At 68.4% G+C, this 56,169-nt stretch carries 54 protein-coding genes, 1 rRNA gene and 1 other RNA gene (1 of these 56 only partly in view); 27 read left to right on the top strand and 29 right to left on the bottom strand.

What is annotated here, in order from left to right; genetic code table 11:
* Positions 1–153, top strand: partial view of a cobalamin biosynthesis protein gene (locus AB0I19_RS25060; RefSeq protein WP_357151645.1) — the 3' portion only. It extends 765 nt beyond the left edge of the window; the window shows 153 of its 918 coding nt (coding positions 766–918); its start codon lies off the left edge, out of view; its stop codon occupies positions 151–153.
* A 3-nt stretch (positions 154–156) separates the two neighbouring features.
* On the opposite strand, the gene AB0I19_RS25055 is transcribed toward AB0I19_RS25060, so the two are convergent.
* Positions 157–1,014 carry an SURF1 family cytochrome oxidase biogenesis protein gene (locus AB0I19_RS25055; RefSeq protein WP_357151643.1) on the bottom strand — a complete coding sequence of 286 codons (858 nt, stop codon included), beginning with the start codon at positions 1,012–1,014 and terminating at the stop codon, positions 157–159.
* Positions 1,014–1,517: a low molecular weight protein-tyrosine-phosphatase gene (locus AB0I19_RS25050; protein ID WP_067642210.1), complete on the bottom strand. Its 504-nt coding sequence runs from the start codon at positions 1,515–1,517 to the stop codon at positions 1,014–1,016. Before AB0I19_RS25050 ends, AB0I19_RS25055 begins: the two co-directional genes overlap by 1 nt.
* A 44-nt stretch (positions 1,518–1,561) precedes the next feature.
* Between AB0I19_RS25050 and cobC the strand changes: the two genes are divergently transcribed.
* Both cobC and AB0I19_RS25040 read left to right on the top strand, forming a co-directional pair.
* On the top strand, positions 1,562–2,773 hold the full coding sequence (gene cobC, locus AB0I19_RS25045) for an Rv2231c family pyridoxal phosphate-dependent protein CobC (protein ID WP_357151640.1): 1,212 nt from the start codon (positions 1,562–1,564) through the stop codon (positions 2,771–2,773).
* Positions 2,774–2,867: 94 nt separating this feature from the next.
* Complete coding sequence (locus AB0I19_RS25040) at positions 2,868–3,983, top strand: Nif3-like dinuclear metal center hexameric protein (RefSeq protein ID WP_357151638.1); 1,116 nt, start codon at positions 2,868–2,870, stop codon at positions 3,981–3,983.
* A gap of 54 nt (positions 3,984–4,037) precedes the next feature.
* Here AB0I19_RS25040 and AB0I19_RS25035 read toward each other — a convergent pair whose 3' ends face one another.
* Positions 4,038–4,271 carry a hypothetical protein gene (locus tag AB0I19_RS25035; RefSeq protein WP_357151636.1) on the bottom strand — a complete coding sequence of 78 codons (234 nt, stop codon included), beginning with the start codon at positions 4,269–4,271 and terminating at the stop codon, positions 4,038–4,040.
* 73 nt (positions 4,272–4,344) lie between these two features.
* On the opposite strand from AB0I19_RS25035, the gene AB0I19_RS25030 reads away from it, so the two are divergent.
* The 3 genes from AB0I19_RS25030 (at position 4,345) to AB0I19_RS25020 (ending at position 7,225) form a co-directional block, all read left to right on the top strand.
* Positions 4,345–5,082 carry a C4-type zinc ribbon domain-containing protein gene (locus AB0I19_RS25030; RefSeq protein ID WP_067642208.1) on the top strand — a complete coding sequence of 246 codons (738 nt, stop codon included), beginning with the start codon at positions 4,345–4,347 and terminating at the stop codon, positions 5,080–5,082.
* A gap of 17 nt (positions 5,083–5,099) precedes the next feature.
* Positions 5,100–6,422, top strand: coding sequence for a bifunctional RNase H/acid phosphatase (locus tag AB0I19_RS25025; protein ID WP_357151811.1), 1,323 nt, complete (start codon positions 5,100–5,102; stop codon positions 6,420–6,422).
* 98 nt (positions 6,423–6,520) lie between these two features.
* Positions 6,521–7,225, top strand: a complete 705-nt coding sequence (locus AB0I19_RS25020) for a S1 family peptidase (RefSeq protein ID WP_357151633.1) — start codon at positions 6,521–6,523, stop codon at positions 7,223–7,225.
* 33 nt (positions 7,226–7,258) lie between these two features.
* On the opposite strand, the gene AB0I19_RS25015 is transcribed toward AB0I19_RS25020, so the two are convergent.
* Positions 7,259–8,041 carry a helix-turn-helix transcriptional regulator gene (locus AB0I19_RS25015; protein WP_357151808.1) on the bottom strand — a complete coding sequence of 261 codons (783 nt, stop codon included), beginning with the start codon at positions 8,039–8,041 and terminating at the stop codon, positions 7,259–7,261.
* Between the two features lie 124 nt (positions 8,042–8,165).
* Positions 8,166–9,053, bottom strand: a complete 888-nt coding sequence (locus AB0I19_RS25010; RefSeq protein WP_067487303.1) for an alpha/beta fold hydrolase — start codon at positions 9,051–9,053, stop codon at positions 8,166–8,168.
* Positions 9,054–9,089: 36 nt separating this feature from the next.
* Between AB0I19_RS25010 and rnpB the strand changes: the two genes are divergently transcribed.
* An RNA gene (gene rnpB, locus AB0I19_RS25005) (RNase P RNA component class A) lies at positions 9,090–9,499 on the top strand.
* Positions 9,500–9,561: 62 nt separating this feature from the next.
* On the opposite strand, the gene AB0I19_RS25000 is transcribed toward rnpB, so the two are convergent.
* Positions 9,562–9,924: a hypothetical protein gene (locus tag AB0I19_RS25000; RefSeq protein WP_357151631.1), complete on the bottom strand. Its 363-nt coding sequence runs from the start codon at positions 9,922–9,924 to the stop codon at positions 9,562–9,564.
* A 394-nt stretch (positions 9,925–10,318) separates the two neighbouring features.
* Here AB0I19_RS25000 and AB0I19_RS24995 point away from each other — a divergent pair, with 394 nt between their 5' ends.
* Positions 10,319–10,651 (top strand): hypothetical protein, encoded by a 333-nt coding sequence (locus tag AB0I19_RS24995; protein ID WP_067487308.1) that lies wholly within the window; start codon positions 10,319–10,321, stop codon positions 10,649–10,651.
* Positions 10,652–10,670: 19 nt separating this feature from the next.
* Positions 10,671–12,128: an RNB domain-containing ribonuclease gene (locus tag AB0I19_RS24990; RefSeq protein ID WP_357151629.1), complete on the top strand. Its 1,458-nt coding sequence runs from the start codon at positions 10,671–10,673 to the stop codon at positions 12,126–12,128.
* Positions 12,129–12,167: 39 nt separating this feature from the next.
* Here AB0I19_RS24990 and AB0I19_RS24985 read toward each other — a convergent pair whose 3' ends face one another.
* The 4 genes from AB0I19_RS24985 to panB all read right to left on the bottom strand — a co-directional run bounded on the left by AB0I19_RS24985 (position 12,168) and on the right by panB (position 15,378).
* A complete protein-coding gene (locus AB0I19_RS24985; protein WP_357151627.1) occupies positions 12,168–13,016 on the bottom strand; it encodes a CHAD domain-containing protein in 849 nt (282 codons plus the stop codon).
* Positions 13,017–13,019: 3 nt separating this feature from the next.
* Entirely contained in the window at positions 13,020–13,982 is a 963-nt protein-coding gene (gene pip, locus AB0I19_RS24980) for a prolyl aminopeptidase (protein ID WP_357151625.1), read from the bottom strand.
* Entirely contained in the window at positions 13,982–14,413 is a 432-nt protein-coding gene (locus AB0I19_RS24975) for a hypothetical protein (protein ID WP_357151623.1), read from the bottom strand. Before AB0I19_RS24975 ends, pip begins: the two co-directional genes overlap by 1 nt.
* Before the next feature lie 107 nt (positions 14,414–14,520).
* A complete protein-coding gene (gene panB, locus AB0I19_RS24970) occupies positions 14,521–15,378 on the bottom strand; it encodes a 3-methyl-2-oxobutanoate hydroxymethyltransferase (protein WP_357151621.1) in 858 nt (285 codons plus the stop codon).
* Positions 15,379–15,521: 143 nt separating this feature from the next.
* Here panB and AB0I19_RS24965 point away from each other — a divergent pair, with 143 nt between their 5' ends.
* The 3 genes from AB0I19_RS24965 (at position 15,522) to AB0I19_RS24955 (ending at position 21,650) form a co-directional block, all read left to right on the top strand.
* The gene (locus AB0I19_RS24965) at positions 15,522–17,123 is read left to right on the top strand and encodes an alpha/beta hydrolase (RefSeq protein ID WP_357151619.1); all 1,602 of its coding nucleotides are present in this window, start codon (positions 15,522–15,524) and stop codon (positions 17,121–17,123) included.
* A 113-nt stretch (positions 17,124–17,236) separates the two neighbouring features.
* A complete protein-coding gene (gene glnA, locus AB0I19_RS24960) occupies positions 17,237–18,577 on the top strand; it encodes a type I glutamate--ammonia ligase (RefSeq protein ID WP_181697962.1) in 1,341 nt (446 codons plus the stop codon).
* 61 nt (positions 18,578–18,638) lie between these two features.
* On the top strand, positions 18,639–21,650 hold the full coding sequence (locus tag AB0I19_RS24955) for a bifunctional [glutamine synthetase] adenylyltransferase/[glutamine synthetase]-adenylyl-L-tyrosine phosphorylase (RefSeq protein WP_357151617.1): 3,012 nt from the start codon (positions 18,639–18,641) through the stop codon (positions 21,648–21,650).
* Positions 21,651–21,709: 59 nt separating this feature from the next.
* On the opposite strand, the gene AB0I19_RS24950 is transcribed toward AB0I19_RS24955, so the two are convergent.
* Entirely contained in the window at positions 21,710–21,913 is a 204-nt protein-coding gene (locus tag AB0I19_RS24950; protein WP_056821080.1) for a cold-shock protein, read from the bottom strand.
* Positions 21,914–22,134: 221 nt separating this feature from the next.
* Between AB0I19_RS24950 and AB0I19_RS24945 the strand changes: the two genes are divergently transcribed.
* Complete coding sequence (locus AB0I19_RS24945; RefSeq protein WP_067642372.1) at positions 22,135–23,130, top strand: hypothetical protein; 996 nt, start codon at positions 22,135–22,137, stop codon at positions 23,128–23,130.
* A gap of 115 nt (positions 23,131–23,245) precedes the next feature.
* A complete protein-coding gene (locus tag AB0I19_RS24940) occupies positions 23,246–25,762 on the top strand; it encodes a DUF262 domain-containing protein (protein WP_067487334.1) in 2,517 nt (838 codons plus the stop codon).
* Here the strand turns inward: AB0I19_RS24940 and AB0I19_RS24935 are convergent.
* Complete coding sequence (locus AB0I19_RS24935) at positions 25,759–26,016, bottom strand: hypothetical protein (RefSeq protein ID WP_357151614.1); 258 nt, start codon at positions 26,014–26,016, stop codon at positions 25,759–25,761. The genes AB0I19_RS24940 and AB0I19_RS24935 overlap by 4 nt on opposite strands.
* A 94-nt stretch (positions 26,017–26,110) precedes the next feature.
* Between AB0I19_RS24935 and AB0I19_RS24930 the strand changes: the two genes are divergently transcribed.
* Both AB0I19_RS24930 and AB0I19_RS24925 read left to right on the top strand, forming a co-directional pair.
* Positions 26,111–27,061, top strand: a complete 951-nt coding sequence (locus AB0I19_RS24930; RefSeq protein ID WP_357151612.1) for an endonuclease/exonuclease/phosphatase family protein — start codon at positions 26,111–26,113, stop codon at positions 27,059–27,061.
* Positions 27,062–27,134: 73 nt separating this feature from the next.
* Positions 27,135–28,586 (top strand): metallopeptidase, encoded by a 1,452-nt coding sequence (locus AB0I19_RS24925; protein ID WP_357151610.1) that lies wholly within the window; start codon positions 27,135–27,137, stop codon positions 28,584–28,586.
* Here AB0I19_RS24925 and AB0I19_RS24920 read toward each other — a convergent pair whose 3' ends face one another.
* The 3 genes from AB0I19_RS24920 to AB0I19_RS24910 are packed head-to-tail and all read right to left on the bottom strand — an operon-like array spanning position 28,587 to position 31,360.
* Positions 28,587–29,048 carry a 6,7-dimethyl-8-ribityllumazine synthase gene (locus tag AB0I19_RS24920; protein ID WP_067487344.1) on the bottom strand — a complete coding sequence of 154 codons (462 nt, stop codon included), beginning with the start codon at positions 29,046–29,048 and terminating at the stop codon, positions 28,587–28,589.
* Positions 29,049–29,072: 24 nt separating this feature from the next.
* Positions 29,073–29,906, bottom strand: coding sequence for a lysophospholipase (locus AB0I19_RS24915; protein ID WP_357151608.1), 834 nt, complete (start codon positions 29,904–29,906; stop codon positions 29,073–29,075).
* Positions 29,903–31,360: a M20/M25/M40 family metallo-hydrolase gene (locus AB0I19_RS24910; protein ID WP_357151606.1), complete on the bottom strand. Its 1,458-nt coding sequence runs from the start codon at positions 31,358–31,360 to the stop codon at positions 29,903–29,905. The genes AB0I19_RS24915 and AB0I19_RS24910 overlap by 4 nt, the downstream gene beginning before the upstream one ends.
* Before the next feature lie 100 nt (positions 31,361–31,460).
* On the opposite strand from AB0I19_RS24910, the gene AB0I19_RS24905 reads away from it, so the two are divergent.
* Entirely contained in the window at positions 31,461–32,207 is a 747-nt protein-coding gene (locus tag AB0I19_RS24905; RefSeq protein WP_067487348.1) for a DUF4191 domain-containing protein, read from the top strand.
* A gap of 53 nt (positions 32,208–32,260) precedes the next feature.
* Here the strand turns inward: AB0I19_RS24905 and AB0I19_RS24900 are convergent, their stop codons facing one another.
* On the bottom strand, positions 32,261–32,644 hold the full coding sequence (locus tag AB0I19_RS24900) for a YrdB family protein (RefSeq protein WP_067642194.1): 384 nt from the start codon (positions 32,642–32,644) through the stop codon (positions 32,261–32,263).
* Between the two features lie 39 nt (positions 32,645–32,683).
* On the bottom strand, positions 32,684–33,136 hold the full coding sequence (locus tag AB0I19_RS24895) for an RDD family protein (protein WP_067487354.1): 453 nt from the start codon (positions 33,134–33,136) through the stop codon (positions 32,684–32,686).
* Between the two features lie 253 nt (positions 33,137–33,389).
* On the opposite strand from AB0I19_RS24895, the gene glnA (AB0I19_RS24890) reads away from it, so the two are divergent.
* Together glnA (AB0I19_RS24890) and AB0I19_RS24885 are read left to right on the top strand one after the other, a co-directional pair.
* Positions 33,390–34,826, top strand: a complete 1,437-nt coding sequence (glnA, locus tag AB0I19_RS24890) for a type I glutamate--ammonia ligase (RefSeq protein ID WP_067487357.1) — start codon at positions 33,390–33,392, stop codon at positions 34,824–34,826.
* Between the two features lie 186 nt (positions 34,827–35,012).
* Positions 35,013–36,665, top strand: coding sequence for a CocE/NonD family hydrolase (locus AB0I19_RS24885; RefSeq protein WP_357151604.1), 1,653 nt, complete (start codon positions 35,013–35,015; stop codon positions 36,663–36,665).
* Here AB0I19_RS24885 and AB0I19_RS24880 read toward each other — a convergent pair.
* The 3 genes from AB0I19_RS24880 to AB0I19_RS24870 form a co-directional block, all read right to left on the bottom strand.
* Complete coding sequence (locus AB0I19_RS24880; RefSeq protein ID WP_357151602.1) at positions 36,662–38,371, bottom strand: alpha/beta fold hydrolase; 1,710 nt, start codon at positions 38,369–38,371, stop codon at positions 36,662–36,664. The two genes, AB0I19_RS24885 and AB0I19_RS24880, sit on opposite strands and share 4 nt — an antisense overlap.
* A 73-nt stretch (positions 38,372–38,444) precedes the next feature.
* Complete coding sequence (locus AB0I19_RS24875) at positions 38,445–38,999, bottom strand: TetR/AcrR family transcriptional regulator (RefSeq protein ID WP_357151600.1); 555 nt, start codon at positions 38,997–38,999, stop codon at positions 38,445–38,447.
* 37 nt (positions 39,000–39,036) lie between these two features.
* A complete protein-coding gene (locus AB0I19_RS24870) occupies positions 39,037–39,990 on the bottom strand; it encodes a nitronate monooxygenase (RefSeq protein WP_357151598.1) in 954 nt (317 codons plus the stop codon).
* 134 nt (positions 39,991–40,124) lie between these two features.
* Between AB0I19_RS24870 and AB0I19_RS24865 the strand changes: the two genes are divergently transcribed.
* The gene (locus AB0I19_RS24865) at positions 40,125–40,421 is read left to right on the top strand and encodes a hypothetical protein (protein ID WP_067487369.1); all 297 of its coding nucleotides are present in this window, start codon (positions 40,125–40,127) and stop codon (positions 40,419–40,421) included.
* On the opposite strand, the gene AB0I19_RS24860 is transcribed toward AB0I19_RS24865, so the two are convergent.
* Positions 40,354–40,935: a TetR/AcrR family transcriptional regulator gene (locus AB0I19_RS24860; RefSeq protein ID WP_067487372.1), complete on the bottom strand. Its 582-nt coding sequence runs from the start codon at positions 40,933–40,935 to the stop codon at positions 40,354–40,356. The genes AB0I19_RS24865 and AB0I19_RS24860 overlap by 68 nt on opposite strands.
* A 98-nt stretch (positions 40,936–41,033) precedes the next feature.
* Here AB0I19_RS24860 and AB0I19_RS24855 point away from each other — a divergent pair, with 98 nt between their 5' ends.
* Positions 41,034–41,699, top strand: coding sequence for a methyltransferase domain-containing protein (locus AB0I19_RS24855; RefSeq protein ID WP_357151596.1), 666 nt, complete (start codon positions 41,034–41,036; stop codon positions 41,697–41,699).
* Between the two features lie 71 nt (positions 41,700–41,770).
* Positions 41,771–42,412 (top strand): HD domain-containing protein, encoded by a 642-nt coding sequence (locus tag AB0I19_RS24850; RefSeq protein ID WP_357151594.1) that lies wholly within the window; start codon positions 41,771–41,773, stop codon positions 42,410–42,412.
* Between the two features lie 2 nt (positions 42,413–42,414).
* Here AB0I19_RS24850 and nagB read toward each other — a convergent pair whose 3' ends face one another.
* The 4 genes from nagB to AB0I19_RS24830 all read right to left on the bottom strand — a co-directional run bounded on the left by nagB (position 42,415) and on the right by AB0I19_RS24830 (position 48,137).
* Positions 42,415–43,194: a glucosamine-6-phosphate deaminase gene (gene nagB, locus AB0I19_RS24845; RefSeq protein WP_357151592.1), complete on the bottom strand. Its 780-nt coding sequence runs from the start codon at positions 43,192–43,194 to the stop codon at positions 42,415–42,417.
* On the bottom strand, positions 43,194–44,477 hold the full coding sequence (locus tag AB0I19_RS24840; protein WP_357151590.1) for an amidohydrolase family protein: 1,284 nt from the start codon (positions 44,475–44,477) through the stop codon (positions 43,194–43,196). The genes nagB and AB0I19_RS24840 overlap by 1 nt, the downstream gene beginning before the upstream one ends.
* A 663-nt stretch (positions 44,478–45,140) precedes the next feature.
* Complete coding sequence (gene ptsP, locus AB0I19_RS24835) at positions 45,141–46,805, bottom strand: phosphoenolpyruvate--protein phosphotransferase (RefSeq protein ID WP_357151588.1); 1,665 nt, start codon at positions 46,803–46,805, stop codon at positions 45,141–45,143.
* Between the two features lie 6 nt (positions 46,806–46,811).
* A complete protein-coding gene (locus tag AB0I19_RS24830) occupies positions 46,812–48,137 on the bottom strand; it encodes a PTS transporter subunit EIIC (RefSeq protein WP_067642367.1) in 1,326 nt (441 codons plus the stop codon).
* Positions 48,138–48,311: 174 nt separating this feature from the next.
* On the opposite strand from AB0I19_RS24830, the gene AB0I19_RS24825 reads away from it, so the two are divergent.
* Together AB0I19_RS24825 and AB0I19_RS24820 are read left to right on the top strand one after the other, a co-directional pair.
* Positions 48,312–48,542 (top strand): PTS glucose/sucrose transporter subunit IIB, encoded by a 231-nt coding sequence (locus AB0I19_RS24825; RefSeq protein ID WP_357151586.1) that lies wholly within the window; start codon positions 48,312–48,314, stop codon positions 48,540–48,542.
* Complete coding sequence (locus AB0I19_RS24820) at positions 48,539–48,988, top strand: PTS glucose transporter subunit IIA (protein ID WP_357151584.1); 450 nt, start codon at positions 48,539–48,541, stop codon at positions 48,986–48,988. The genes AB0I19_RS24825 and AB0I19_RS24820 overlap by 4 nt, the downstream gene beginning before the upstream one ends.
* A 24-nt stretch (positions 48,989–49,012) precedes the next feature.
* Here the strand turns inward: AB0I19_RS24820 and AB0I19_RS24815 are convergent, their stop codons facing one another.
* Positions 49,013–49,327, bottom strand: a complete 315-nt coding sequence (locus AB0I19_RS24815) for a hypothetical protein (RefSeq protein WP_357151582.1) — start codon at positions 49,325–49,327, stop codon at positions 49,013–49,015.
* 160 nt (positions 49,328–49,487) lie between these two features.
* On the opposite strand from AB0I19_RS24815, the gene AB0I19_RS24810 reads away from it, so the two are divergent.
* The gene (locus AB0I19_RS24810) at positions 49,488–50,543 is read left to right on the top strand and encodes a class I SAM-dependent methyltransferase (protein ID WP_357151580.1); all 1,056 of its coding nucleotides are present in this window, start codon (positions 49,488–49,490) and stop codon (positions 50,541–50,543) included.
* On the opposite strand, the gene AB0I19_RS24805 is transcribed toward AB0I19_RS24810, so the two are convergent.
* Together AB0I19_RS24805 and AB0I19_RS24800 are read right to left on the bottom strand one after the other, a co-directional pair.
* The gene (locus tag AB0I19_RS24805) at positions 50,525–53,869 is read right to left on the bottom strand and encodes an AAA domain-containing protein (RefSeq protein ID WP_357151578.1); all 3,345 of its coding nucleotides are present in this window, start codon (positions 53,867–53,869) and stop codon (positions 50,525–50,527) included. The two genes, AB0I19_RS24810 and AB0I19_RS24805, sit on opposite strands and share 19 nt — an antisense overlap.
* Before the next feature lie 78 nt (positions 53,870–53,947).
* Positions 53,948–54,202, bottom strand: a complete 255-nt coding sequence (locus AB0I19_RS24800) for a hypothetical protein (RefSeq protein WP_067487404.1) — start codon at positions 54,200–54,202, stop codon at positions 53,948–53,950.
* A 61-nt stretch (positions 54,203–54,263) separates the two neighbouring features.
* Here AB0I19_RS24800 and AB0I19_RS24795 point away from each other — a divergent pair, with 61 nt between their 5' ends.
* Positions 54,264–54,965: a hypothetical protein gene (locus AB0I19_RS24795; RefSeq protein WP_357151576.1), complete on the top strand. Its 702-nt coding sequence runs from the start codon at positions 54,264–54,266 to the stop codon at positions 54,963–54,965.
* Positions 54,966–54,977: 12 nt separating this feature from the next.
* Here AB0I19_RS24795 and AB0I19_RS24790 read toward each other — a convergent pair whose 3' ends face one another.
* Positions 54,978–55,556 (bottom strand): ElyC/SanA/YdcF family protein, encoded by a 579-nt coding sequence (locus tag AB0I19_RS24790; protein ID WP_357151574.1) that lies wholly within the window; start codon positions 55,554–55,556, stop codon positions 54,978–54,980.
* 536 nt (positions 55,557–56,092) lie between these two features.
* Between AB0I19_RS24790 and AB0I19_RS24785 the strand changes: the two genes are divergently transcribed.
* Positions 56,093–56,169 (top strand): 16S ribosomal RNA (locus tag AB0I19_RS24785); the annotation flags it as partial.

Here is a 56,169-nt window from a genome sequence, read left to right as displayed (position 1 = left end):
ACGCAGTACCGCTACGGAGCAGAACTACGCCCGACACTGGGAACCGGGCGCGCCCCCGAAACCGAAGATCTCCGCAGAGCCGTCCGCATGTCGGAAGCAGTACAGATCGGAGCCGTAGCAGTCAGCGCCGCGCTGGCACTGCTGCGTAGGTGAGCGTCAGCGAGTGCGGCCGTACCGATCGGCGAGACGTGCTTCCGTAGTGCTCTCCTCGGAAGTCGAAGCAGGCTGATCGGTCACCTCGGCTCCGACCTCGCCACGCTCCCGACGGCGAGCCCGCATTTCGGCGAACACGAAATACCCGAGCCCGAGCGGAGCCATCACACCGAAGGCCAGCCATTGGAGGCCGTAGGAGAGGTAGGGACCCGCATCCAGTTGGGGGAGGGGAACAGGCGTGAACGCCCCCGGCTGCCCCTCGGCGAGCTGAAGATAACCGCCCTTGTCTGTACCGGTAGGAATCGGCGTCAGCGGGATACCGAGAACCGTGGATTCCTGAGTCGTATCGACCGTGTACACCTGCCGGAACCCGTCCTGCGTGCTCGGCACCTTATCGGGAACGACCCCTTCGGAAGCCCGCACTCGCGCCTCGATCCGCTGCGCCCCGCCCGGCGGCTCGGCAATCGCAGGCGGTCGCGTCCCGTCGACAGCCGCGACCAGACCACGGTCGACGAGCAGAGTGCGACCGTCATCGAGCCGGAACGCGGCGAGAACCGCGTATCCCGGCGCACCGTCCAGGTGGCGCAACCGGACGAGCACCGTCGAATCCGGCAGGAAGGTGCCGGTGGCGATCACCTTCCGCCACTCGGTATGAGTACCGGGATCACCGGCGAGGATGTCGGTGACAGCCACCGGATCGGCCTGCACCGAGTCGGCGATCAGCTGATTACGGTGCTCGGTGCTGCTGTTCTTGTTCAGCTGCCAAGGCGCGAGGATCGTGAAACACAGGTAGGCGAACGCGACGACGACGAGCGCGAGAATCAGCCAGCTCGGCCGCAGCAGAAAGGTGAGTTTGCGCATCAGCGTCGCGCGGCGGCCGGGTCGCGGGCCTCGAGCTCGGCCCACACCCAGTCGAGCAGGCCGGGGACAGCGGCCTCGATCTGGTCGCGGACCAGGTCGAAGTCGGTCTGGTCGCCGTAGTACGGGTCCGGCACGTCGACACCGTCGGCGGCGGGGTCGAAGCTGCGCAGCAGTCTGCGCTGTTCGGTGGGGACGCCTCGGTGGGCGAGTTCCCGGTCGTGGCTGGTGTCGAGCACGACGATCAGGTCGGCGTCGCGATGCTCGTCGCCGAAGGTGGCGGCGATGTGTTCGGCGGCGTAACCGGCGCGGCGCAGGGTGGCGGCGGTGCGCGGGTCGGCCGGGTCACCGACGTGCCACGATCCGGTGCCCGCGCTGCTCACCCGCACCCGGTTCGCCAGACCGGCACGGTACAGATGCGCTTCGAACATCTTCGCCGCCATCGGCGACCGGCAGATGTTCCCTGTGCAGACGAAGGTCACGTGCAGCTCTCCCACGGCACCCATTGTCGCCGGTAGGGCCGCGGCGGCGCCACGTAGGGTGTTCAGTTGTGTTCGAGGACTCGGTCGACCCCGTGATGCTGCGCCACCACGGCGACGTGGAAGCGCGCCCAGGCATGCTCGATTTCGCGGTGAACGTCCAGGGCACGGCCCCACCCGCCTGGCTGCGCGACCGCCTCACCGCCCGCCTCACCGACCTCGGCCGCTACCCCGACGCAGGCGAGGAACTGGCCGCCCGCACGGCCGTCGCCGCCCGCCACGGCCGTACCCCCGACGAAGTCCTGCTGCTGGCAGGCGCCGCCGAAGGCTTCGCGATGCTGCCCCGCCTGCGCCCCCGCCTGGCTGCCGTCATCCACCCGTCCTTCACCGAGCCGGAACTGGCTTTGCGTGAGGCAGGCGTCCCGGTGACCCGCGTCGTCCTCGAACGCCCGTACACCCTCGACCCCACCCGGGTACCGGAAGAAGCCGACCTGGTCGTCCTCGGCAATCCCACCAACCCCACCTCGATCCTGCACCCCGCCGAAACCATCCAGGCGCTACGCCGCCCGGGCCGCCTCGTCGTCGTAGACGAAGCCTTCGCCGACGCCGTCGCCTATCCCCGAGCGTCGGCGGGTTCGCCGACTGCACGACCCGAGGCCGGTGGCGCCGCGACACAGCGTGTAGAGGTCGGTGGCGCTGCGGCCCACTGTGTGCATGCCGGTGGCGCTGCGCCCCCAAGTGCGGATGCCGACGCTGTTCCCGGTGCGGTACGTCCGAAGGGCATCGGTGGCGAACTCGAGTCGCTGGCCGGGCTGAGTGCACCGGACGTCCTGGTGCTGCGCAGTCTCACGAAGACGTGGGCGCTGGCCGGTCTGCGCTGCGGATACGTACTCGGTGCTCCCGAGGTGCTGGCCCGGTTGACCGAGGGTCGCCCGCACTGGCCGCTCGGCACACTGCAGCTCGAGGCGATCCGCGCTACCGCCGAACCCGCCGCCGTCGCCGAATCCCAGCACCTCGCCCAGCGCATCGCCGCCGACCGCGACGCCATGATCGACCGTCTCACCGCGCTCGGCCTCGACGTGCACACCCCGGCCACCGGCCCGTTCCTGCTCCTGCGCGTCACGGACGGCGCCCTGGTCCGCAAGCATCTCGCCGACCGTGGCATCGCTGTCCGCCGCGCCGACACCTTCCCGGGTCTCGGCCCTGACTATTTGCGCGTCGCCGTGCGCGGCCGCGCCGAGGTGGATCAGCTGATCGACGGGTTGCGGGCCGCGCTGTGGTGATGGCGATTCCTCACGGGGGCCTTATGCGATCAAGGCGAACGAGTGTCGAACCTGCCCACGACGGCGCAGGCTCAGCGGAGCGAAGGAGGCAGCGGTGACCGACCTGGCCGAACTGATCGGGGTGCTCGACGCGGCGTACCCGCCGAAACTGGCCGAATCGTGGGATTCGGTCGGCCTGGTGTGTGGTGATCCGGCGCAAGAGGTTTCGAAGGTGCTGTTCGCCGTAGACGCCACAGCTGCCGTCGTCGACGAGGCGATCGCTTGGGGCGCACAGGCTTTGGTCGTGCATCACCCGCTGCTGTTGCGCGGCGTCGACACCGTGGCGGTGAATACACCGAAAGGCGCCCTGCTGCATCGGTTGATCCGCTCCGACTGCGCCTTGTTCTCCGCGCACACCAATGCCGATTCCGCCGACCCCGGCGTCTCCGACGCGCTCGCCGCCGCAGTCGGCCTCACCGTCACGGGCCCGCTCGACCCCAAACCGGTTGCCCCGATGGACAAGTGGGTCATTCAGGTGCCGCAGACGCACACCGCCGCCTTGATGTCGGCATTGTTCGCGGCCGGCGCGGGTGCGATCGGTGACTACCGCGAGGCGGCCTGGTACACCTCCGGCACCGGCCAGTTCCTGCCGGTCGACGGCGCGAACCCGGCCATCGGCGCGGTCGGAACCGTCGAGACTGTCACCGAGGACGCGGTCGAGGTCGTCGCGGCGCCGTCCGCGCGCACCGCGGTCCTGACGGCCCTGCGCGCCGCCCACCCCTACGAGGAACCGGCCTACCACGTCACCGAACGCGCACCCCTGCCGTCGTCCCTCGGCATCGGCCGCATCGGCGAACTCGCCGAACCCGAGACACTGCGCGAGTTCACCGCCCGCGTGGGCAACGGTCTACCGCGCACCGTCTGGGGTGTGCGGGCCGCGGGCGACCCCGACCGGACGATCAAGCGGGTGGCCGTCTGCGGCGGTGCGGGCGACTCCTACCTCCACGCCGCCATCCGCGCGGGCGTCGACGCCTACCTCACCTCCGACCTGCGCCACCACCCCGTCGACGAACACCTCCGCCGAGGCGGCCCCGCCCTCATCGACGCCGCCCACTGGGCCACCGAATTCCCGTGGTGCGCCCAGGCCGAATCCGTCGTCACCCGTGCGCTGCCCGGCCTCACCACCCGCGTGTCGACCCTCCGCACGGATCCGTGGACGGTCACCGGCTGAGTCACCGCACCCGCCGCCCCCACGCGGCCACGAAATTCGGGTGCGCCTGCAGGGTCAACGGCTCCCGTCCGGCGCCGGCTCGGCCTCGAGGTATCGCTCGTCGTTCACGAAAACCGCCGGCCCCGCGAACAACGCGAGCGGAGGGATCACCAGCGCGGAGATGACGCAGGTGAGGAACGCGAACGCCGACGCGTGGATCGTCATCCACGCGATGCCGATCATCTGCGAGGTCAGGGCAAGACCGAAGTAGATGACGTTCGGTTCCGCTCGGTCGCGGATCCGGGTCATGGCGTGTTCGCCTCGTGCGGCGCGGTACGGTTGATCGATCCATCCGTCCACTGTGTTCAGGAGTTCGTGCCCGTTGAATGTCGAACCGTCGGTCCAGTCCAAGCTGTTGCAGCTCGCCGCTGTCGATGCCGAGCTGACGCGGATCGCGCACCGGCGCACCGCGCTGCCCGAGCAGCAGGAGGTTGCGCGGCTGGCGGCCGAACGCAACGGCTACAAGGACGCCGCGGTCGCGGTCGAGATCGGCATCGACGACCTGGATCGTGACATCCGCAAACTCGAGGGTGAGGTCGAGGCGGTGCGCAAGCGCGAGGACCGCGACCGCGCCATGCTCACCTCGGGCTCCGTCGCCGCCAAACAGCTCTCTGAACTCCAGCACGAACTGGGCAGCCTGGAACGCCGTCGCGCCGTCCTCGAGGACGAACTGCTGACCGTGATGGAGCAGCGTGAGGCGATGGCCGCCGACCACGACCACGCCGGTGCCCGGCTCAGCAAGGCCGACCAGGACCTGGCCGACGCCGAACGCCTGCGCGACGAGGCGATGGCCGACCTGGAGGTCGCGCAGCAACGGTGCGAGAACGACCGCGCCGCCCTGATCGGCCTGTTCCCCGGCGAACTGCTCGCCGTCTACGACAAGCAGCGCGCCGCCCACGGTGTCGGTGCCGCCCTGCTGCAGGCCCGCCGCTGCGGTGCGTGCCGTATCGAGATCGACCGCGGTGAGATGCAGCGCATCGCCAAGGCCGCACCCGACGCGGTGGTCCGCTGCCCCGAGTGCGGCGCGATCATGGTGCGCACCAAGGAATCCGGACTGTGACCGCTGGGCCGGTTGGTGTGCGTGAGGTGATCGTCGAGGCCGACGGCGGCTCACGCGGCAATCCCGGCCCGGCCGGTTACGGCGCGGTCGTCTTCGCCGACGACCATGTGCGCGTGCTGGCCGAACGCAAGGAATACGTCGGCGTCACCACCAACAATGTGGCCGAATACCGTGGGCTGATCGCGGGTCTGGAAGCCGCGACCGAACTCGGTGCGCGGGTCGTGACGGTGCGCATGGACTCCAAGCTCGTCGTCGAACAGATGTCGGGCCGCTGGAAGATCAAGCACGCCTCCATGATTCCGCTCGCCGAACAGGCACGTCGGCTGGTCGCCGGTTTCGACCGGGTGAGTTTCACCTGGATCCCGCGCGCCGAGAACTCCCACGCCGACCGGCTGGCGAACGAGGCGATGGACGACGGCGCCCTCGTCGGCACCGTCCGCGAAACTCTCGCCGCAGGCTACACGCCGGGAGATCAGGTCGCCCTCGACGCGGCGGATGATCGAGCTGCAGCCGAGGTGGAACCGAGCGTCGTCGCCGGCGACGAAGCATCGACTACTTCGGGCGTAACCGTGACCCCGGCCGGCGACAAGTCCGCTGTCACGCCGACGGGCGAGCAGGTGGCTGTCACGCCGACAGGTGAGCAGATCGTCGTCGGTGGCGCGGACAAGACGGAATCGCCTGCCGCCCAGAAAGTTTCCACCTACTCGCCCGGCTGGACCGGCGCCATCGGCCGCCCCACCCGCCTACTCCTGCTGCGCCACGGCCAAACCGAGCTCTCGGTGCAACGTCGCTATTCCGGCCGCGGCAACCCACCCCTCACCGACCTGGGCCGCGAACAAGCCGACCGCGCCGCGAAAATGCTTGCCGCCAAAGGCGATATCGCCGCCGTCGTGAGCTCACCGTTGCAGCGGGCCCGGTCCACCGCCGAGGCCGCCGCCACCGCACTCGACGTGCCGTTGCGCATCCTGGACGGTCTCATCGAAACCGATTTCGGCGACTGGGAAGGACTCACCTTCGCCGAAGCCGCACAACGTGATCCGGCCCTGCACGCCGACTGGCTGGGTGACCCGTCGATCCCCGCACCCGGCGGCGAGAGCTTCGATCAGGTGCGCGAACGGATCGAGGGCGTGCGCCGCGACCTCGTGGCGCTGTACCCCGGCGAGAACATCGTCGTGGTCAGCCACGTCACCCCCATCAAGACGCTGCTGCAGCTGGCGCTCGGGGTCGGCCCGTCGCTGCTGTACCGGTTGCACCTGGATCTGGCGTCGCTGTGCATCGCCGAGTTCTATCCCGACGGTGGCGCTTCGGTGCGCCTGGTCAACGACACTTCCTATCTCTGAGGTGGCCCCGTGTCACCCGGGCGCGGTACGGTCGCCCGGGTTCGCGATGCGCGTCACGTCGACGCATAGCCGGTCGCGGCCGTGGAGAAAGGTACTTGATGAAGTTTCTACGGATGGCGGCGTTCGCGGCGGCCATCGCGGGGGCGCTCACCACGTCTGCCGGTGTGGGCAGCGTGTCGGCTGACCCGAGCGTGGTGCTCGGTGCCGGTTCGGGCATCGTCTTCGACAACAACTCCGGCTGCTCGCTCACGGCCATCGGCCACGACAACGCGGGCCGGTTGGTCGGTCTCACCGCCGGGCACTGCGCGTCGACCGGTGCCAAGGTCGGCGCGGAGCAGGCGCTGCACGCGGGCGTGATCGGTACCGTCGCCTTCTCCGACGACGGCGACTACCTGGATTTCGCTGTGCTGCAACTGGATGCGTCCAAGGTGGTGCCCACGCGCACGATCGGCCAGACCACCGTGGCAGGCCTGGGCCCCGCGCCTGCGCCGGGCTCCACCGTGTGCTCCGACGGGCGCACCAGCGGCCGCAGCTGCGGTGTGGTGTGGGGTGAGCTCGAGGGCAACTCGATCAACCAGTACTGCTCGCAGCCGGGCGATTCCGGTGGCCCGGTCGTTGTCGGTGACCGGCTCGTCGGCATGAACCAGGGCAGGCTCACCGGCCTCGGCCCCGTGGACTTCGACGTGCCGTGCACCAACGGCGCCAACCCGATCCACTCGCCCGCCTACTTCCAGCCCATCCAGGTGATCCTGGACGTGGTGAACCGCGCGGGCGGCGTCGGCGCGGGCTTCCAGCCGATCTGATCGCCACACGAAACACTCAGGGGCGCAGCATCATCATGATGCTGCGCCCTGTTTCATGACGGCGGCGGTGAAGTCGTCGAGCGGGTAGAAGAACTCGACGGCCAGCTCCGACAGGGTTACGTCGGCCGGTGCGCCGAAGGTGGCCATGGTGGAGAACATCGACAGCGTGCCCGCCGGGCTGGTGATGCGGATCGGCACCTGGAACGGTCCCGTCGGTTCGGGTCTGCCCGGCGAATCCCGCGGCGCCGCATAGCCGTTCACCTCGTCGTAGAGCGCGCGCAGTCGTGCGTCGCCGGTCGACTCGGCCTGACGCAGCAGACGTTCGAGGAACAGCTCCCTGACTTGGTGCAGGTTCTCCAAGCGCCCGGCGAGACCGTCGGGGTGCAGCACCAGCCGGTAGACATTGGGCCGGGGGAGCAGCAGGTGCTCGGGTACTCCGCTCATCAGCAGTGGCATGGCCGCATTGCCCGCCACCACATCCCACCACCGGTCCACGACCACCGCCGGATACGGTTCGTGCGCGCGCAGCATGGTGTCGATCGCGGCTCGCGCGGCCGCGAGCTCGGCGTCATCCAGCCGCGACTCCCGGTAGGCGGGGGCGAACCCCGCCGCCAGCAACAACGTATTCCGTTCCCGCAGCGGCACTTCCAGCGCCTCGCACAACCGGAGCACCATCGCCCGGCTCGGCTGCGATCGCCCCGTCTCCACATACGACAGGTGCCGCGCCGAAGTATCGGCGACCAATGCCAGATCGAGCTGACTCAGCTTGCGCCGCTGCCGCCACTCCCGCACCAGCGAACCGATCCGCGCCTCCATCACCACCCGACCCTATCCACCACGCCGACAGCGGCACCATGACCTGTGAGGTCATTGCGGCGCCGTCACCGCCTGAGCCGGTTCTCCGTGCCATCCTGTTCGGCGCAGGCGGCTGCCCGCGTGATCAGGGGCGCAGGATCGACACCAGGAAGTCGGTCTGGTCGCGCACGACCTGTTCGAAGACGTCGTCGAAGTACACGTCGAAGTGGCCGACCGGGTATTCCTTGACCACCGCGTGTTTGGTGCGGGCGGCGGCCTTGCGGGTGGGGCCGGACGGTGCGACGGAATCGTTCTCGGCGATCGTGTACAGCACGGGGACCTTCAGCGACTTGGCGCGTCGGCCGGGGGCGTCGAACAGGGTGGAGAAAGCCACGCGCGCACCGACTTTGGGATCGTAGGTCGGGCTTTCCTCGGCGAGCCTGCCGAAGCCCTCGGGTACATCGGAGGCGCTCATCAGGGCGGCGGCGCGTTTACGGCCTGCCAGGCGGATGCGAATCGGCTTGCGGCGCAACGGGCCGAACAGCAGATCGGTCATGGCGACGGTCGCCACCTTGGTCAGGCTGATCGGTCCCTTGGCCCGCGCCGACGCCCAGCCACTGGTGAACGGCACCTGGGCGACCACGGCCGCCAGATAGTCGTCGTCGGGAGCGACGGAGAGCACATGCCCGCCACCGAAAGAGGTGCCCCACAACGCGATCCGGGTGGCGTCGAAGCCGCGGATGCTGCGCGCGTAGGCGATCGCGGCCTTCCAGTCCTGGCGCTGCCTGGCGATATTGAGCACCTGGCGGGGCGCACCCTCACTGGCGCCGAAATGCCGATAGTCGAAGGCCAGCACCCCCATTCCCGCCGCGACGAACCGTCGCGCATACCGATCCAACCCCATCTCGCGGGTCGCCCCCAGCCCGTGTCCCATGATCACCAGCGGACGCGGCCTCGGCGCACCATCGGGGAGGTAGAGCCATGCGGCGCATTGCTGGTCACCCGATGGGAAACTGACGTCGACACGTTCCATGACTGATAACCGTACCGAGTACCATGGCGGAGCGGACGAGTCGGCCGGGCGACCGCGGTGACGGGAACGGGCACATCGGTGTCGCCGCCCGCCACCGAGGAAAGTCCGGACTCCACAGAGCAGGGCGGTTGTTAACGGCAACCCGGGGTGACCCGCGGGACAGTGCCACAGAAAACAAACCGCCGCACGCTCAACGTGCGGTAAGGGTGAAACGGTGCGGTAAGAGCGCACCAGCGCCCCGGGTGACCGGGGCGGCTAGGTAAACCCCGCCCGGAGCAAGGTCGAAGGCCGCACCGGCGACGGTGCGGCTGCGCAGGTGTTCGAGGGCTGCTCGCCCGAGCCTGCGGGTGGACCGCTCGAGGCACCCGGCGACGGTGTGTCCAGATGGATGGTCGCCCCCTGGCGCGAGCCGGGGACAGGATCCGGCTTACAGGCCGGCTCGCCCGCCCAGGAAACGACGAAGGCGGCGGTCCCGCACGGGACCGCCGCCTCGTCTGTCCGGGGGGACTCAGCACATCAGCTTGGCCATGTCGTAGACCGCGCGCGCTTCCTGCTCCGTGGCCGAAACGGAGCCGTTGGTCGAGCTCTTGACGATTCCGGCGATGGTGTCGGCCTCGGCCTTGCCCGCCTTGATGTCGGAGCACGTCTGGTTGAGCACCCCGCTCACCGCTAGGTCGTCACGGCCTGCGGCCAGCTTCGGGAAAGCGTTGCGATAGCTCACCACGAACATGCCGGCCTTGCCGGGATCGACCTGAACGGCCGGGGTGGTGGTTGCGGGGGCTGCGGCGGTGGACGAGTCCTCGCCGCAACCGGTCAGAAGCAGGGCGAAGACGGCGGTGCCTGCCGCGAGGGCGGCGGTAGTTCTACTCACGCAGCGGGATGCTAGCGGCCCAGGAAACAAGGCGCCTCCCGTCAGGTTAACGGGAGGCGACATGTTGATTCGTGAGACGGTGAGTCAGGCGGGGTTGATCATCAGCACCTGGGCCCAGTAGGTGGCCTGGTCAGGCCCGAGGATCGGCAACAGGTAATCGTAAATCAGCGACGACATACGCTCGGAACTCCCATTTATCGACGTGGGTGCAACACTTTCCGGCTTGTGCCGGGTGTGCCGCCGCCACAGTAACAACTCGTGCGAGACGCGCGACGGGGCGGTGAATATGCGCGGGAACTCGTCGGGAACGTGAGCGAGGTCATAGAGTGTTGCCCGTCGGCAGGGCCCGTTGTGCGGGCTCAACACATCGATCGCGGAAGCAGGTCACATTTCCATGCGGGTAGTTCGTTCCATTGTCGCCGGTGCATTGATCGCCGGAGCCGCCGCGGTGCTCACTTCGATGGGTGCCGGTTCGGCGGGTGCGGTCGCGGTGACCCCGCTGCCCGGCGGGGTTCAGGTCGACCTGAGCCCGGCCGATACCGCCTGGGTACACCAGAACAAGTTCGGCCGGACCGTCGCCGGTCTGCCGCATCCGTCGGCGGCCTCGTTCGGTCAGGCGCTCGACGCGGCGGCCGCCGTGTCGTCGTCGGTGCCGGGTGGCCGGGTCACCTTCACCGTGTACGGCCCGTTCGATCAGCTCAACGGCACCATGCTGGCACTGCAGTAGAACTCGCTACGCTGCCAGGATGGAACTCCATCAACGGATCGTCTCGGCGCCGGTCGATTTCGGCGCCATCCGTTCCGAATTCGGGCTGGCCTCGGACTATCCGGCCGAGGCTGTCTCCGAGGCCCGCGACGCGGTCGACGCGTTCGCGGGCACCCGGGTGGACCGCACCGACCTCGAGCTGGTGACCATCGACCCACCGAGCGCCATGGATCTGGACCAGGCGCTGCACCTCGAACGCACCGCGACCGGTTTCACCCTGCACTACGCCATCGCCGATCTCGGCGCGGTGATCGTGCCCGGCGGTGCCCTCGCCCGCGAATCCGAATCACGCGGCCAGACCTTCTATCTCCCCGACGGCACCGTGCCGCTGCATCCGCCCGTGCTGTCGGAGGGGACCGCGAGCCTGCTGCCCGGTGTCGACCGGCCCGTCGCGCTGTGGACCATCGAACTCGACAACGACGCCGCGCCCCTTCGCTTTTCGGTCGAGCGCGCCCTGGTGCGCTCCCGTGAACGCTTCGACTACCAGCAGGTCCAGGCCGCCGCCGACGCCGGGACGTTGCACCCCTCGCTGGCCGCGCTGCCCGAATTCGGGCGGCTGCGGATCGAGGCCGGTCTCGAGCGTGGCGCGATCTCGCTGCGCCTGCCTGCCCAGGACGTGGTGCGCCACGGCGACAACTGGCGCCTCGACCTGGAACCGCGCACCGCCGCCGACGACTGGAACGAGCAGGTCTCCCTGCTCACCGGCATGTGCGCGGCACGAATCATGCTCGACCACAAGGGAACCCGCATCGGCCTGCTGCGCACGATGCCGCCGCCGCCCGACACCGCCGTCGCCTCGATGCGTCGCACCGCCGCCGCTCTCGACATCGCCTGGCCCCACGACCTGCCGGTCGGCCGCATGCTGGCCGCACTCGACCCCAACACTCCGGCCGGGCTGGTCCTGATGTCGGAGGCGACCACCCTGCTGCGCGGCGCCGGCTACACCTTGCTCGCCGACCTCGACGACCCCACTCCCGACCAGCTGACGCACAGCGCCATCGGCGCCCCCTACGCCCATGTCACCGCCCCGCTGCGCTGCCTGGCCGACCGCTTCACCACCGAGATCTGCCTGGCGCACTGCGCGGGCACGGAGGTACCGCAGTGGGTGCTCGACGGACTGGCGCCTGCCGCGGAAACCCTGCGCCGCACCGATTCGCTCGCCAACAAGGTCGACCGCGCGTGCGTCGATCTCACCGAGGCCACCATCCTTGGCCCCCGCGTCGGCACCGACTTCGCCGCCCTGGTCCTGCGCGAGGCCAACGGTTCCCGCGACGCGGAGATCTTCGTCGCCGAACCCCCGATCCTGGCGCGCTGCGCGGGCAAGCCACCGGAAGGCGAACGCGTCTCCGTGCGCCTGCGCACCGCCGATCCCACGACGAGAACCATCGAATTCGCCTATACCGCCGATCGAAACGGCGAGCCCGCCCACATCGGGTGAACCCCGGCGCCGTCGAGGCGGGCAGTGTCCGCCGGGTGATCAGTCGGTCGAGATGAACGCCGCGGCGGCGGGGTAACCCGCGATCGCGCGGCCCGCCGCGGCTTCCTCGGTGTCGGCGAGGAGTTCGTAGATCGTGGCGTCGGTGGCATCGGCGGCGGCGGCGAGGATGGCCTCGCGGGATTCCACGGCGTCGCGGTGGTCGCCCAGGACCGATTGCAGGCGTTTGGCACGCGTGCCCAGTTCGGTGGCGTCGGTGCCGAGAACTTCGCCTGCCGCTTCGCAGGAATAACGTAAACGCTTGGCGCCCTTGCGGATGTCGTGCAGTAGTTCCACCCGGTCGGCGGGGGTGGCGGTCGGCTCGGCGAAGACCAGTTTGCGCAGGCGTTTGCGGTCGCGGCCGAGCACGCGCGCGAACACGTCGTCCGCGTCGTCACCGGCGAGGGAATCATCGAGCGGGGGATCGGTGCGCCACGTGGTGAGCACCTCGCGCAGGGCCGCGTACCGCTTACCGTCGAGGGCGGTGAGGATCTCGTCGTGGGCCTGGGCGTAGGCGTCGTCGGCGGCGCCGACCAGGCGGCGGGTGACCTCGGTGGGTACCTCGCCGAACCCGTCGAGCAGTTTCGCGAACCGCTCACCCCGGACCTCCGCGTCGCGGGCGACCCCGAGCAGTTCCGCGAGCCACTTCAGCTCCGTCACCGTCTCGGCGGCGGCGTCGCTGTCGAAAAGCTTGCGGTAGGAACGCAATACGCTGCGCAACCGGCGCGTGGCCACCCGCATCTGGTGCACCGAGTCCTCGGCGTCGGCGCGGACATCGGGTTCGGCGCCGAGCAGCCGGTCGATGTCCTCGCGCAGTGCCGCGACGACGGCGGGTCCGGCTTCGATCGCCATGGGTCAGCCTCGCTTCCCGAAAAGGTCGGTCGCCTCCACCAGATGGTGGGTGATGCCGGGCTCGTGCGCGGTGTGCGCGGCGTCCTCGACGATGTGCAGGGTGGAGCCGGGCCAGGCGTTGTGCAGTTCCCAGGCGCTCACCGCGGGGCACACCACGTCGTGGCGGCCCTGCACGATCACTCCGGGGATGTCGGCGATCCGATGGATGTCACGCAGCAACTGTCCCTCGTCGAGGAATCCGCCGTGCCGGAAATAGTGGTTTTCGATGCGGGCGAAGGCGAGAGCGAAGCGTGGCTCACCGGTCTCGGCGACCCGATCCGGGTGTGGCAGTAGCGAACTCGTGGCGCCCTCCCACGTCGACCAGGCGACGGCGGCGCCGAGCGCCACCTCCGGATCCGGCGAGTGCAGCAGCCGGTGATACACCTCGACGAGGTCGTCCCCGCGCTCCTCCGGCGGCACCGGTGCCAGGAACTTCGCCCATTCGGCGGGGTAGATGTTGCCCGCCGCGCCGTTGTAGTACCAGTCGATCTCCTTGCGCCGCAACAGGAAGATGCCGCGCAACACCAGCTCGGTGACCCGCTCCGGATGCGCCTCGGCGTAGGCGAGGCCGAGGGTGGAACCCCACGACCCGCCGAACACCTGCCAGCGTTCGACACCGAGGTGCTCGCGCAGTGCCTCCATGTCGGCGATCAGGTGCGGTGTGGTGTTGAACTCGAGGCTCGCCCCGTCGGCGATGTGCGGCACCGACTTTCCGCACCCGCGCTGATCGAACAACACGATCCGGTACACCGCCGGATCGAAGAACCGGCGTTGCAGCGGGCCGGTGCCGCCGCCGGGTCCGCCGTGCACGAACACCACCGGCTTGCCGTCGGGGTTGCCGCTGACCTCCCAGTACACCGACTGGCCGTCGCCGACATCGAGAAGACCTTTGTCGAACGGTTCGATCTCGGGGTACAGGGCGCGCATCAGAACGCCAATCCCGCGGCGAGGTTCGGCAGGTCGAGTGCGGTGAGCGTCTCGGTGCGCACATCGGGGCAGGCCTCGGTCGTCACCCGGTCGATCATCGCCTTGTCGGCCAGCACGTGCCCGTTGATGCCGCCGTTGCGCAGCGCCCACTCGTGCACCATCGTGTTCAGCGCGAGCCGGCCGAGCGTCGGACCCTGCACCCGGAAGTTCGACAGCTCAGGCCGGATCATGTCGCACAACTGGTTCGCCGAGGAGTCGCTGATCTCCAGCGTGGTGCTCGGCGTCGCCGTCTTGGTGGTGGTGGCACCGGCGGTCGTGGTCGTGGCGGACCCGCTCGGGGTGACTTCCGCACCGCCACAGGCCGTCAGGGTCACGGCGGCGAGAACACCGGTGACAACGAGCCCGGGACTGGTCTTCCATCGGCGATGCATGCGTAAGTACCTCTTCGAGTCGGCTGTTTCGACTCCGAGTCTGCCATCTCGCCGCCCGCCGCGCCGCTGCCCGACCCCGCCGGGTGACGGGGCCGGACGCGTGCGGATCAGAAGCTGTGTTCGGGTCCCGGGAAGGTGCCCTGACGCACCTCGTCAGCGTAAGCGGCCGCCGCGGAACGTAATTCGTCGCCCACATTGCCGAACCGCTTCACGAACTTGGCGGTCTTGCCGCTGGTGTAGCCCGCCATGTCCTGCCAGACCAGCACCTGGGCATCGCAATCGGCACCCGCGCCGATTCCGACCGTCGGGATGGTCAGCTTGCGGGTGACCTGCCCGGCCAGCTCGGCGGGCACCATCTCCATCACCACGGAGAAGGCACCGGCCTCCTGCACGGCGATGGCGTCGGCGACGAGCTGCTCGGCACCGTCACCGCGACCCTGCACCCGGAAACCGCCGAGCGTGTTCACGCTCTGCGGGGTGAAACCGATGTGGGCCATCACGGGAATGCCCGCGGCGGTGATGAGCGCGATCTGCTCGGCGACCCGCTCGCCGCCCTCCAGCTTCACCGCGTGCGCGCCGCCCTCCTTCATGAAACGGGTGGCGGTGGCCAGCGCCTGCTGAGGTGAGGACTCGTAGGTGCCGAACGGCAGGTCGGCGACCACCAGGGCGTTCGGTGCGCCGCGCACCACGCCACGGACCAGCGGGATCAGCTCGTCCACGGTGATCGGCACGGTGGTGTCGTAGCCGTACACGACGTTGGCGGCGGAATCGCCGACCAGCAGGACAGGGATGCCGGCCTCTTCGAACAGGCGGGCCGAGGAGTAGTCGTAGGCGGTCAGCATCGACCAGCGCTCACCCTCGGCCTTCATCTGCTGCAGATGCTGGACGCGGGTCTTGCGGCGAGGCTTGGGGGTGGTAGCGGGAGCGGCACCGTAGGCAGGGCTCTGCTCATCGGATACGGACATCATCGTCCCTACTTTCGTCTGGTTCCTCGAGGCCCGTAGCGGGTCCCCGGGTTTTTCTGACGCATCCAGTGTGCCACCTCGCCCCGAACCGTTTTAAGGGCATGGCCGGTGGGATCGGTCACACCCGCGCTTCGGTTACCGTGATGGCGAGCCCGTTCGGGTGCGTCGTATTGCGCCGCCCGGCGCGGAAAGGTTGGCCAACTGTGCAGCGAGGCAGGCTCGTCGTTGTTCTCGGCGCGATCTGCGCGCTGGTCGCCACCGGATGCGGAACCGGCAGCGACAGCGCCACCCCGGCCACTCCGCTGCCGCCGTCGCCCCCCGGGCTGAACAATTTCTACGAACAGCGCATCGACTGGGGTTCCTGTGAGGAGTTCGGCAGCCCCGAGGAACGGTTGCCGCCGAGTACGCAGTGCGCGCGCGTCACCGTGCCGATCGACTACGCCCGGCCCGACGGTCCGACCGCCCAGATCGCGTTGTCGCGCATCCCGGCCAGGGGAGACAAGATCGGGTCGCTGCTGATGAATCCGGGCGGGCCCGGCGTCTCCGGACTGTCGATGGTCACCGTCGGGCACCGCACCGAGCTGGCCGAACGATTCGATCGGATCGGTTTCGATCCGCGTGGCGTCGGCTCCTCGCTGCCCGCGATCGTCTGCCTTACCCCGCCCGAAGCCGATGCCGAACGCGCCGAACCGCCCACCGACAACACCCCGGCGGGCATCGCCGAGGCCGAGGCCGAGAACCGCGAATACGCCGGTCGTTGCGCCGAACGCTCGGGCCTCGACCTGCTCGGCCATGTCGGCACCCGCGAGGTCGTCCAGGACATGGACGTGCTGCGCTCGGCCCTCGGTGACGCGAAACTGACCTACCTCGGCTACTCCTACGGCACCCGCCTCGGCGCCGCCTACGCCGAGAAGTACCCGCAGAACGTGCGCGCGATGGTCCTCGACGGCGCCGTCGACTCCTCCCAGGAGCCGGTGCAGGAATCGCTGCGCCAGGCGGCGGGCTTCCAAGGCGTGTTCGACGCCTACGCCGCCGACTGCGCGAAGAGCGCCGACTGCCCGCTCGGCACCGACCCGGCTGGCGCCGTCGTCCGCTTCCGGCAACTCGTCGACCCGCTGCAAGCCGCCCCGGCCCGCACCGAGGATCCGCGCGGCCTGAGCTACAACGACGCCATCACCGGCGTCCAGCAGGCCCTCTACAGCGACGAGATGTGGCCCCTGCTCACCCGCGGCCTCACCGAGCTGCAGGGCGGCACGGGCGACACCCTGCTGCAACTGGCCGACCTCTACGACGGCCGCCGGGCCGACGGAACCTACGCCAACACCCAGGACGCCTTCAACGCCATCCGCTGCGTCGACGACCCGCGCATCACCGATCCCGCGGTCGTCGCCCGCCAGGACGCCGAATACCGCAGGGCCGCACCATTTCTCGACGACGGCAAGGGTACCGGCGCGGCACCGCTGGAACTGTGCGCGTCCTGGCCGGTGCCGAACACGAGCGAACCGCACCGGATATCGGCGCCCGGCGTGGCGAAGATCGTCGTCGTCTCAACCACCGAGGACCCGGCCACCCCGTACCAGGCCGGTGTCGACCTGGCCGAGCAGCTCGGCGCCGCCCTCGTCACCTTCCGGGGCAACCGGCACACCGCCGCCCTCGTCGCCGGCGACCGATGCCTCGACGACGCCGTCATCGCCTACCTCACCGAACTCGCCACGCCCGCGCCCGGACTCACCTGCGGCGGGTGAGACCGCGCACACCGCCCGGTCACGCGAGGTGAGAAGTGCGGACGATGTGACGTGATAGCAAACGAGTCGGCGTATGTAACACGGATTTAACGCCGGGTGCCTACGCTCGCCGTATGGATCGCCAGAAGGAATTCGTGCTGCGGACGCTCGAAGAGCGGGACATCCGCTTCGTACGTCTCTGGTTCACCGATGTGCTGGGCTACCTCAAGTCCGTCGCCATCGCCCCCGCCGAGCTCGAAGGCGCCTTCGAGGAGGGCATCGGCTTCGACGGGTCGGCCATCGAAGGCTTCGCGCGCGTGTCCGAGGCGGACATGGTCGCGCGGCCCGATCCGTCGACCTTCCAGGTGCTGCCCTGGGCCAGCTCCAAGGGCCACCAGCATTCGGCGCGCATGTTCTGCGACATCACCATGCCCGACGGTTCGCCGTCGTGGGCGGACCCGCGCCACGTGCTGCGCCGTCAGCTCAACAAGGCCGCCGACGTGGGCTTCAGCTGCTACGTGCACCCCGAGATCGAGTTCTTCCTGCTGGAGAACCAGCTCCGCGACGGCTACGAGCCGATGCCCGCCGACAACGGCGGCTTCTTCGACCAGGCCGTGCACGACTCGGCCCCCAACTTCCGCCGCCACGCCATCGACGCGCTCGAGTCGATGGGCATCTCCGTGGAGTTCAGCCACCACGAGGGCGCGCCCGGCCAGCAGGAAATCGACCTACGCTACGCCGACGCGCTATCCATGGCCGACAACGTGATGACCTTCCGCTACCTCATCAAGGAGGTGGCGATCGACGAGGGTGTGCGCGCGACGTTCATGCCCAAGCCGTTCTCCCAGTACCCCGGTTCGGCCATGCACACCCACATGAGCCTGTTCGAGGGCGAGTCCAACGCCTTCGCCGACCCGGACGACCCGAACAACCTGTCGAGCACCGCTCGCTCGTTCATCGCGGGCATCCTCGAGCACGCCCCGGAGATCAGCGCGATCACCAACCAGTGGGTCAACTCCTACAAGCGCCTCATCCACGGCGGCGAGGCTCCCACGGCCGCGTCCTGGGGCCGTTCCAACCGCTCGGCGCTGGTCCGCGTGCCGATGTACACGCCGAACAAGTCGTCGTCGCGGCGCGTCGAGATCCGCAGCCCAGATTCGGCCTGCAACCCCTACCTCACCTTCGCGGTGCTGCTCGCGGCCGGTCTGCGCGGCATCGAGAAGGGGTACAACCTGCCGCCCGAGGCCGAGGACGACGTGTGGTCGCTGACCGACGCCGAGCGCCGTGCGATGGGCTTCCGCTCGCTGCCGGGCACCCTCGACGAGGCACTGCAGGCGATGGAGCGCTCGGAGCTGGTCGCCGAGACCCTCGGCGAGCACGTCTTCGACTTCTTCCTGCGCAACAAGCGCCGTGAATGGGCCGACTACCGCAGCCAGGTCACCCCCTGGGAACTGAAGGAATACCTCAGCCTGTAATTCCTGCGCCGGGGGATCCGGCGTGACGCTGTCGTTGCCCGGACCATGTAAGTTTTGACGCATGGTTCGGCCACCGACTGCCCGCTCCACAGTTCCCGGCGTAGGTCGGCTCGGGTTACTTGAACCCACCGCGGCGGACTCCCTGCACCAGCTCGGCTGGGACAATGTCGACGGCGTGCCCGTGCTCTGGGCGCTGTCACGTTCGCCCGACGCCGATCTGGCCCTGTCCACGCTCGTGCGGCTGCGCGAAGCGCTCGGAAACGACTGGGGCGAACTGGATTCGGCGATCCGCTCCGAAACGACGCTGCGTGGCAGGCTGTTCGCGCTGCTCGGTTCCTCGACGGCGTTCGGCGACCACCTCGTCGCCGTACCGCAGCGCTGGAAAGTGCTGCGCGCCGGTCGGCTTCCGGATCGCGACGAACTGATCGCCGACCTGCTCGACGCCGTCGACGCGAAACCCGAGACCGGACCCAACGCGGGCCCCATGCTGTTCCGGGCCGGTATCTCCGGTCCCGAGTCGATCGCGTTGCTGCGGGACCGGTATCGCGATCAGCTCATGCTCCTCGCCGCGATCGATCTGGCCTCCACCGTCGAGAACGAACCGGTGCCGCCGTATCAGGTGGTCGGCAGGCACCTGTCGGACCTGGCCGACGCCGCGCTCACCGCCGCCCTGTCGGTGTCGGTGGCGCGGGTGTGCAAGAACGGCGAGGTTCCGGTGCGTCTCGCGGTGATCGCGATGGGCAAATGCGGTGCGCGCGAACTGAATTACGTGAGCGATGTGGACGTGGTCTTCGTCGCCGAGCCCGCCGACGCCACCGCCACGCGCTTGGCCGCCGAGATGATGAGTGTCGCGAGCTCGGCCTTCTTCGAGGTCGACGCCGCGCTTCGCCCCGAGGGCAAGGCCGGTGCGCTGGTGCGCACCCTCGATTCGCATCTGGCCTACTACAAGCGCTGGGCCCGCACCTGGGAGTTCCAGGCGCTGCTGAAGAACCGCCCGATGACCGGCGATCTGGAACTCGGACAGCAGTACCGTGACGCGCTCATGCCGATGGTGTGGGCCGCCTCCGAACGCCCCGACTTCGTCGCCGACGTGCAGGCCATGCGCCGCCGGGTGGAAGACCTGGTGCCCGCCGACCTGCGCGAACGCGAACTCAAACTCGGCGCCGGCAGCCTGCGTGATGTCGAATTCGCCGTGCAGCTCCTGCAATTGGTGCACGGGCGCGTCGACGACTCGCTGCACGTGACCAATACCGTCGAGGCGCTCACCGCGCTGGCGGCGGGCGGGTACGTCGGCCGCGACGACGCCGCCAACCTCACCGCCTCCTACGAGTTCCTGCGCCTGCTCGAGCACCGCCTGCAGCTGCAGCGGCTCAAACGAACACACACCCTGCCCGCCGCCGACGACGAGGAGGGCATGCGCTGGCTGGCGCGCGCCGCCCACATCCGGCCCGACGGCCGCCAGGACGCGGTCGGCGTGCTCGACACCGAGATCCGCCGCAACGCGGTGCGGGTGCGTCGCCTGCACGCCAAGCTGTTCTACCGGCCGCTGCTCGATGCGGTGGCCCGGATGGATTCCGACGCCCTTCGCCTGAGCCCCGACGCCGCCGTGCGCCAGCTCGCCGCCCTCGGCTACGCCGCCCCGGAGAACGCGCTCGGGCACCTCAAGGCGCTCACCGGTGGAGTGTCGCGCAAGGGCCGCATCCAGGCGCTGCTGCTGCCGACACTGCTCGAATGGCTCGGTGACACACCGAATCCCGATGCGGGCCTGCTCGCGTACCGCCGGGTGTCGGAGGGGCTCGACGACCAGATCTGGTTCCTGCGCGAACTGCGCGACGAGGGCGCCATCGCCCAGCGGTTGATGATCGTGCTCGGCTCCTCGGAGTACCTGCCCGACCTGCTCATCAACGCCCCCGAGACCATCCGCATGTACGCCGACGGTCCCGGCGGGCCACAGCTGCTCGGACCGCAACCCGAGGACGTGGCGCGCGGCATCCAGACCGCCGCAGCCCGCTACGACGACCCGAAACGGGCTGTCGCAGCGGCTCGTTCGTTACGCAGACACGAACTGGCCAGGGTCTCCTCGGCCGACCTGCTCGGCATGCTCGACGTGCCGCAGGTGTGCGCGGCGCTGTCGTCGGTGTGGGTGGCGGTGCTCGAGGCGGCGCTCAGCGCGGTCATCCGGGCCTCGGAAGCCGAGCGTGGCGCCCCGGCGCCCGCCGACATCGCGGTGATCGGCATGGGCAGGCTCGGCGGCAAGGAACTCGGCTACGGTTCCGACGCCGACGTGCTGTTCGTGTGCGACCCCCGGCCCGGCGAAGACGAGACGACCGCGGTGAAGTGGGCGACCACTGTCGCCGAGAACGTGCAGCGGCTGCTCGGTGCCCCGAGTGTCGACCCGCCGCTACAGGTCGATGCGGGCCTGCGCCCCGAGGGTCGTCAAGGTGCCCTGGTTCGCACGCTCGCGGCCTATCAGGCCTACTACGCCCAGTGGGCCCAGCCGTGGGAGGTGCAGGCGCTGCTGCGCGCACACCAGGTGGCGGGGGATCAGGACCTGGGCGTGCGGTTCCTGCATGTCATCGACCCGGTGCGCTACCCGGCAGGCGGTGTGTCGCCCGAGGCGGTGCGCGAGATCCGCCGGATCAAGGCGCGCGTGGATTCCGAGCGGCTGCCGCGCGGCGCCAACCCCGCCACCCACACCAAACTCGGTCGCGGTGGCCTGGCCGATATCGAGTGGACGGTGCAACTGCTGCAGTTGCGGCACGCCCACGAGGTGCCCGCCCTGCACAACACCTCGACACTGCAGTCGCTCGACGTGATCGAGGCCGAGGGCATCCTCGAGCCGGAAGACGTTGCGCTGCTGCGCGAATCGTGGCTCACGGCGACAGCGGCCCGCAACGCGCTCGTGCTGGTGAAGGGCAAGCCGACCGATCAGCTGCCCGGTCCCGGCCGGCTGCTGTCGGCGGTGGCGCGCGTGGCCGGCTGGCCCAACGACGACGGCAGCGAATTCCTCGACAACTACCTGCGCATCACCCGCCGGGCCAGGGCTGTGGTCGAGCGGGTCTTCGGGGTGTGAGGACATGAGAAAGGCCCCGCACCAGTGGTGCGGGGCCTTTCTACAGCATCACGCCGAAATCAGATGGCGCGGACGTCCTGAGCCTGGGGGCCCTTCTGGCCCTGGCCGACCTCGAACTCCACGCGCTGGCCCTCTTCGAGCGACTTGAAGCCCGAGCCGCCGATGGCCGAGTAATGCACGAAGACGTCGGGGCCGCCTCCGTCTTGGGCGATGAAGCCGAAGCCTTTTTCGCCGTTGAACCACTTAACAGTGCCTTGAGTCATGTTTTTAAAAGTCTTTTCCGTAGGTGAGCCACGGCGATCACTTGCGATCAGCCCAGTCTCAGCGTCCAAGTATGCCACACTCGTCAGCAAACCGCGCATTCGGCTGCATCACACCACCGTATGGGCGGAGTCTGCGGAAATTCCCGGGCGTGTCGCACGCGGTTTCGGTCATCCTTCGACCTCGCTCACCCGCCGCCGCGAAGTGTGCCAATCTGGGCACCATGGACATCGACCTCGCCATGCGGGTACTCGACGCACACGTGGCCTTCGAGAAGCGGCGGCTGCGCGATCCCGCGGGTTTTCTGGAACTGATCACCGAGGAGGTGGACGGCGCGCTCGCCGAGGCCGACGTGCTCACCCTGGCCGAGGCCGTCACCCGCGAGCAGATCAAGGCCGTCGCGCACAAGTACGCGGTGCAGTTTCCCGTCGAGGGCGCCATCCCCGAGCTCGTCGGTGAGGTAGCCGCGCGGTTGTACAACCATCGCGTCAACGACGAGATGGAAGTCGGCGAGGTGGTCGACACCCGCCACTTCGACGACCTCGTCGACGCGATCGCGGGCATGGAGGTGACGCACCGTCTGCTGCGCATGGTGCTGAACAGCCCCGTCACCGTCGACGCCTGCGTGGAGGCCGTGCAGCGCGCGGTGGTGACCGCGGTCGACGACGGGCGTCACGTGGAAGGCGGCGGGCTGGCCGCCTCGCTGCGCGGTGCGCTGTCGCGGCTGGCCGAACCGGCGATGCCCGTGATCGAGAACGGTGTCGGCCGGATCACCCGCACCGGTGCGCGATTCGTGTTGCGCGGCAACAGCAACGACGCCGACGAGGTGCTCATCGACACCGCCCGCGAGACCTGGCGCAAGCACGTCGGCGATTCGGTCGGCACGTTCCGTGAGGTGGTCTCGGCCGACGACGTCGAGGACATCGTCGTGCTCGCCTTCGAGTTCTGGCGCTCCTTCCGCGACACCGACTACTTCCACGCCCTGCTCGACGAGGGCATCGACCACGTCTTCGACAAGTACGGCGACACCGCACTCACCGAACTCCTGGCCGAGCTCGGCGTGAGCCGCGCCGACATCATGGAGGAGGCCCTGCGTTTCGGACCGTCGGTGCTCGAAAAGCTCGACGAACGCGGCTATCTCGACGCACTGTTGCGACGCAGGCTCGCGCCGTTCTACGCCTCGGCGGAGTTCCGTGCCGCGGTGGCCGGGACCGGGTAGCGCGGCACTCGACCCGCCAGTCCTGTTCGGGCGCTGGGATGTCGGAGCCTGTCGGTACGATCCGTGCGACGATGGGGCGGTTCGCCGCTAGGAGGAACGCGATCGAAAGGCTGTCGTGACACGTCTGTCCACCCTGCTCGACCAGATCGATTCCGGGGCCGTGCTGCTGCCGGAGTTCCAGCGCGGGTACGTGTGGAACCGCGATCAGGTGCGTGGGCTCATGCGGTCGCTGTACCTGGGGTACCCGGTCGGTGGCTTGCTGGTGTGGGAGACGGGATCCGACGACATCGCGGTGCGCGGCACGGCCGCCGGCTCGGGCCTGCGGCAGCTGCTGCTCGACGGCCAGCAGCGCATCACCACCCTCTACGGCATCGTGCGCGGGAAGGCGCCGTCGTTCTTCGAGGGCGACGCCGTGGCGTTCACCGGCCTCCATTTCGATGTCGAGCGTGAGCTTTTCGAGTTCCAGGTGCCCGGGCGCGACATCAGTCCGGCGTGGATCGATGTCACCGAACTGTTCGCGCTCGGCCCGATGCACTACATGTCCCGGTTCCCCGACGAGTCGCCGGAAACGCTGGCGCTGTACCTGGACCGGTTGAACAAGCTGCGCGAGATCACCCACCGCGAGTTCAATGTCGAGACCATCACCGGCTCGGACCGCACGGTCGACGAGGTGGTCGACATCTTCAACCGGGTGAACTCCGGCGGCACCAAACTCTCCAAGGGCGACCTGGCGCTGGCCACCCTGTGCGCCCAGTGGCCGCAGGCGCGCGGCAACCTGCGCGATCACCTGATCCGCTGGGACAAGGACGGCTACACCTTCACCCTCGACTGGCTGCTGCGCAATGTGATCGCGGTCGGCAACGGGCGTTCCCACTTCGACGCGCTCGGCGATCTCGAGCCCGCCGAATTCGAGCTGGCGCTGAGCGAATCGGCGCGCCAGGTCGACACTTTCCTCGACACCGTCGCGGGCAGGCTCGGCCTCGACCACGACCGAGTCCTGATGGGCCGCTACGCGATTCCGGTCATCACTCGGCTGCTGTTCCTCAACGGCGGGCAGTTCGACAACGACCTGCACCGCGACCGGGTGCTGTACTGGTACATCCATTCGGCGCTGTGGGGCCGCTTCAGCGGGTCGACCGAGACTTTCCTGCAGCAGGACTACGACACCCTCGAACGCGGCGGTATCGACGCGCTGATCGCCTCCCTGGAACGTCTGCGCGGCGGCTCGCTCGACCTGTGCGCCGACGACTTCGCCGGTGCCACCCGAGGTTCGCGTTTCTACCCGCTGCTGTACCTGCTCACCCGCGTGGACGGTTCGCGCGATCTCGGCACGGGAACCGAACTCGGCATCGAACAGTTCGGCGACCGCACCCCGGTGCAGGTGCACTATTTGTTCCCCAAAACCCTGCTGCGCGAATACGGCTACGAACGCAACGAGATCAATGCGATCGCCAACTTCTGCTTCCTGAGTCCCGGCTCGGAAGCCGAAGTGGGCGAGCGCGAACCGGCCGACTACTTCGCGGAGATGGAGCGGCGCAACCCGGGCGTCCTCGCCTCACAGTGGATCCCCACCGACCCCAACCTCTGGCGCGTGGAGAACTATCGCGAATTCCTGCGCGCGCGGCGCATGCAGCTCTCGCGGGCGGCCGATACGTTCCTGGAGAAGCTGCGCACGGGTAACCTGCACCGGCCGACGCTGCTGACGGTCGGCGTCGCCGGTGTCACGGTCGGCGACCCGGCCGTCGACCAGGTGAACGCCCTCGTCGAGGACCTCGTCGCCGACGGTTTCGGTTTCCCGCTGCTCGACAGCGAGGTCTCCGACCCCATCACCGGCCGCGAACTCGCGGTGGCGGAGGCGTTCTGGCCCGAGGGCCTGCAGCCCGGTGTCGGGATGCCCGTGGTGCTGCTGCTCGAACCGGCCGACGCCGACCTCACCCGCTTCTCCCAGCTGGGCTACGCGGTGTTCACCTCCGTCGACGCCCTGCGCGGCTACGTGGAGAACCTGCGTGCCGAGGCGTCCGGTGCTCCCGGCTTCGACGGCCCCGCCGCCGATGTGGCCGCGCTGGCCGAGCGGCTGCCCGCCACCTGGGTCGGTAATTCCGAACTGGTCTGGTTCACCTATTCGTGGGCGCTGCTCGAGCAGGACCGGGCGAGCGGTCCCGAGGTGGTGGAACTGAGCCCCGAACAGGTCGCGTTGCGCTACATCGCGCTGTGGGCGCTCACGCGCACCTTCTACATCCACGCCTTCGACCAGGGCAACCCCGGTGAATGGCGCTACTACCTCGGCGACGCCATCGGCCCCAACCCGCTGATCCCGCGTGAGTGGCTCGCCGCGCGGGCGGTCGAGTCCGGTGCGCTGGCGCCCGGTGCGGTCCCCGGTGACGAGGACATCGCGATCGCCCTGGTACACGGCGTCATCGATACCGTCGACGAGGTGGCCAACGCGCTCACCCACATCCTGGGTGGGCCTGGCCTGTTCGCTTCGCTCTGGGCCTCGGCGGGCGCGGCCGAACACTACGGCTATCCGCTGTCGACCGATCAGATCAACGACCTCATCAACCAGGTCGTCAACGATCCGGCGTCGCGAAAGATCCAGGCCTACAACTGGATCGAAGCGGGCATGCCGCTCTAGTCCGGTGCGCCGGTCACGCGTTGGAAGGCCGTGACGAATTCTCGGAGGGCATCGGGGTCGGTCGTTTCCACGGTGATCGGGGTGCCCGCGCGGACGTCGAGTTCGGGCCAGCAGACGGGCAGGACCGGCAGCTGCACGGTTCGGGTCCCGACGGTCACCGTGATCGCGGGGGTGCGGCTCGTCGCGACGGTCATCAGGTTCTCGACGGCCTGCTCGGTGAGCTGCCCGGCGGCACTGAATTGTTCGATGTACACGGCCACCTCCTTCTCGGCGGCCAGTGTAGGCCCCTCAGAGAATCCTCAGAGGCACCACATCCAGGCCTGATGCGTGCCCGCTTAGGCTGCTCGCATGATGCGTGAATGGATGGATCGAGCGCTGCTCGTCCTGGGGTGGGGCGCAGTGATCGCGGCGGTGGCCGGGATCGTGTTGCACGTCGGGAACTGGCAGCAGAGAACGTTGGTCTTGCTGGCTTCGGGGGCGATGTGGCTGATGCTCGGTGCCGTGGTGGGGGTGGTGTTGTTGCTGCTCGCGCGCGGGTGGCGCAGTGCCGCCGTGGGGGCCGCGGTGCTGGTGGGGGCCGGTGCGCTGGTCGTGCCTTCCTATGTTCCCGAGGCGCGCGCCGCCGACGGGCCGGAAGTGGTTGTGCTGCAGTCGAACATCCTGTTCGGCAAGGCCGACCCGAAGGCGGTGGTGTCGACGGTGCGCGACAACGACGTCGATCTACTCACCGTCGAGGAACTGACCTTCGACGCGATCACGGCGCTGCGTGCGGCCGGGCTGGAGGAGCAGCTTCCGCACGTCTACCTCGAAGCGGCCCACGCGGGCGGGGGAGGCACCGGGATCTACAGCCGCTATCCCTTGCGTGACACCAAGAAGTTCGACGGTTTCGTGATGAGCAACCTCGGCGCGACGATGGAACACCCGCAGCGCGGCCCGATCTCGGTGTTCGCCTTCCACCCGATGCCGCCGAACCTGGACTTCGTGGCGTGGTCGAACGAGATGCGCCGGGTCGACGAGATTCTCGCCGCCACCAGCGCGCCCGCGATCGTCGGCGCGGATTTCAATGCGACCCAGAATCATTCGGCCTACCGGGCCCTGCTCGACGGCCCGTTCGCCTCGGCCGCCGACCAGACCGGCGACGGCATCCTGCTCACCTACCCCGCCGACCGCCGCTGGGGTCCGTTGCTCGGTATCGACTACGTGCTCGTCGCCGGTGGCGTCGCCGAAGACGTTCGCACACTGACCCTTCCGGGTACCGACCATCGCGCTGTGCTCGCCACGCTCCGAATGGACCGCTGACACTTCTGGATTACCATGTGAGCGCTCGACAGCGGAGGCTTCGTGTCCGCGTCATTTCCGGGGAGGACAGCGTATGAGAAGACATCGGTTCGGCGTGGCCGTAGCCGCGGCACTGATGAGCGTGGGGGTGCTGGTCACCGGTTGCTCGACGGCGAACACCGTCACCGGCGACCAGGCGGCGCCCGCGCAGGACAACCCGTGGGAGGTGGCGGGCGCCACCTCGAGCGAGGGGCCGAGCGGCCCGCGCCCGGGTGTGCCCGACACCGACAAGAAGGCCGAGAACACCGACAACGGTGCCATCGACAAGCTCGCGATGAACGCGATCGCCGACATCGAAGAGTACTGGCAGGGGGAGTATTCCAAGACGTTCCGCGGCGACTTCAAGCCGGCCTCGAAGTACATCTCCTGGTCGGCGCGTGCCTCGGAGGCCGAGTCGGTGGAGTTCTGCTTCGGCAGCACCTACAAGCTGGTCAATGCCGCGTACTGTCCGCTCAACCACACCATCGGCTGGGACCGTGAGGTGCTGTTGCCGCTGCTGGTCGACAAGTACAAAGAGATGTCGGTGGTGATGGTGCTGGCCCACGAGTACGGGCACGCCATCCAGGCGCAGGCCGATCTGCTGCGCGGGTTCCTGATGGACGGCCTGGTGAAGGAACAGCAGGCCGACTGCTTGGCCGGTGTGTTCCTCCGCCATGTGGCCGAAGGCAATTCGAAGCACTTCACCCTCAACACCACCGACGGCCTCAATGGTGTCCTCGGCGCGACCGTCGCGGTGCGCGACCGTGACCCCAACGACCCCGATGCCATCCACGGTTCGGCGTTCGAGCGGGTCACCGCGGTGCAGATGGGTTACACCGACGGCGCCAAGGCGTGCAAGGCCATCGACAAGGACGAGATCGCCAAGCGCCGCGAGGGGTTGCCGGTCACCTTCGAGGAGGACGAGCGCGACAAGCAGTTGCCGGTGGACCAGGAAACGCTCAGCACGCTCGCCACCCAGCTCGGCAAGTCGATGCCGGTGCAGGACGTGCCGAAGTTCGACTACAGCGGCGTCACCCGCAACTGCGCGAAAACGACCACGACCGAACCGGTCTCGTACTGCCCGTCGTCCAACACCATCGGCACCGACGTGTCCGCCATGGCCAAGCGGGCCGGAGAAGGCGCGAGCGGTGAGGAGGAACCGCTGTCGGCGGTCGTCACCGGCGACTACAACGCCGCCGTGGTCTTCGTTTCCCGCTATGCCCTTGCGCTGCAACAGGATCGGAAGGTCTCGCTGACCGGCGCGGCCACCGCCGGCCTTCGCACGGCCTGCCTGTCGGGTGCGCTCACCACGAAACTCAGTGAGCCGGGCAGCGATCCGCGCCTGTCGGCGGGCGACCTCGACGAAGCGGTCTCCGGCCTGCTCGCCGACGGCCTCGCCGCCAGCGATGTCGACGGCAAGGTGGTGCCGAGCGGATACCAGCGCCTCGAGGCCTTCCGCACCGGCGTCCTGCAGGGCGAGCAGGCCTGCTGGACTCAGTTCGAGTAATCAGGAAACCGGCAGCGATCGAAGGGAGCTGAGGGTGTTCGCCACCGCGCGGGCAGCCTCGGCTCCCTTCGTCACGAAGTGGTTGGTGTAGTAGTCCACGTGCTCGCTGTGCTCGTGGAAGTGATGCGGGGTGAGCACCACCGAGAACACCGGCACATCGGTGTCGAGCTGCACGCGCATCAGTCCGTCGATGACCGCAGAGGCGACGAAATCGTGGCGGTAGATGCCGCCGTCGACGACCAGGGCGGCGGCGACGATCGCCTCGTAGCGGCCGGTGGCGGCCAGGCGCTTGGCGTGCAGCGGGATCTCGAAGGCACCCGGCACGTCGAACACCTCGACCACCGCCTGGTCGAAGCCCAGGTCGGCGTACTCGGCGAGGAAGCCCTCGTGTGCTTTGTTGACGATGGAACTGTGCCAGCTGGCGCGGATGAAGGCGACAGCGCCGGAAGTGGTGTTTCCCATGGTCGGAGTCTACTAGGCGACAAGTTACTTGTCGGTAATATGGGTCGTGAGCCAGTCGACGACGTCGCCGATCACCTCGTCGCGCTCGGGTTCGTTGAAGACCTCGTGGTAGTAGCCCGCGTAGCGGCGCACGGTCTTGTCGGCCGAGCCCGCGTCGCGTTCCAGCACGTCGGCGCTCGACGGCGCGGCGATCGCGTCGCCGGTGCCGTGCAGCACGAGCAGCGGTGCGGTGAGCGAACCGAGGCGCTGCTTCACCAGTTCGGTGTGGCGCAGGATCTCCACGGCCGTGCGCGCGGGCAGCTTCCCCCGGAACACCAGCGGGTCGTTGTCGTAGGCGCGGACCACCTCGGGATCGCGGCTGATCTCCGACGAATCCAGTTTCAGCACACCGAGATTCGGGGCGAACCGGGTGAGCAGTGGCGCCGCCGCCCGCTGCACCGGATTGCCGAGCGGGATGTCGAGCGGCGGTGCGGACACCACGACACCCGTCACGTCGACGGGCGCGCGGGTGGCCAGATGCAGGACGACGAGACTGCCCATCGAATGCCCGAGCAGGAAACGCGGCAGGCCGGGGTTGGCGGCACCGGCGATGTCGAGCAGGGCCGCCACATTGTCGGCGGCGGCATCCATCGAACCGATATTGGCCCGGTGACCCGCCGAGCGCCCGTGCCCGACATGGTCGAGTGCGTACACCGCGAATCCGGCCTCGGCCAGCGCGGCACCGACGTATTCGTAGCGGCCGGAATGTTCGGCCACGCCGTGGACCAGTGTCACCACGGCTCGCGGCGCGTCGGGTTGCCATGCGCGCCAGGCGATCCGCCCGCCGTTGCCCGCGAATTCACCGGTCTCGGTGGTCATTGCTGCGTTCCTGTCGGCTCGGGCGCTGTCCGGTCGGTGGACGCGGCCTGCTCGGGCCGGTCGCTCGGTGCGGCGAGCCGCTGGATCAGACGCCGGTTGAATTCGATCAGCCGAGCGTAATTGAGCCGCGAGATCCGTTCGTCGGTTCCGTGTATCCGCTCCAGGTCTTTGGTGTCGAGCACAATCGGCGCGAAATTACAGCGCGTTTCGACCAGATCGTCGTAGTGGCGCGAATCGGTGGCACCCGGCACCAGGCCGGTGGTGGTGACGATGCCGGGCACCAGACCGGTGGCGAGTTCGGCGATCAGGTCGTAGGCGGGCCCGGGGCCGTCGACCCGTGACGGCTCGGAGGTGGGGCCGACGAGTTCGACCGTCACGCCGTCGTCGCCGATCACCCGGCGGCAGTGCGCGATGACGGCCGCGACCGAATCACCGGGCAGGATACGGAAATTCACCAGCGCCTCCGCGCTCTGCGGCAGCACATTGGCTTTCACTCCACCCGCGATCACCGTGGGTGCCGTCGTCGTGCGCACCAGCGCTTCCGTGCTGGGAGCCAATGCCATGATCCGGGTGAGCAGCGGTGCCGCGAGCCGCGACAGCACCTCGGAATCGGTGAGCCCGAGCAGCTTGCGGCGTGGCCCGGGCAGGGCCACGCGCATCCGGGCGAGCATGTCGGCGATCACCGGCGTCAGCCGCAACGGCATCGGCCGGTCCTGCACCCGCGCCACCGCGCGAGCCAGCCTGCCGACCGCGGTCTGCCGCCCGGGCATCGAGGAGTGCCCGCCGGTCTCGGTCACCGAAAGCCGCACCGTCGCGTAGCCCTTCTCGCCCAGCATGATGCTGGCGACGGGCCGGTCGACCCCGTCGGCGACCCCGTCGGTGATGACACCGCCCTCGTCGAGCAGCAGATCGGCCCGTACGCCGAGGTCGCGCAGGTGCCCGGCCATGCGCACCGCGCCGCCGTCGCCGAACACCTCCTCGTCGTGACCGAAGGCCAGGTAGACCGTGCGGCTCGGCCGGATTCCGTTCCGCAATGCCCACTCGACGGCCTCGAGGACGGCGAGCACGCGGCTCTTGTCGTCGATCGCGCCCCGGCCCCAGATGAACTCGTCGTCGACCACACCGGCGAACGGCGGATGGGTCCAGCGCTGCGGGTCGTCGGCCGGGACCACGTCCTGATGGGCCAGCAGAATCGCCGACACACCCTCCTTGACGCCCGGCCAGCGGTAGAGCCTGCTGCGGCCGAACACGGTGAGCTCGAGCTCGGCGTGGGTCAGCGGGAACGCGGCCTCGAGGTGGTCGGCCAGGCGGGCGAACTCGGCGTCGGCGCTGCGGGCGGGATCGTCGGCCGACACCGTCGCGCAGCGCAGGGCCGCGGCCAGCCGTTCGGCCACTTCGTCGTCGGCACCGTCGGTGACGGGGGAGTGGGCACTGTTGTCGGTGATCGGGCGCACCTGCGCCATTCTCGCCGGACACGCGGCGGAAAGCGCGGCGAATCGTCGCGAGTGTCATGCGGTCCGACCGGCGCGCGACGGTGCATCTAAGCTGAACACCATGGCAGGAGGCAAGGGCGGCAAGCCGTCGAAGGAAGCCAAGGCCGCGGCTAAAGCGGCCCGTAAGCAGGCATCACGCGAACGTCGTCAGCAGTTGTGGCAGGCGTTCAACATGCAGCGCAAGGAAGACAAGGCGCTGCTGCCGCTGATGATCGGCGCACTCGTGGCCACGACGGTGGTGTTCTTCGTCATCGGCCTGATCTTCGACATGCAGTGGTTCCTGCTGCCGCTCGGTCTGCTGCTCGGTGTGCTGTTCGCCTTCATCATCTTCGGGCGGCGCGTGCAGAAGAACGTCTACCGCAAGGCCGAGGGCCAGGCGGGCGCGGCGGCGTGGGTACTGGAGAACCTGCAGGGCAAGTGGCGGGTCGCCAATGGCGTGGCCGCGACCACCCAGCTCGACGCGGTGCACCGTGTGATCGGTCTGCCGGGCGTCATCTTCGTCGCCGAGGGTTCGCCGCAGCGGGTCAAGTCGCTCATCGCGCAGGAGAAGAAGCGCACCGGGCGCCTCATCGGTGACACCCCCATCTACGAGGTGATCGTCGGCAACGAGGAAGGACAGACCCCGCTCAAGGACCTGCAGAAGTTCCTCACCAAGCTGCCGCGCAATATCGACGTCAAGCGGATCGACCAGATCGAGGGCAGGCTCTCGGCCCTCAGCTCCCGCAGCGGCGGTCCCGCGATGCCGAAGGGCCCGATGCCCCCCGGCGCGAAGATGAAGGGCATGCAGCGCGCCATCCGTCGCCGCTGACCCACCCCCGTCGCGAGCCCGTCACCGTGCAAGGTGACGGGCTCGCCGCTTTTTCAGGCCTGGGAGGTGCGGCCGGTCAGCAGCCACAGCACACGGTCGTAGGCCAGCAGGTGATAGCCGACGAGGACAGCCGCCGAGATCAGCGCCAACCGGGGCAGAGTCGCTGCCCACAGGGCCGCGGCCCCGCCGAACAGCACAGCGAGCTCGACCCCGAGCCGCACCGGACCGGGGACCGGCACCGGCGCGTCACCGCTGCGGCTCGGGTCGTCGGGGACCGCGAGCGTGCCCCACAGCACAGCCGCCGCGACCGGCAGCACCACGACGAGCAGATATCGCCACGGGGAATCGAAGGCACGCCAGCCGAACACCCCGAACGAGGTGATGGCGATCAGTTCGAGCAGAAAACGTACGGCCAACAGGGCCGGATTCAGTGACACGGCCTGATCGTATGGCTGCGCCGCACGCCGCGCGCTCGATCAGCGGGCGTTGACCAGGGCGGTGCCGGTGGCCTGGTCGTGCATGCCGCGGCCGTCGGCATCGGTGAACAGGGCGGGCACCACGAAGAACACCAGCACCTGCCGGGCCAGCGCGCGCACGAAACCGACCGGCACGGGCGCGTCGATCCGCGCCACCCGCATCCGCAGGAAGTACTGGCCTGGGGTGAACCCGAACAGCGTCACCGCGAGCACACCGATCACGAACCACACCAGCAGCGGCACCGACGACGACGCGAAACTGCCGGTGATGACGGCCGCGATGCCCACCGCGATGAACCAGTCGACGAACAGCGCGACCACCCGCCGCCACGTCGGGGCCAGCGAGCCCGCGCCCTCGCGAGGCAACCCGTAGAGCTCGCCGGGGTAACCCGCTGTCTCGTCGTCGCCTTCGGTGGGATTGCCCGAGAGCCATGTGCCGGTGATGCGCGCCATGAGTTCCAGGATAGAGCCGGGTCAGGGGCGGCTCCCGACCGCATTGACGGAGGTCACGTGAGCGCGCGCGGGTGGAGATGGCAGGATTGGGCCTGCAGGTCGCGCCCGGATGGCAGACATCACCGTCGCCCGGCATGCGCGTAACACTGGCGAAACACAGCCTTGACTGTAGGGAAACACCGCGTCCATAACGTCAGGTCGCGACGAACCCACGCATCGTGACGGGCTGGGAACCGATCCGTAAGGAGAACAAGTGACGTTCAGCACGGCCGAAGAGGTCATCCAGTACATCAAGGAACAGGACATCGAGTACGTCGATATCCGTTTCTCGGACCTTCCCGGCGTCCAGCAGCACTTCTCGATCCCGGCCAAGGCGTTCACCGCCGACCTGGCCGAAGAGGGTCTCGCGTTCGACGGTTCCTCGGTGCGTGGCTTCCAGTCGATCGACGAGTCGGACATGCTCCTGCTCCCCGACTTCAGCACCGCCCGGATCGACCCGTTCCGTGCCGCGAAGACGCTCAACCTGAACTTCTTCGTGCACGACCCGTTCACCCGTGAGGCCTACTCCCGCGACCCGCGCAACATCGCGCGCAAGGCGGAGGAGTACCTGCGTTCGACCGGTATCGCCGACACCGCGTACTTCGGTGCCGAGGCGGAGTTCTACATCTTCGACGGCATCCGTTACGGCTCGGGCATGAACGGCTCGTTCTACGAGATCGAGTCGATCTCGGGCTCGTGGAACACCGGCAAGGAGTTCAACCCGGACGGCAGCCGCAACCTCGGCTACAAGGTCCGCAACAAGGGCGGTTACTTCCCCGTCGCCCCGTACGACCACTACGTCGACCTGCGCGACAAGATCTCGACCAACCTGCAGAACGCGGGCTTCGAGCTCGAGCGCGGCCACCACGAGGTCGGCACCGCCGGCCAGGCCGAGATCAACTACAAGTTCGGCACCCTGCTGGGCGCTGCGGACGACCTGCAGCTGTTCAAGTACATCGTGAAGAACACCGCGTGGCAGGAAGGCAAGTCTGTCACCTTCATGCCGAAGCCCCTCTTCGGTGACAACGGCTCGGGCATGCACGTGCACCAGTCGCTGTGGAAGGACGGCAAGCCGCTGTTCCACGACGAGGCCGGCTACGGCGGCCTGTCGGATCTGGCGCGTCACTACATCGGCGGCATCCTGCACCACGCCCCGTCGCTGCTGGCGTTCACCAACCCGACCGTCAACTCCTACCACCGTCTGGTGCCGGGCTACGAGGCCCCCATCAACCTGGTGTACTCGCAGCGCAACCGTTCGGCTGCCGTGCGTATCCCGGTGACGGGCAACAACCCGAAGGCCAAGCGCATCGAGTTCCGCGCGCCCGACTCCTCGGGTAACCCGTACCTGGCCTTCGCCGCCATGATGATGGCCGGCCTGGACGGCATCAAGAACAAGATCGAGCCGCTGGCTCCGGTCGACAAGGACCTCTACGAGCTGCCGCCCGAGGAGGCCAAGAACATCCCGCAGGCCCCCACCAGCCTCGCGACGGTCATCGACCGCCTCGAGCAGGATCACGACTACCTCACCGAAGGCAACGTCTTCACCGAGGACCTGATCGAGACCTGGATCCAGCTCAAGCGCGACAACGAAATCGCGCCGGTGAACCTGCGTCCGCACCCGTACGAGTTCGAGCTCTACTACGACGTGTAAGCCTGACCTGTGCGAACGGGCCTGATCGGCCCGTTCGGTCCGCAGCTGGTACGCAGTTCGAAAGTCCCCTCCGGCACCGTCGGAGGGGACTTTCGTCTGTGGTGGTCCGCCGCCGGTGACCGGTCGATTGTGCGCCCCCGGATGTCGGGGCTGGACGGGGTGGGCGGTAGCGGTCATAGTGCTCGGGTGCGATGGGGTGTTGTGGTGGCTCGGGCCGTGGTCGGCGTGGCGTTGGTGTTCGGTGTCGCGGCGGCGCCGGTGTCGGCGGATGAGCCACCGATCGAGGTCGAGTTCAGCTGGACCCAGGAGTATTTCACCGCTGCCGATGGCACTCGGTTGCATGCGGATGTGTTGCGGCCAGCCGGGTTGGCGGCCGACGCCCGCACCCCTGTCCTGCTGACGGCGAGTCCGTACCGTGCGCACCTGGCGTACCTGAGCGTGCCGCGCCCGGGTGGTGGCCCGTCGACGGAGAATCTGCCGGTCGAGTGGGCGCTGCGCGCGGGGTACACCTACGTGATCGTGGATTTGCGCGGCTTCGGCGGGTCCAACGGCTGCCCGGATTACGGCGGTCCGGGGGAGCGCTCGGATGTGGTCGCGGCGGTCGAGTGGGCGGCGAGCAGGCCGTGGTCGACCGGCCGGGTCGGCATGGTCGGCACCTCCTATGAGGGCTGGACCGGGATGATGGCGCTGGCCGAGAAGCCGAAGGGGCTCGCGGCGGTCGCGGCGTTCGCCCCGGTCGTCGACCCGTATTCGTACCTGTACATGCAGGGCACCTCGTGGAAGTTCGGCGGCAAACCGCTGACCGAGGACGGTGTGCGCCCCGCCGACATGGCAGGCGGTGAGCACCTGGCCATCGCGTCGACCCCCGGTCACTGGGCCGACAGCGACGAGTACAAAGCCAACGCCGTCCAGATGACCCAGGCCTGCGCCGACAGCTACCTCGGGCTCACCATGAACCACAACGGCTCCGACCCCGGCTGGCGGGAGCGCGACATGGTCGAGGACCTGCGCGGCAACACCACCCCGCTGTTCCTCGGCCAGGGCTTCCTCGACGCCAATACCCGCGCCGACCGGGTCATCGAGGCCTGGGAAGCGCGGGGCCCGGGCGAGCATCGTGCCTGGTTCGGACAGTGGGGTCACTCCGATTGCCGGGAGAAGTGCGGCACACCGCATTTCGCCGCCGAACTGTACGCATTCCTGGACCGGCACGTGGCCGGCGCCGACGTCGAGGTGCCCGGTCCGCCGGTCACCGTCGGCCAGTTCGACGGCGGGTGGCGCAGCGAAGACGTGTGGCCGCCGGTCGACACGCGTCGCACGACGGTCCAGTTGCGCACCGGAACCTATGTCGATCGTGGTCTGCTGCCCGGCGCCGACCGGGAGATCTGGTCCATCTCGGATCCGGTCACCCAGCCGGTGCACCTGGCGGGCCGCCCCACCGCGTCCCTGACGCTGTCCGGGCCGCCCGAGGCGACGGTCGCGCTCGAGCTCTACGACATCGCGCCCGACGGCCGCGCCACGGTGATGAGCCGGGGGATCGCCCCGGTTCGCACCGAAACCCAGGTCCGGCTGCTGTGGCAGGACGCGCGGTTGGCTGTCGGGCATCGGTTGGGCGTGCGCATCACCGATGTGGTCGACGACGTGTGGTCGCATACGCCGACCAATGCGCGGGTCACCGTCGAGGCAGCCCGGGTGGAACTGCCGTTGCTCACCGCCGCCCGCGAGCTGAACCTGTCCGGTGGTGTGCCGACCTGGCATGCGCGGTGGCGGGGTGCCGAAACCGTCGAACTCGGACAGGCGTTGCTGAATGATCCGGCCCTGCGGGTCGAACTGCCTGCTTAAACCTGCTGGGAGATAGCCTTTTCCGAGCCCTCGAGCACGCGGACGACCTGGTCGGGATGGGTCAGTTGCGGGTAGTGCCCGGCACCGGCGATGGTGGTGACCCGGTGGGCGGTCGGCTGCGTCAGCGGGTCGTCGGCACCGACGACGATGTCGACCGGAACCCGGACCTCGGCGAGTTTCGCGGCCAGGTCGGCACGGTATCGATCTTGGCGTACCGACCGCATGATCGCGAACGTACGCTGAGCCACCCCGTTGCGCCGCAGGCCCGCGACCGCCGACGCGACCGCCGTGCCGTTCGGAATACCAAGGCGCGCGGCTAGTTTCGCGGCCGGAAGCCGCTTCGCGACAGCGGCAGCCACGGGCGAAGCGGTAATCCACGGCAGCTGTGACTGGAGGAACCACGGTGCGATCAGCACCAGTCGCGGAACCCGATCCGGGTGGCGCAGCGCGTATTCGACGGCGGCACCGGTGCCGAGGGAGTGCCCGACGAGCACGGGCGTGCTGCGTACCGGCGCGAGCAGGTCGTCGATCCACTCGGCTGTCGACATGCCCGACGCGGCCGAGCGGCCGAGTCCGGGCAGATCCGCGGCGAGAACCGAACCTTCCAGCGCATCGGCGAGATCGGCCCACGAATCGCTGTCGAGCGGAATGCCGTGCAACAGCACATAATCTGGGTCGGCATGATCGCCACTCAGCCAGGTTCCCGTGCGGAAACCGGCTGCCCGCGTCGTCTCCACGACACCGTTACGAGTGGCGACGATCCGGTCGGCGTAGGACCGCAGGAGATCGCCGACCGGTGGCTGCGTGATTCCCAGTCGTGCGGCGACTTCGTCGCTGGCGGAGGTGTCGTATCGGTCGCTGCTGATGAACGACAGCGTCTCGGGATCGGTCTGGGTGAGTGCCCGTGGCAGCCGCCGCAAGATTTCGGCAGGGACGGTGAAGCGCGGTGCGCGGACATGCAAGTGATCGGCGACGAGGCGGATCAGCTCGGGAAGATTCGGGGTCGTGGCGTCGAGGACGGGGTAGGAACGTCCCTCTGTGTCGGGCAGGGTGGGCAGGCCGACGATGAAACGGGTGAGGTAGTCCAGGTCGACGACCGGGATGAACGTGTCGGCCGATCCCGGCAGCACGGGCAACTTTCCGCGCCACAGCAAGTCGATCAGGTCTGCGAGCCCGAAGAACTGACCGGGGCCGACCACACCGGACGGGTTGGCGAAGGTCAGAGGAATATCCTTGTCAGCAGCCACTTTTCGCAGCAGCGCATCGGCCTCGACCTTCGAAGCCTCGTAGGCGCCGGAACGATAGTCGGTGTGCCCGGCCTCGGCGCGATATCCGGTGATGTGCACGATTCTGCGTAGATCCGGTTGTCGCGCCGCCCATTCCAGCACGTGCAGCGCACCGTCGAGGTTGACCCGACGCGCCACGTCGGCATCGAGCCCGAACTTCATCAAGGCGGCCGCGTTGTACACATCGCGTACCCCTTCGATCGAGTCACCCAGTGCCAGATCAGGTTCGGCGATATCGGTCGTGGTGATCGTCAGATCGGTGGTGTCCACGCCTTGCTCGTTCAGCCATGTGGACAGACGCTGCTCACTGCCGGCGCGCAAGGCGGCTGTGACGGTGTGCCCGGTGCGCAGCAATTCCGCGACCAGTGAGCGGCCGATGAATCCGGCCGCCCCGAAAACGATCGAATCGGTATGAACCATGATGTCCTACTTTCAGTAGACCGATTGGCATATTTTGTGGCGATAAAAGAGCCCCGCCGCGGGCGCTGCGGGGTCAGACGAGGAGGTCGATGGTGTCGGCCAGTTGATCGAGTGGTCGACGATCGCGGTGCGCTCTGGCCAGCACCAGTCCGCCCTCGATCAGGGCGAGTGCCGCCGTGGCGAGGCGTTCGGGCTCGGGGTGGCCGAACGCGGTCAGTCGCTCCCGGATGGCGTCCTCCCAGAGGCGGTAGGTGGCCGAACATGTCTGTTGCACAGCATCATTGGTCGATGCGGTATCCAGTGCCACTGCCGCCACCGGGCAACCGATGGTCCAGTCGGAGGCTTCGAGTTGATCGCCGAGCAGCCGGAGCATGGTGTGGGCGAATTCCCGCGAGTCGGCGGCCTCGATGGTGCGGATCAGCTGCGCCATCTCGGTGCCGCTGTCGGTGAGTGCCGCCGAGATCAGTTCGTCCTTACCGCCGGGGAAGTGGAAATAGAGCGATCCGCGTGGCGCCCCACTGTCCTCGACGATCTGCTTGAGTCCGGTGCCGAAGTAGCCGCGCGATTCGATCAGCGACCTGGTGGTCCTGATCAGTTTGCACCGGGTTTCGGCTCCCTTTGTACCCACGAGACAAAACTAGACCGGTCAACATATTTTTGCAAGGTCAGCCTGCGGTGAGCAGCTCGGTGGCTTCAGCGCAGAGGCGCGCGATGGTTTCGGCGACCGGTTCCACATGCGTGACCAGCCCGACGCCCTGACCCGCGTCGACCGGTGCGATGCGTGGATCGTCGGCGGCGATGGCCGCACGCAGGTCATCGACACCGGGCGGGTTCTCGTCGCCATCGGCCCTGGTCCACGGATCGGTGAATTCGTTGCGCAGCACCCGCGCCGGATAGATCGGCGGCCACGGCAGGTCGAGTGCCTCGTCGAATTCGGTGGTCACCACGGTGCTGGTGGAATCGGCGGCGAGCATGGCCCGCCGTGCGTTCTCACCCAGCAGCGACTCCTCGGCGGCGGCCAGACAGGTGCCGAGCCACGCGCCCGACGCCCCGGCGGCCAGAACCGCGGCCAGTGTCCGTCCGGAACCGATGCCGCCCGCGGCGAGCACCGGGACGCTCGCGATGTCGAGCACCGCGTCGAGCAGCGGCATGAGCGCCAGCCGGTCGGCGCCGTGCCCGCCGCCTTCGCTGCCGCGCGCGACGATCACGTCGATGCCGGCCTCCTGTGCTCGATGTGCGCCGGGTACGTCGTAGACCTGCGTGATCGCGAGAATGCCCGCCGCTCGGACCTCGGGCACCCACGAGAAATCGGTACCGAAACTGATCGACAACGCCCGTGGCCGGGCGGCGAGAGCGGTGTCGAGCAGGTCGGCTTCGCGTGTGCGTACCCAGTCGACCAGCCCGATCCCCACCGGGGCGCCGCCTGCCTCGCTCAGTTCGCGGCGCAGTGCCTGCGCCGAACCGGCACTGCCCATCCCGATCATGCCGAGCCCACCCGTCTCGGTCACCGCGGCCGCGAGCCGTCCACCCGCCGCGCCGCCCATCGGCGCGTTCACGATCGGGACCCGCAGACCGAGCGCGCGCGACCAGGCGGTGGACAGGACCGGATCGGGGGTCATCGGCGCGGCTCCTCTCGTCCCGGACGGGCGCCGGGCGCGGCAGTTCCCATCATGACAGCCCGAACGAACGCGACCTGTCGGCCAGTGCGCGTATGTTCGACGGCACTGCCGCATCGACACCAACGGGGGTCCGGATGACGATCAGAGATCGACTGGAACAGGCCATCACCGAACCGCCGACAGTCTTCGGCGAACCTACCGACACAGCTGATGGCGCCACCGTCATCACCGTCGCTCGCGGCGGCGGATTCGGCAGGCCCGCACGGCCCGTCGGCATCTTCGTCATTCACGAAGGCCGGGCGCACTGGTCACCGGCGGTCGACGCCAATCGCATTGCCCAACTGGGGGAGTGGATCGGTCTGCTCACCGGCGTGATCCTGGCGCTCGCCCTGTTGCGCCGTCCGCCGTGGCCGGATCTGCGCCGCCACTGATCCCGGTCGCCACCAGCTTCTCGAACTGCTGCCATGCCCGCTCGGCGGGCAGCGGATCGGCCGGGTCGATGATCTCCGCGGTGACGCCGAGCAGCCCCCAGGACACGAAGGCGACGGTGGTCGCGGGCCAATCACCGAACAGTTCGGCGATCAGCTCCGCCAATCCGCGCCGGTAGGCGTGGATCACGGTGGTCGCCGCCTTGGGCCCCACCAGCGGCCGGTACACCTCTGGATACCGGCCCGCGAGCTGGAACAGCACCCGAAGCCGGCCGAGTGGGGAGGCCCCGGCGGCGGTGTTCGCGATCTCGCGGCGCAGGAATTCGGTGCAGCTCACCAGCAGCAGGTCGTCCTTGTCCCGGTAGTGGGCGTAGAAGGTGGACCGCCCCACGTCGGCGCGTTCGATGATGTCGCTCACCGTCACCCGCTCGTAGCCACGCTCGATCATCAGCTCGATCAGCGCGCGGTGCAGGGCGTCGCGGGTGCGCCGGACGCGGCGATCGGTGTGCTCGGACATCGTGCCTCCCGGACGGATTTCCCGGATCTGTGCGGAAACGGACAGATCGCCACATCTTGCGCCTGGTCGCGGCCACGACCTCGCCCGACCATAGGTTCATGACAGGAAATCAGCTTCTCACTCCCATGTTCGTCGACGACGGCGACACCGGTCTGCTCATCGCGGGCCTGCGCCGCTACAACTTGTTCACCAGCGTGTTCTTCCTCGGCAGGCATCGCGCGCTACTCACCGAACTCGTCACGGCCGCAGGGGTGCGCCCCGGCGACCATGTGCTCGATATCGGTTGTGGTCCGGGAAAACTCGTCCGCGCTCTCGGTGTCGCGACGGGCTCGACCGGTGCCGCTGTCGGTGTCGACCCGTCGGCGGCCGCCATCGACGACAACCGGCGGCGCGACCGCACTCCTCATCACCGCTACGAGCAGGGGCCCGCGCAGCGATTGCCTTTCGGTGATGCCGAATTCGATGTGGTGACAAGTACTTTCGTCATGCATCACATCCCGGAGCAGCACCGTCCGGAGGCGCTGGCGCAGATGTGGCGTGTGCTGCGTCCCGGCGGCAGGTTGCTGCTCGCCGATGCCTCGCCGTCGCCGCGAATGCGCAGATTGCTCGCACCGATGTTCGGCGGCTTCGACGCTGTCGATATCCGCCGCTACCGTGACCAGCTGGCGGCCATCGGATTCACCGAGCTCGGCTACACCCAGAGCCGTTATCAGACCGGCATTCTCACCTGTGTGAAACCCGCATCCGGAGCCGCTCAGCGCTGATCGGCCCGACTTGTCGGTGGCCTCGGCTAGGGTCGGGGCAACAGGTTCGCAATCGAGCACGGGGGTGTGGCATGGAGTTCGATCAGCGCGAAGCGCAGGCACGGGAATTCGCCGTCGCGGCGCACGGTGACCAGCGTTATGGGGAGCGGCCGTACGTCGCCCATCTCGCGGCCGTGCGCGGTGTGCTCGACGACTTCGGCTTCGGCGGCGATCTCGCGGTGGCGGCCTGGCTGCACGACGTCATCGAGGACACCCCGGTCACCGCCGAAGAGGTCGAATCCCGTTTCGGGCGTGCGGTTCTCGATCTGGTCTGGGCGGTCACCGGTGTGGGTTCGGACCGCAAGGCCCGGAACCTGGACGCCTACACCAAGATTGCCGCCCACCCCCGCGCCGTGATCCTCAAACTCGCCGACCGCACGGCCAATGCCGAGGCGAGCCCGCCCGCCTCCAGCTGGATGGGCATGTACCGCACCGAACACCCCACCTTCAAAGCGCATCTCGGCGGACTGCTCGTCGACGACCCGACGGTCGCCCGCATGTGGGAACGTCTCGACCGCCGATTAGGCCCCGAGGTGGCCGCGCCGTCCGCGCGATGGGCCGAGATCGACCGGCTCGTCGCGGCGGGCGAACACACACGGGCGGTGGCCGCCGTGCGCGCAGCCTTCGACTGCGACCCCGGCGAAGCCGAACGCATCCTGGCCGAACGCGCCTGACCTCAGAACGACTGCCACACAGGCTTGTTCGCGAGGGCGTACTTGTAATAGTCGGCCAGCTTCAGCTTGCTCGCGGCGGCTTCATCGATCACCACGGTGACATGCGGATGCCACTGCATCACCGAGGCCGGGCAGAACGACGACAGCGGTCCCTCGGCGGCCGCCGCGATGGCGTCGGCCTTCCCCGCGCCGAGGGCGATCATCACCAGGTGCCGGGCTTCGCGGATGGTGCCGAGCCCTTGGGTGAGCACATGGTGCGGGACGTCGTCGGGACCGTCGAAGAACCGGGCATTGTCCCGGCGGGTCTGTTCGGTGAGCGTTTTCACCCTGGTCCGTGAGGTCAGCGACGAACCGGGTTCGTTGAAGCCGATGTGCCCGTCGGTGCCGATTCCGAGCAGCTGCACGTCCACCCCGCCGGCGGCGGCGATCGCGGCGTCGTAACGCCTGCCTTCGCCCGCGATGTCGCCCGCCTCCCCGTTCGGGCTCAACACACGCGCAGGATCGAGGTTCACATGATCGACGAATTCCGACCGGATCACCGAGAAGTACGACTGCGGATGGCTTTTCGGCAGCCCAACGTACTCGTCGAGCAGAAACCCACTGGCCGTGGTGAAATCCAGTTCACCCTCGCGGTAGCGGCGCGCCAGTTCCCGGTAACTGCCGAGCGGCGACGACCCGGTCGCCAGGCCGAGGATCGCGTTGCCCTGGCGCACATAGCCGCCGACGATATCGGCGACCGTGGTGGCCACTTCGTGTTCGTCCGCGCGGATCACGATTTCCATCAGCTTCCTTCCGTTCCGGCGACGAACACCCGTCGCACCTGCCATTGCCGATCGACCACGAGCACATCGGCCCGCGCACCCGCCCGCAACGTGCCGCGCTCGGCCTCGAGCCCGAGCACCCGCGCAGGCGTGCGCGTGGCAGCCCTGACCGCATCGACGAGGGGGATACCCGCATGCTCCACCGACCACCGCACCACCTCGAGCAGTGTCGCCGTGCCGCCCGCGATAGCGCCCGGCGAACCGTCTTCGGTGGCGAGGCGGGCGATCCCGTGTCGCACCTGCACATCCAGGGCGCCGAGCCGGTAATCACCGTCGCTCATCCCGGCGGCCGCCATCGCGTCCGATACCAGGGCGATCTGGTCGGCGCCGACGGTGTCGAACACCATCGCGACGGTCTCGGGCGCCAGATGCACACCGTCGGCGATCAACTCGACAACCATCTCGCCGCGGCCGGCGGCGGCCAAGCAGGCGGCAGCGGGTCCGGGCCTGCGGTGATGCAGTTCGGGCATCCCGTTGAACAGGTGGGTGGCGGTGATCGGTTCGCCACCGAACCGCACTGGCCCACGGGCGTCGGTTCGAGTCGCTCCGGAGCTCTCGACAGGCTGCGGAGCCGTATCGGGGCTTCGCCGTGCGGATGCCTGCTCGGTTGTTCCACGCGGGTGGAGCCACTCGGCGATCCGAGCCGACGTCGTCGCCGCGTCGGCATCGGTATGTCCCAGGCTCGGCAGTACACCGTATTCGCGCATCGCGGCCAGCAATTCGCCGAAGTGCGCGGTTTCGGGCGCCAACGTCATCGACCGGACGGTCCCGCGCGACGCCCGGTAGATCCGCTCGAACAGCACCGGATCACCGGCGACGATGGCCGCCGGATCCTGCGCACCACACCGCACCGCATTGATGAACGGCCCCTCGAGATGAACCCCGAGCAGCTCCCCGTCGTCCACCAGATCCGCCAGCACCGCCGCCTGCTCGACCAACACCTCCGGCGCCGCCGACACCAAGCTGCCGAGCAACCCAGTCGTGCCGTGCGCGCGATGATGCGCCGCCGCAACCCGCGCCCCCGCCCCGTCAGCATTGGGAAACCCGAACCCGGCCCCACCGTGACAATGCAGGTCGATCAACCCGGGCAGCACAAGGTCATCCGTGGCCTCCGGAAGATCTTGCTGCCGTGGATATCTCGCCGCCTCTCCAAACCACGTAATCGTCGCCCCATCGAATTCGACCACACCATCGGCAATCTCACCCTCACCCGCCCCGACGACGCACCCCCGCAAGGCAGTCATGCCGACCCACCTTGCCCTCTCACGACACCGTCGGATACCGGCCTGCCCGCAACCGCGGCACCCCGCGGGCTGATGATCGACCAGCGCGTCGGCAGCGGTCCAACCGTTGGCGGAGTCACTGCCCGGCATGCGCCGGCCACTATCCCCGCCGCTGGCCCGACCACTGAAATTTCTGCTGCCGGAAGCTCGGCTGCCACGACCGCGGCCAACGGTTCGACTGGTTGCACCGTTACTGCCGGGAACGTGCCCGCCACTACCGTGAGCGGGTGTCCCGCTACCGCTGGTTGCGCGATCGCGGACAGCCTTGCTGCTGGAAGCTCGGCTGCCACGACCGCAACCGGCGCCCCGGCCGATGGCATCGTTACTGCCGGGGACATGGCCGCAACGACCGAAAATGGCGTCCCGGCTGGTGACGCAGTTGCTACTGGTTCGGCTGCCACGACCGCCGCTGGCCGCCTGGCCGGTGGCACCGTTGCTGCCTGGGGTCCGCCCGCCCCGACCGGAGGCGGCGGCCCTGCCGGTGACTTGGTTGCAACTGGAGGCCCGATCAGCGACATCCCCGCTGCCAAGGGGACGGCCGCCACCACGCTGTCGGCGGCCGAACGTCGCACCCCGCGCGCAGCCGCAGCGACCACCGAGCCGCTCGACCCCGCCGTCACCACCTCATGCCCGTCCAACGATCGCCGCGACCACCTCACGTGCCGTCTGTGGCCCACGCGCGGCGCACGCCGCGTCGGCCGCTTCCTGACAACGCTGAATGTCGATCCCTGCCAGGGCAGCTCGGACAGCGGGCAAGGCGGGTACCGACATCGACAGGCTCGTCACTCCGAGCCCGACCAGCGCCGGGGCGAGCAGGGGATCCGACGCCGCCTCACCGCATACACCGACAGACTTGCCCGATGCCGTTCCCGCAGCGCCGACCATCGCGATCAAGTCGAGCACCGCCGGCTGCCAAGGATCGAGGAGCTGCGCGAGGCTGCCCGCCATCCGGTCCGCCGCACAGGTGTACTGGCTGAGGTCGTTGGTACCGATGCTCACGAAGTCCAGGTGCGCCAGCAGATCGGCCGCCCGCAATGCCGCCGCCGGGATCTCGATCATCGCTCCGACCTTGCGCACCCCGGATTCTCTTGCCAGCGCCGCGAATCCGGCCGCCTCGTCGGCCGTGGCGACCATCGGCGCCATCACCCACAGATCGGCACCGGTCGCCTCGCCTGCGCGAGCCAAGGCGGTGAGCTGGGTGGCCAGTGTTTCCGGGAACACCGACCCGATCCGCAATCCGCGCACACCGAGCGCCGGATTCTCCTCGGTCCCGAGATCGAGAAACGGCAGCGGCTTGTCCGAGCCCGCGTCGAGCGTGCGCACCACCACGCGGCGGCCCGCGAACTGTTCGAGAACCGCTGTGTAAGAGGCGGTCTGCTCGTCCAGCGAAGGCTCCGACGCCTTGCCGAGGTACATGAACTCGGTACGGAACAGGCCGACACCCTCACTGTCGACCGGCGCCGCCTTCACCGCGTCGTCGACGGTGCCGATATTGACCAGCAGGTGCACCGGGGTGCCGTCGGCCGTGCGCCCCGGGCCACTGGCCGCCGCCAGCCGCGCCTTGTCGGCGGCTGCCTGCTCGACCGCCGCCTGTTGGCGCTCGGGGCCCGGGTCGATCACCACTTCACCGGTCGACCCGTCGAGCAACACCGGTGCGCCATCGACGAGCTTGTCGGTCTGCGGGCAGTTCACCACAGCGGGCAGACCGAGCGATTTCGCCAGGATGGCGGTATGACTGGTCGGCCCGCCTTCACTGGTGAGCAGGCCGACCACATCACTGCCGCCCAGCATCGCCGTGTCGGCCGGCGCCAGATCGCGCGCGACGAGCACGAACGGAAAGCCAGGTTCGGGGATGCCCGGCATCGGTTCACCGAGCAGCACCGCGATGGTTCGCCCGCCGATATCGCGCAGGTCGGTCGCACGTTCGGCCATGTACCCGCCCAGCGCCTCGAGCTTGGCGCAGAACCCCTCGAACGCCAGGTGCACGGCGTGTGCCGTCGGCATTCCCGCCTTCAATTCTCTCTCGGCGGCGGCGACGATGCCCGGGTCGCGGGCCATCGTCGCCGACATCGAAAGGATCTCCGCCGCAACACCGTCCACGCGCGACGCCCTGGCGGCCATTTCGTCGGCCACCCCCGCGAGCGCCGCTTTCACCCGGGCCAGTTCCTCGTCGGGTGGCCCGCCGACCGGGTCCTGCGCGGAGGTCTCGAGTTGCGAACCGAATCGCAACCACGGCGCACACACCACCCCGGGACTGACTCCGAGCCCACGGATCACCTGTTCCGGCATCGGGCGTCACTCACCTTCCGGCTTCTTGTCCAGCTTCGTCTCGGTTCCATCGTTTCGAGTATCGCCGCTGTCCGCCGCTACGGGTTCGGCTTGCGCCTCGGCCACGCCGGAGACCTCGTCATCGGTTTCCGCCTCGCGGCCCGGCGTGCGCAGGTTCCACTTCTTGATCACGAAGCTGAACAGCAGGTAGTACACCAGCGCGTACCCGAGCCCGATCGGGATCAGCAGCCACGCATCGGTCGCCTTGCCGAAGTTCAGCAGATAGTCGATCGCACCCGCCGAGAAGGTGAACCCGTCGTGGATACCGAGCGCGTTGACCAGCGCCATCGACGTACCGGTCAGAATCGCGTGCACCACGTACAGCGGCCACGCCACGAACATGAACGAGAACTCGAGCGGCTCGGTGATGCCGGTGACGAACGCGGTGAGCCCGGTGGAGAGCATGATGCCGCCGACCAGCTTCTTCTGCGACGGCCGCGCATTGCGCCAGATGGCGAAGGCAGCGGCGGGCAACGCGAACATCATGATCGGGAAGAAGCCGGTCATGAAGGTGCCAGCGCTCGGGTCGCCTGCGAAGAATCGGTTCAGGTCGCCGCGCACCAGCTGACCGGAAGCATCGGTGTAATCGCCGACGAGGAACCAGACCGTGGAGTTCAGAATGTGGTGCAGACCGGTAGGAATCAGCAACCGGTTGGCCGCGCCGTAGACACCGCCACCGACCACCGAGTTGTCCGCGACCGCCTCACCGACCCAGGTGAGCGCCGAGTTGAACGCCGGATACAGGAAGGCCATCGCGACACCGACCACCAGACCGGTGACGGCGGTGAGAATGGGAACCAGTCGCCTGCCGTTGAAGAACCCGAGGAAGTCGGGCAGCTTCGTGCGATAGAACCGCTGCCACAGGATCGCCGAAAGCAGACCCATCACGATGCCGCCGAGCACGCCGTAGTTGATCAGCGCCTGGGCGCCCTTGGGGTCGGTCTTGCCTTCCAGCACGATCGGCGACATCGCCTTGAACACCCCGTCGATCACCATGTAACCGACCACCGCGGCCAGCGCGGTCGACCCGTCGGCCTTCTTGGCCCACCCGATGGCGATGCCGACGGCGAAGATCAGGGGCAACCAGGTGAACACCGCCTGACCCGCCGCCGAGATCACCGACGCCGCACTTTCCAGTGCGGAGAAGCGGCCGAGTAGATCGTCCTGGCCGAGACGCAACAGGATGCCCGCCGCGGGAAGCACGGCGATGGGCAGCATCAGGCTGCGCCCGAGGCGCTGCAATCCCGCGAATGTTTTGGATTCTTGCTTGGGGCTGTCGGTAACGGCAGTCATGTCGACCTTCTTCGTCCAGCGGTTGTGAACCAGTGGCTCTGACGGGTACTGTCCGGTCATAACCAGTTGTCAGTTTGACCAGGTGGCCGACGGATGTCAACCGTGAAATATGACGTGGCGCACAACCGAGGCTCCCATACTGGAACCGGCTACCACCGCGGAAAGGGAGAACACATGTCCAAAGCGGAAGCGATCGTCCAGGGCCTGGGCGGCGCGGAGAACATCGTCGAGATCGAGGCGTGCATCACCCGTTTGCGCACCGAGGTGCGCGACGGCACCAAGGTCGACGAGGCCGCGCTCAAGGCGGCAGGCGCCCACGGCGTCCTCAAGTCGGGCACCGTCGTACAGGTCGTCGTCGGCCCCGAAGCCGACACGCTGGCCGAGGACATCGGGGACATCCTGTGAACGTCACCGCCCCCCTCGCCGGCCGCGTCATCCCGCTGTCGCAAGTTCCCGACCAGGTCTTCGCCGATCAACTGGTCGGCTCCGGCGTGGCCGTCGACCCCGACCGCACCCGAGGCCCGCTCACTGTCACCGCCCCCATCAGCGGCAAACTCCTCAAACTCCACCCCCACGCCTTCGTGGTCTTCGGCGGTGGCGTCGGCGTCCTGGTCCACCTCGGCATCGACACGGTGAAACTCAAAGGTGAAGGCTTCACCCTCCACGCCACCGAAGGCGACACCGTCGAGACCGGCACCCCCATCGTCACCTTCGACCCCACCGAGATCGCCGCCACCGGCAACCCGATCATCTGCCCGATCGTCGTAATGGACTCCCCGAAGAACTCCATCAGTCCCGACACGATCGACACAGTCGTGGAACCCGGTGCACGCCTGTTCGATACACCCTGACGGCACTTCGAAGACAGCCGATAATCAGCTGTTCTGGCAGCCGATCCCGTTCCCGTCGGCATCGAGCCCATAGTCGTCGGGGCCGATTACTCGAACCGGGCCCGTGTATTCGGGCCCGTCCCCGCTGCCGCCCGCACAGTCGACATCGGGGGCGATCGGAACGCACGGATCGTAGGAGGGATGGCATTCGCGCGGCGGCGGTGGCGGTGGACAGAACTGACTCGATCCGCTGTTACACAGCAGATCGGTGACGGGATCAGCGCTGGCTTGCGCCGGAAGGACGACAGCGAGAGCTATCGCGGCACAAACGGCTGGTCCGAGAAATGAGCTCGGCCTCATGACGACTCCGATCCTGGGAACTCTGCCCAGCCTCTCGCAAACAGGCGGCAACCGACAGCGGTGAGATCGAATCGTTGGGCGCATGGTGAACCGTGACGTTTCCTTGTCCGTTCTCCTGTCAGCGGGCCGTTCGGGCCTACATCGAACCGGGAGGACCCAAGTGAGCGCAGTGGAGCAGACCAGTGAGCAGTTCGCGCAGCGATTGTTCGAGGCGGCGCTCGGCACGGTCGACATCCTGGCCATCCATCTGGGCGACCGGCTCGGCTGGTACTCGGCGCTGGCCGCCGGCCCCGCCGACGCGGCCGAGCTCACCACCCGCGCCGGCGGCGACCGCCGATACGCGCAGGAATGGCTCGAACAGCAAGCGGCCACAGGCATCCTCACGGTGACGCCGGACGGCCGCTTCGCACTCCCGGCCGGCGCGGCCGAGGTGCTCACCGACACGAACAGCCTGGACTACCTCGCCCCGCTCGCCCGGATGCTGGCTGGTGCGGCGGTCCAGCTCCCCGCCCTGGTGCGCGCCTATCGCGAGGGCGGCGGTGTCGGTTGGTCCGAATACGGCGCCGACGTGCGCGAATCCCAAGCCGACATGAACCGTCCTTGGTTCGAACACCGGCTGGCCGCCGACCTCGCCACCGTCCCCGACATCGATGCCCTGCTGTCGGCTCCCGGCGCCCGAGTCGCCGATATCGGCTCCGGCGGCGGCTGGTCCTCGATCGCCCTCGCCCGCGCCTACCCCGACCTGCGGGTCGACGGCTACGACATCGACCCGCCGTCGATCGCCATGGCCACCGCCAACGCCGCCGACCTCGCTGACCGCGTCCACTTCCACCACGCCGACGTCACGACCGACCTTCCGGAATCGACCTACGACGTCGTCTTCGCCTTCGAATGCGTGCACGACATGCCGTACCCGATCGAGGTGCTGTCGGCGGTACGACGTGCGCTGCGTCCCGGCGGGGTGGTGATCGTGATGGACGAGGCCGTCGACCCGGACTTCGCTTCTCCCGCAAGCGATGTCGACCGCCTCATGTACGGCTTCAGCCTGCTCGTCTGCCTGCCGGACGGCATGGCACACCCCGGTTCGGCGGGCACCGGAACCGTGATGCGCGCCGAGCAACTGGAGCAGTACGCGCACAAGGCGGGCTTCACCACCCTCGACATCCTGCCGATCGAGAACTTCGGCTTCTGGCGGTTCTACCGGTTGACGGTCTGAGCGACCAGCTGATCGGACTCAGCCGGCCAATGCCGGGCGAGCACGTCGAAATACCGCTGGCTGCTCCACAATCGGTAATTGCCGATCACGTACACCCGCCGCCGCGCCCGCGACACCGCCGCGTTCAGCACGTTCGGACTGGCCGCGGCCCAGCGCCGCGAACCGCCCGCAGCGGGTGAGGTGCCGAGTACCAGCACGACCACCTCGGCCGAGTTTCCACGCATGCCGTGGATCGTGCCCACCTGGGCGGCGGCGAACTCGTCTCCGAGTACCTCGCGGGCGACGCGACGCGCACCGTCGGCGACATCGCGGAAGGGGCTGACCACCCGGATGTCGTCGGCCGCGACCCCGTCCTCGCGCAACTCCGTCAGCAAGGCACCGAGCGCCTCACCTTCACCGGGGATCCAGTTCCCTTCGGCGCGTGCGGATCTCACATCGATCCACCGATCGTGCCCCGGGAAGTCGGGCCGCTCGGGCGTGCCGAAGACGAGCAGGTCGTCGTCGTAGGCGATCCGGTGGGTCAGCTCGAAGATCGGCAGATCGCTGCGCCGATGCACCCGCAACGGCGTTCCCACCCACACCGGCCGGTCGTAATCGGCGGGTGTCAGCCAGGTCCCGAACCGCACGCCACGATCTGCCGCCTGCCGCGCCGAGGCCAGATCCGGCATCCACTCAGCATCGAGCCCGTACTGGCGAACCAGCGCCTCCTGCGCCGAAGTCGGCAGCGTCACAACAGGTCCCAGCTGGCGATGATCACCGACGATCACCGCCCGGCGCGCACGCCACAGACCCCCCGCCACCGCCTGCGGCGCGGCTTGGCCCGCGTCGTCGACGAACAACCAACCGAGCGCTTCACGCCCCAGCCCGGCGAACAACTTGGGCAGCGCGGCGAACGTCGTTGTGAGCATCGGCACCGCCAGGAACAGTGTCTGCCAGGCGGCCGCGATGGTTTCCGGCTTCGGCGCCACCGCGAGTTCGTCGCGGATCAGCGCGATCGCCACGATCAAGTTGTCGCGCACCCGGGGCGCGGCGTTCAGCAGTAGCGCCCGATGCAGCCGCAGCGCCGAGAGGAAGAGCTCACGCCGAGCCGTCGAGTACTGCTCGTCGGCCCACGGATTGCACAGCTGGAACTGCTCGTCGTCAGCGGCGACGTCACCGAAAGGAATTGTCTCCGACCAGTTCTCACGCGCCGCTTCGATGATGTCGAGTGCTCGTGCCCGCCGCTCGGTCAACGCGACGTGGTCGCGGATGAGGGTGCGCCCGTGCTCGGCTGCCTGCGCCCACTGCTCACGTGCGTGGTCGACCTCGCCCTGCCTGCGCCGCATCTCCGCCTCGGCGTCGTGCCGTTCGCGTAACAGCTCGTTGGAGCGCGCACTCCACCGCCGCCCCGCCCGGAACCCGGTCGACAACGACTCCGCGAACCCTGGTTTGCGACCGCCGTGCTCGGTGAGCAACGTGCTGACCCGATGATGCGTGGCCTGCGCCGCACGCAGCTGTTCGGTCGCCTGCTGATGCTGCGCGCGCCAGTGCGCGTGTGCCGCATCGGCATTGGCGATCTCCGCCGACAGCGACAGCAGGTCGTCGTTCATCGCAGGTAGCTCGGCGACCGCGTCGGCCACGTCCTGACGTTGCTGTGCGAGTGTTCGAACGTGCTCGCGCTTGCTCTCGAAGTCGCGCACGGCGGTCTGCCAGTCGGGCACCGAATCCGGGTCCGCCTCGGCCTGTTTGAGCAGATCGAGCATTCCCGCCGAACCGGCGTGCGCCTTGCGTTCGGTGGCGAAGCGGTCGCCGAACCAGAACTGCTCGCCGAAGGTTCTTCTCGCCCCGCCGAGCGCCGCGGCGATCAACCCCCACGCGGGTTCGCCGCTGACGAATTCGGCCAGCTCGCCGAAGTGGTTGATCCGCACGTCGGAGTCGATCGCGTCGCGGTGCTGGATCTCGGCCACCACATCGGCGGCACTCCGGTCGCTACCGGTGGCGAGCACCACCTCGAACCCGGTCATCTCGGGGGCGAGCCGATGCGCGCCGACGGTGTAGTTCTTGGCGACCTGCACCTGCTCGGTGACACCGGTGAACACATCCATCGGGTCGTCGAAAGTCGCCAGCCGCTCCGCTCTTTCGACCACGATTGCCGCGAGCAGGTCTCGCAGCATCGTCGTCGTTCCGGTGCCCGGCGCGCCGTGCACGGCGAAAACCCCCGCGCTGTCGCGGAGTTCGCTCATCGCCTGATCTACCGCGAACTGCTGGCCAGCGACGAGCGGGTCACCCGGCCACCGCCCGTCCGGCACTCGCTGGGGCAGTAGCCCTTCGACCATCACGTCCTGCCGTTGACGAACGTCGATCCGCTGATCGATGGGCAAGGTTTCACTCGCCGCGAGGTAGTCCCGCAGCGCTGCGCCGACGTCCCCACGCTCGACCGCCGCGGCGAGCGCACGCAGCTCCACGCCCAGACCGCTGTTGAGCCGATCCTCGGCCGCCGTGCTGTCGGCATCCCTGGCCGCGACCTGCACGCACGCCACCCGCACCCCGCCGGCCCGTAATTCGGACCGGATCGAGAGCGCCCCACACAGATCCCCCGCGAACGTCTGCAACGCCCGCCCGGTCACCAGCGGCGTACCGAATTCCTCGTTCGCCATGACGCCGCGCACGAACGCGGTGGCCGACATCCCCGCCAGCCCCGGCGAAACGACACCGTCCGCACCCGCCGCGATCAGCGACGCGCCGACGCCACGACCGACCACATCCAAGGCACGCCAACGCGGGCCGGGATCGTCGGCTTCCGGGTCGACACTCGGAACCTCGGTGGTCAGCAGGTCGAACGCGGCAGTGAATGCCGAGGAATCGTGCTCGAACCCGTCGGCCCACCCCGGGTCGGCGGGGCCGGGGGAGCGCAACCGGTTGATCGCCCAAGCCAGCCCCGACAGCGTCGCCGATCCCTCGACGACCATGCCGTCATCGCTCAATGTCACCGCGAAAGTGGCTGTGGTTCCGGACTGTCGCGCGTCCGCCTCGAGCTCGTCCCGCCCGAAGGCGCGCATCAGCGATTCACGCGCACGCCCCACTTCGAACAACCCGCCGAACACCACGAACTGCCATACACGGCCCGGTTGCAGCGCGGGGAGCGCGGTGAGGTCTTCCCACGGTGCCGGTTCGTCCGCGCCGAGTTCCACCACCAGCGCACCGGTTTCGCGGCAGACGCCGACCTCCGGTACCAGTTGCGGACCGAACAGTTCGACGGTCCGCCAGAAACGCACGAGCCGCGCGGCATGCTCGGACCCGTTCACGATGCACCCCATTCCGTCGGCCAGCATGCTGACAACTCGCACCACGGTACGTGATGGCGCGTGCACGGGCACGGTAGGCCGATGGTCCCGTCGCCGTCGACGAGACCATCGGCGCTGGTCCTACAGGCGAGGCAGGCACCCGGCGGCCCGAAGCCGCGCCGCCAGCGACGAATTCACCATCGCGCTCGACCCGCCTCCGCCGGTGAGTGCCACCAGCACGTCACCACCGAGTCCGGCGCCGATCGAGCAGCCGAGGACGTTGACGTCGATGTAGATGTTCTCCTTGGACTCCGGTTCCGCGACAGCCGAACCGGCCCCCACCGCCGTGGCGGCCACAACGGCCAGCATGATCCCAACAGCTTTGACGATGCGCACTAGCTCTCCTCGAATTGCGGTGATCGGAATCGGTCCATCCGGTCGCGGACCGACGAGAGGGTTGACCGAACCCCTTCCACAGAAACCTCGAGTCCGGTCCATATTTGCGTTGACGGCCGAACCCCCGGAACCGCACGCTGACCCGATGGACGAGTTGAACCGCGCCGCAGACCTGTTCGCCGTCGGCGAGCTGGACGAGTCACATCTGACGATGATCGGCGCCGAGGCTTTGGCGCGAGGGGTCGATTCCCCGGCGCTGATCGAACTCGCCTGCCTGCACCGAACCGATTGCCGCGACGCCCCGGAACTGTTCCGCACTGCGCTCGCCGAACTCGAGATCGTTCACCTCGGGGGTTGGCGCGAACGGGAGGTAGCTGTCCGGCTCAGGCGCGCGAATCGCAACGCCGTCGCCTTACTGGCCGACGAAGGAGACGCCGACGAGTGCCTTCGCCTGATCTTCACCGATCTGTTCGAGCTGACGATGCGTCCCGAGCCCGAACCACCGGAGTTGGAGGAACTGGCCTGGGACTTCTACACCATGCAGATCAGCCTGGAGGACGGCCTGGATGCCGCGATCATCTGGGACGAGATCCGCACAGGATGCCGAAACCTGCTGGCGGGCCCTCCCTATGCACCTGTGTACCCGCGGGCCGGCCGGGTGAATGAAACCCCGCCCGAGTCGCACATCCCTGCGGAAACACCCGACCGTCCGACGCTGCTGGATCGACTTCGCGCCGGGCTCGCAGCAATCCTGCGCCGATAACCCTTTGGCAGATCAGCGCAGGATCATCTCGACAACCGCCTTGGGCGCCGCCAACCACTCCCGGATGTTGTTGCGAACCTCGGTGGCCCGCCGGCAATCGCAATAGGCCACCACCCCGTCGGCGTCGATATCCGCCGCCCGGCACAGCGCGACCGCCCGCGGCAGATGCTGGTACTGGCTGACGATGACGGCGCGCTTCACCCCGAACATCGACCGCGCCCGTTCACAGGTCTCCCGCGTGGAAAGCCCTTCCCCATCCGCTCGCACGATGCCCGGATCCACTCCGTGCTCGAGGAGATAACGCCGCATCGACGCGATCTCGTCGCCGGAAGTCCCGCCGGCATCCCCGGACAGCAGGATCTCGCGCGCCTTCCCCGCCGCGACCAATTCGATCGCCACATCAAGGCGCCCCCGCAGGTATGCCATCGGCGTACCGTCCGGCGCGACCCGCGCACCGGGAACAATGACAACCGGAACAGTGGGCGCACCGGCCACATCACTGCGATGCCCCGACGACAACATCCACATGGCCGCATTGGCACATACCGTCACCAACACCACGCCACTCGCCAACACCACGCCGGCCTTCATAACGCGACGTAACCGCCGCCGCCTTCCACTACGTTCCTCGCTCAACGCGCGACCCTCCCATTGTTGTGGTTCGAAACCCGGCCTGACTAGGGAATTTGACATCGGAATTCCAGCCACGTAACTTTATTCCAGTCAGAGCGACACGGACACCGACCCGGTGCCGAAGAGCTGGTCCGACAGGGCCAGCTACGGTACAGGGAAACGAGGTAGGACGATGAGCGCCTGACCGATCATGTGTTCAGAGGTTCTCCGGATTTGCGTCCGGTCGAAGGTCTGAGCTACAGTACGAACCCTTGCCTCACTGAAGCCTTTCACCGGGTGGATGTTTGTGCGTGTGTTCTTTGAGAACTCAATAGTGTGTCGATGAATGTCAGTGCCAATATTTTATTGGTTCCAGCCTTCGCGTACCCCCCGGTCGTGGAGGTTGGACATTTTGAACAACAGCGAATCTTTTTTTGCTGGTGTTCGCTTTGCTAGATTTTTCGGACTCTAGTTAGATATTTCTGATTCACCCCTTTGGGGTGTTTCGTGAGTCTTCAACGGAGAGTTTGATTCTGGCTCAGGACGAACGCTAGCGGCGTGCTTAACACATGCAAGTCGAGCGGTAAGGCCC

Origin of the sequence: Nocardia sp. NPDC050413 (genome assembly GCF_040655475.1) — a bacterium.
In the GTDB taxonomy this organism is placed as follows: domain Bacteria; phylum Actinomycetota; class Actinomycetes; order Mycobacteriales; family Mycobacteriaceae; genus Nocardia; species Nocardia coubleae.
This window is presented reverse-complemented; position numbering and strand designations above follow the sequence as displayed.

Coding starts and splice junctions, on each gene's coding strand:
- AB0I19_RS25055 (WP_357151643.1), bottom strand. CDS start 1,014: ATGCGCAAACTCACCTTTCTGCTGCGGCCGAGCTGGCTGATTCTCGCG.
- AB0I19_RS25050 (WP_067642210.1), bottom strand. CDS start 1,517: ATGGGTGCCGTGGGAGAGCTGCACGTGACCTTCGTCTGCACAGGGAAC.
- AB0I19_RS25035 (WP_357151636.1), bottom strand. CDS start 4,271: ATGACCCGGATCCGCGACCGAGCGGAACCGAACGTCATCTACTTCGGT.
- AB0I19_RS25020 (WP_357151633.1), top strand. CDS start 6,521: ATGAAGTTTCTACGGATGGCGGCGTTCGCGGCGGCCATCGCGGGGGCG.
- AB0I19_RS25015 (WP_357151808.1), bottom strand. CDS start 8,041: ATGGAGGCGCGGATCGGTTCGCTGGTGCGGGAGTGGCGGCAGCGGCGC.
- AB0I19_RS25010 (WP_067487303.1), bottom strand. CDS start 9,053: ATGGAACGTGTCGACGTCAGTTTCCCATCGGGTGACCAGCAATGCGCC.
- AB0I19_RS24995 (WP_067487308.1), top strand. CDS start 10,319: ATGCGGGTAGTTCGTTCCATTGTCGCCGGTGCATTGATCGCCGGAGCC.
- AB0I19_RS24990 (WP_357151629.1), top strand. CDS start 10,671: ATGGAACTCCATCAACGGATCGTCTCGGCGCCGGTCGATTTCGGCGCC.
- AB0I19_RS24985 (WP_357151627.1), bottom strand. CDS start 13,016: ATGGCGATCGAAGCCGGACCCGCCGTCGTCGCGGCACTGCGCGAGGAC.
- pip (WP_357151625.1), bottom strand. CDS start 13,982: ATGCGCGCCCTGTACCCCGAGATCGAACCGTTCGACAAAGGTCTTCTC.
- AB0I19_RS24975 (WP_357151623.1), bottom strand. CDS start 14,413: ATGCATCGCCGATGGAAGACCAGTCCCGGGCTCGTTGTCACCGGTGTT.
- panB (WP_357151621.1), bottom strand. CDS start 15,378: ATGTCCGTATCCGATGAGCAGAGCCCTGCCTACGGTGCCGCTCCCGCT.
- AB0I19_RS24965 (WP_357151619.1), top strand. CDS start 15,522: ATGGCGAGCCCGTTCGGGTGCGTCGTATTGCGCCGCCCGGCGCGGAAA.
- glnA (WP_181697962.1), top strand. CDS start 17,237: ATGGATCGCCAGAAGGAATTCGTGCTGCGGACGCTCGAAGAGCGGGAC.
- AB0I19_RS24955 (WP_357151617.1), top strand. CDS start 18,639: ATGGTTCGGCCACCGACTGCCCGCTCCACAGTTCCCGGCGTAGGTCGG.
- AB0I19_RS24950 (WP_056821080.1), bottom strand. CDS start 21,913: ATGACTCAAGGCACTGTTAAGTGGTTCAACGGCGAAAAAGGCTTCGGC.
- AB0I19_RS24945 (WP_067642372.1), top strand. CDS start 22,135: ATGGACATCGACCTCGCCATGCGGGTACTCGACGCACACGTGGCCTTC.
- AB0I19_RS24930 (WP_357151612.1), top strand. CDS start 26,111: ATGATGCGTGAATGGATGGATCGAGCGCTGCTCGTCCTGGGGTGGGGC.
- AB0I19_RS24925 (WP_357151610.1), top strand. CDS start 27,135: ATGAGAAGACATCGGTTCGGCGTGGCCGTAGCCGCGGCACTGATGAGC.
- AB0I19_RS24920 (WP_067487344.1), bottom strand. CDS start 29,048: ATGGGAAACACCACTTCCGGCGCTGTCGCCTTCATCCGCGCCAGCTGG.
- AB0I19_RS24915 (WP_357151608.1), bottom strand. CDS start 29,906: ATGACCACCGAGACCGGTGAATTCGCGGGCAACGGCGGGCGGATCGCC.
- AB0I19_RS24905 (WP_067487348.1), top strand. CDS start 31,461: ATGGCAGGAGGCAAGGGCGGCAAGCCGTCGAAGGAAGCCAAGGCCGCG.
- AB0I19_RS24895 (WP_067487354.1), bottom strand. CDS start 33,136: ATGGCGCGCATCACCGGCACATGGCTCTCGGGCAATCCCACCGAAGGC.
- AB0I19_RS24880 (WP_357151602.1), bottom strand. CDS start 38,371: ATGGTTCATACCGATTCGATCGTTTTCGGGGCGGCCGGATTCATCGGC.
- AB0I19_RS24870 (WP_357151598.1), bottom strand. CDS start 39,990: ATGACCCCCGATCCGGTCCTGTCCACCGCCTGGTCGCGCGCGCTCGGT.
- AB0I19_RS24865 (WP_067487369.1), top strand. CDS start 40,125: ATGACGATCAGAGATCGACTGGAACAGGCCATCACCGAACCGCCGACA.
- AB0I19_RS24860 (WP_067487372.1), bottom strand. CDS start 40,935: ATGTCCGAGCACACCGATCGCCGCGTCCGGCGCACCCGCGACGCCCTG.
- AB0I19_RS24855 (WP_357151596.1), top strand. CDS start 41,034: ATGACAGGAAATCAGCTTCTCACTCCCATGTTCGTCGACGACGGCGAC.
- AB0I19_RS24850 (WP_357151594.1), top strand. CDS start 41,771: ATGGAGTTCGATCAGCGCGAAGCGCAGGCACGGGAATTCGCCGTCGCG.
- nagB (WP_357151592.1), bottom strand. CDS start 43,194: ATGGAAATCGTGATCCGCGCGGACGAACACGAAGTGGCCACCACGGTC.
- AB0I19_RS24840 (WP_357151590.1), bottom strand. CDS start 44,477: ATGACTGCCTTGCGGGGGTGCGTCGTCGGGGCGGGTGAGGGTGAGATT.
- ptsP (WP_357151588.1), bottom strand. CDS start 46,805: ATGCCGGAACAGGTGATCCGTGGGCTCGGAGTCAGTCCCGGGGTGGTG.
- AB0I19_RS24830 (WP_067642367.1), bottom strand. CDS start 48,137: ATGACTGCCGTTACCGACAGCCCCAAGCAAGAATCCAAAACATTCGCG.
- AB0I19_RS24825 (WP_357151586.1), top strand. CDS start 48,312: ATGTCCAAAGCGGAAGCGATCGTCCAGGGCCTGGGCGGCGCGGAGAAC.
- AB0I19_RS24815 (WP_357151582.1), bottom strand. CDS start 49,327: ATGAGGCCGAGCTCATTTCTCGGACCAGCCGTTTGTGCCGCGATAGCT.
- AB0I19_RS24790 (WP_357151574.1), bottom strand. CDS start 55,556: ATGAAGGCCGGCGTGGTGTTGGCGAGTGGCGTGGTGTTGGTGACGGTA.